The sequence below is a fragment of the Thalassotalea ganghwensis genome (assembly GCF_053485795.1).
In genome coordinates, this window is the sequence record NZ_JBQRUM010000007.1 from 115,344 (window position 1) to 173,014 (window position 57,671).

The following is a 57,671-nucleotide window of genomic DNA, read 5'->3' on the forward strand; positions in this document are numbered from 1 at the left end:
ACTTTGCCCTCATTTCGAACAAGACAACTGTAGTTGTCGTAAGCCTAAACTGGGCATGGTCAGTGATTATTTGCAACAAGGTAAGGTAAACTTTGCTAACTCATATGTGATTGGCGATAGAGAAACCGACCTACAACTTGCCGCTAATATGGGCATACAAGGTATTCGTTATGACCGTGTTGAGAATAATTGGTCAGCGATAGGCAAACAACTACTTGATAACCCGAGAACAGCGACAGTCAAAAGAACCACTAAAGAAACGGACATAAACGTCAGCGTTGATTTAGACAGTACCGCTCCGATCAGCATTGCCACCGGCCTCGGGTTCTTTGACCATATGTTAGAGCAAATCGCCACTCACGGAGGCTTTAGTTTGGCGGTAAGTGTTGACGGTGATTATCATATCGATGAGCACCACAGTGTTGAAGATACTGCTTTAGCACTTGGGCAGGCACTCAAGCAAGCACTTGGCGATAAACGAGGTATTGGTCGTTTTGGCTTTGTTTTACCGATGGATGAGTGTCGAGCCGAATGTGCTATTGATTTATCAGGGCGCCCGTGGCTCGAGTTTGACGCAAACTTTACTGATACTAGAGTCGGTCAGATGTCTACTCAGATGGTGTCTCACTTCTTTAGATCATTAGCAGACTCAATGGCAATAACTTTACACCTTTCTACTTCAGAGGGTAATTGTCATCATCAAGTAGAAAGCTTGTTTAAAGTGTTTGGACGTGCTTTACGTCAAGCAATCGCTGTTAAAGGTGACATCTTACCGAGCTCAAAAGGAGCCTTGTAGTGAGCCAAGTTTATTCTAATATTATCGTCGATACCGGCTGTGCAAACTTATCATCGGTTAAATTTGCAGTTGAGCGCCTTGGATTTGATGTTGTCATTACCGATGATATTCAAGCGATAAAAAGTGCCGATAAAGTTATTTTGCCTGGTGTTGGCACCGCCGCTCATGCCATGGAAAATATCAAAGCCAAAGGACTTGTTGAGGTGCTGCGCTCATTAACACAACCCGTTCTGGGCTTTTGCTTGGGGATGCAACTAATGGCGCGCAGTTCACTCGAAGGAGCAAATGGCGAGGAAGTAGAATGTTTGGCCATGATCCCAACGGATATTAAACCGCTAAACGCAAACAACTTACGACTTCCTCATATGGGATGGAACACCTTAACCCAAGTGAGTGATCATCCCGTATTGGCTGGCATTAATCCTGGCGATTATTTTTATTTTGTTCACAGCTTCGCCGCCCCCATGAGTGATCACACTATCGCTGCTTGTGACTATGGCAGTGAGTTTTCTGCGGCAATTGCCAAAGACAATTTTATCGGTTGTCAGTTCCACCCTGAGCGCTCGAGTAAACTTGGCAGTAAAATCATTAAAAATTTTTTGGAGATGTAAGTCTATGATGATCCCAGCAATAGACCTTATTAATGGCGAAGTCGTTCGTTTGTATCAGGGTGATTATCAACAAAAAACCAACTATCAATACTCCCCTAAAGACCGACAAGAAGCATACGCAAAAGCAGGTGCTACTGTGATGCACTTTGTTGATCTTGATGGCGCAAAAGATAGCAGCAAGCGACAACTCGATACCTTAAAAACACTCGTGGACCACCCGACAATGACCATTCAAGTTGGTGGTGGGGTGCGCAGCGAAGCAGACTTAAAGCAATTGCTAGCCTTAGGTGCTGATCGGGTCGTTATCGGTAGCTTAGCAATCAAGCAACCTGAATTGGTGAGTCAGTGGTTAACAACCTATGGCAGTGATGCAATTGTACTTGCCCTTGATATAAAGATTGATCAAGACGGCAAGAAAACACTACCAACCCATGGCTGGATCGAAGACAGTGGTGTGGTATTAGAAGATTTATTGGCTCAATATCAAGATGCTGGCATTAAACATGTTTTGTGTACCGATATCAGTAAAGATGGCACGTTAACCGGTACCAATGTCGAGCTCTACAAAGAGCTTTGTCAACACTACCCAGATATCCAATGGCAGGCATCTGGTGGTATAGGCAGTTTAGACGATATTAAAGCACTGATCCCAACCGGTGTAGCCGGTGTGATTTTAGGACGTTCTTTATTAGAAGGTAAGTTCACACTAGAGGAGGCTATCGCATGTTGGCCAAACGCATAATTCCATGCTTAGATGTTAGAGACGGTAAGGTAGTCAAAGGCGTTCAGTTTAGAAACCATGAAATTATTGGTGACATTGTCCCTCTTGCACAAAAATACGCCGAAGCAGGGGCTGACGAATTAGTTTTTTATGACATTACTGCAAGCTCTGACGATCGCGTTGTCGATAAAAGTTGGGTAAGTCGCATAGCACAAGTTATTGATATTCCATTTTGCGTTGCTGGCGGCATAAAAAGTGAAGAAGACGCCCAACAAATATTAAAAATGGGCGCAGATAAAATTAGTATTAACTCACCTGCCCTGCGCGATCCTTCACTGATCAGCAGGCTTGCCGAACGATTTGGGCAGCAATGTATTGTGGTCGGCATCGATAGCTTCTTTAATCAAGAGGCTAATAATGGATCAGGCGAGTATCAAGTTTACCAGTTTACTGGCGATGAAACTCGAACAGTACAAACACGATGGACGACCTTTGACTGGATCAAAGAAGTACAACAACGTGGTGCGGGTGAAATCGTGCTCAATTGCATGAATCAAGATGGTGTTAAAAATGGCTATGACATTGAGCAACTGTCAAAAGCTCGCGCCGTATGCACAGTACCATTAATTGCCTCTGGTGGTGCCGGTGAAATTGATCACTTCACCCAGGTATTTAAACAAGCTGATGTCGATGGCGCACTTGCTGCGAGTGTTTTCCATAAAGGCATTATTGATATGACAGAACTTAAGAACGTCCTCGCTCAAGAAAAGGTAGAAATAAGATTATGCTTGTAACTGATGAAACAATTAATTCACTTGCTTGGCAAAAAATGAATGACTTAATTCCTGCGATTATTCAGCATCACGCCACAGGTGCTGTGCTAATGCAAGGTTACATGAATAAAGCCTCATTACAGCAAACACTTGAAACAGGAAAGGCAACATTTTTCAGTCGCTCTAAACAAGCACTTTGGGTGAAAGGTGAAACCTCTGGCAACTTTCTTCAAGTACAACAAGTGCTCACCGATTGTGACCAAGATAGTTTGCTTGTGCTATGTCAACCAATAGGCCCAAGTTGTCACTTAGGGACAGAATCGTGTTTTCCTGAACAACCAATGACTGAACAAAACTTTCTAAGTCAGCTTGAGCAGGTGATTGCCAGTCGCAAACATCAAACACCTGAACAAAGCTATACTGCCCATCTCTTGTCTCGTGGAACGACAAAAATTGCGCAAAAAGTTGGTGAAGAAGGGGTTGAAGTTGCGTTAGCGGCAGTAGCGGAAACTAAAGAAGCATTGCTTGGTGAATGTGCTGATTTGTTTTACCACACGCTAGTACTGTTACAAGATAAAGATATAGAGCTGCGTGAAGTAATGGAAGTATTAATAAAACGTCATCAAAAATAGTGACTTGCGCATATTAGCGTTTTTGTTAAAAATGCTAATATGCGCACTTTAGAATTAGTCACAACACATCGAACTATTGCCACTTTTCTAAAATGGCCTGGTATTCACCAGACGTTTTCAATCGTTTCAGCCCCTGATTAAATTCTTGCTGTAGCTGTTGCGTTTTAGCAACACCTCCATAACTAACGATGGGAAAGAGTCTGTGAATGCTAATGGCAAATTCAGGGTGATTTTTATTTACAATATATTCGAGTAAGCGCCGCTCTCCAACGACAAGATCAACTTTTTGATTCGCGAGCAGTTTAAGCTGTATTTCCCTCATCGCTTTTTCTTGATAATTAGCCTGCTTGATCACTGATTCGTATTGTTGGCCTAACACCATTGTCGCCCCTTGATAGGCAACAATGATTTTTCCTTTAAGGTCATCGAGTTGTAGCACCGACAAGTTGCTATCTTTAGCAGAAATAACCACATCTTCAAAAGGTAAATATTTATCGGTAAAAAAGCCATTGGGTGCTTCAAAAGCTGCTGGACTGGCAAAATCAAATTTCCCTTGGTTGAACTCTTTAATTAAACGCTCATAGCCAAGCAAATAAAACTCTAGCTGATAACCATAAGGTGACAAGGCTTGCTTAATTACTTCAACATCAATCCCAGTTACCTTCTGACCATCATAATATGCCCATGGAGGACCAATATTTACTGCTACTTTAACTGGAATATTTTCAGCAAAGCTAGCTAATGAGATCCAACACAAGAGAACAAAAACGATGTGCTTCATTACTTATAATTCCTAACTTTTCATTTTTATCACTATTTTAAACACGCCTTATCCAATACAGACTAATCTAAGCCGAAACTTTTGGCATTATATTATTTATTAATGATAGATAATTCATTCGTTGTTATTTACAAACACTAACTCACTGCTACCCTTATGCAAAGGAGACCATAAGTAAAAGCTAACACTAATAAGTTGAATTGATGCCATTCATATTAATCGAAAAATTTAACATTGCGATGTACTTAAGTAACTTACTAAAGCTAATCATAGTTTTTGCTAGCGTTGCCAGTCAGCTTTATGCGAGTGAAAAAGTTGATATTTATATCAGAGATGACGTTTTTGATGACTATAAAACCTTTATCGGTGATAAAAATGTTAACGAAGTAAATTCTTTTGTCGGTAAAACGGTACGACGCGATGTCGTTGATATGATTATCACTCAGCAAGCGCTGCATTTAGGTGGTTTTAAACATCAATTTAACTACATCGTTGGCAAGATGAATTTTCGCAATACGAGAATGCTTGAACAAGGCAAACTTTTACTCAGTTTTGATACCTATTGGTTAAGTGACGCCAAAGCTATTAAAGATCATATTTACATATCTCCGGCGATCATACGTAAAGGTGAATATGTTGCTGCGATTTACACAAGCCCCAAAAATCAAGCTGTGCTCTCTATTAATCACTTAAATGACTTAACAGCTTTTAGCGCTGTTTCCACACCGAAATGGCGAACGGATTGGCAAACAATAAACAACTTACCGTTAAAAAAGGTTGTTAGAGAAGATGAATGGTTAAGTATGGCTCGAATGGTTGACCTTGGTTGGGTTGATATTATCTTTATGCCTTTTCACGGTAGTAATGACAACGACCACACGTTTAGCATGGAAAAAATTACTTTAGTGCCGGTTAAAAATGTCGCGATCGAATTTGATGACAGTCGACATATCGTTATTAGCCGTCATCACCCACTCGCAGAGGAAGCTATCACAGCGCTAGAAATTGGCATAAAAAAATTACGAGCAAAAAATACAATCACCAAAGCATACACTGAAGCTGGCTTTTTTGTTGATCGCACTAAAATTAATGTCCTTAATAGTACGCATTAAGGTCTGTTGGCCTTTGTACGTTGCGCAAATCCAGAAAATATAACTATCCAGTCAACTTATATCAAAATAGTATTTGTGTCCTCAGTGATTAAGCGCTAGAATGCGCGCCCTATCCACTATTATTGCTCTAATCAAGCTAAGGAAAGCTATGTTTAAGTATTGGTCAATCAAAAAATACGGTAGTAAATTATTACCACTTCTTGAAAAGCGTTATGGTATCAAAGACTTCTACACTCCATCAGAAGTAAGAGCAACTGTCTATCAAGAGGATTTTAACTCGGACTTTTTACCGTTAGGTTATATATTGTTTCTCAAAAAAGCCGATGTAAAAGCCATTTTTGCCAAAGAGTTTCCTTCTTTATGTCCCGATGGGTATAAACAAGAAATTTTGGCTTATTTAAACCAAAAACAATATCGTGGCTTTGTTAATTTATTAAATCAACATTCTTAATTCTCTTCAGCCAATAAAACGCTTCACATTTTTAAAGCCCCATGGAAAAATGGCATAAGAATTTAAACTTGGGGCATTGTTTTGTCGACTGCAATAAATTGGCACGTTAAACCATTTTCACAACTGACCACAAACGAATTGTATGATTTGCTAAAGTTGCGAATTGACGTTTTTGTTGTCGAGCAATGTTGTTACTATGCTGATTTGGATGATCTCGATCGACACCCAGAAACACTCCATCTTTTCTGTTATCAAAACAATATCATGACAGCTTATTTAAGAGTACTTGCCAAAAAGGTATCTTACCCTGAACATATTGCTATTGGACGGGTTATTACTGCGTCACAGGCCAGAGGCTCAGGATTAGGTCATCGTCTTATGAATAAAGCTCTAGATGTCTGCCAACAATACTTCCCAGATGAAAATATCAAGATATCTGCACAACAGCATTTAGAAAAGTTTTATCAACACCATGGTTTTAACACCATTTCTCAGATGTATTTGGAAGATGGTATTCCGCATATCGCAATGGAAAAAGTAAACCTAAATTAGCATTGCTATAGAATATGTAATTGAAGACACCCGTTAAAATCAGCAGATGCTCAACTTGTTTGCTACCTTACCATTTAGTGCAGATAAAAAACAAAAAAGCCCGCTTAAAGCGAGCTTTTAGTGGCCAACAAGTGTCTACTAACCTAGTTTTTCAGCCAGTAATTGACTTACGTGCTCAACCGGTTGAGTACCATCAATAGTGAGGTACTGACAGTTACCTGCAGCAGACTCTTTTTTATAGTAATCAACTAATGGCTTAGTTTGCTCGTGATAAACACCTAAACGCTTACGCACTGTTGCTTCTTCATCATCGGGACGAATAGACAGGTCTTCCCCCGTTTCGTCATCTTTACCTTCAACTTTAGGTGGATTATAAGTCACATGATAAACACGTCCAGAACCGGCATGAACGCGACGTCCTGCCATACGCTCAACAATGACTTCATCTGGCACATCAAACTCGATAACACTATCGACAACAACACCATTTTCTTTCATAGCGTCTGCTTGAGGAATGGTTCTTGGAAAACCATCAAGTAAAAAGCCAGATTGGCAATCATCTTGAGCAATTCGCTCTTTCACTAGACTAATGATCAATTCATCAGATACGAGTTGGCCGGCATCCATAACAGCTTTAGCTTGTTTACCAAGTTCTGTGCCTGCTTTAATTGCAGCACGGAGCATATCCCCTGTAGAAATTTGTGGAATGCCATATTTAGCCATTAAAAATTGTGCTTGAGTACCTTTACCAGCGCCCGGAGCCCCTAATAAAATAATGCGCATATAGTCTAGCCCTATACTATTAATCTGTTGGTATTTTATAAAAGGTGACACTATACATTTTCAAGTGTATGCAAACAAGTAGCAAAGCCCGCCAAATAGCAAAAAAGGGGCAAAAAAGCCCCTTTTTTATACTAAAGTATAACCAAACGAGTGTTTGAATATTAACAACTCAATAACAAGTCGTTATTTGGTTAAACTTAACATCAGTTTGTTCAATCTTGAAACGAAACTGGCTGGATCTTTCAAACTACCGCGCTCAGCGAGCATCGCTTGCTCAAATAACACCTCTGTCCATTGGCCAAACTGCTCATCATCTGGTTCATCGGCGATATGTTTAACCAACTCATGCTCAGCATTGATTTCAAAGATTGGTTTAGACTCTGGTACCTCTTGACCAACAGACTGCATAAGCTTGACCATTTGGCTACTCATATCTTGGTCATCTGTCACGATACACGCTGGCGAATCTGTTAAGCGTTGAGAGAGCTTAACGTCTTTAACTTTATCAGCTAATACGGTTTTAATGCGTCCAAGTACTGAGTCAAATTCTTGTTCAAGTTTTTCTTGTGCTTCTTTGGTTTCTTCATCATCAAGCTTACTTAAATCAAGACCGCCACGAGTAACTGATTGCAATTGCTTGCCATCAAACTCGGTCAAGTGACTCATTAACCACTCATCAATACGATCAGACATCAATAATACTTCGATGCCCTTCTTACGGAAAACTTCTAAATGAGGGCTGTTTTTCGCGGCTTCAAAACTATCAGCAACGACATAATAAATTTTGTCTTGGCCTTCTTTCATTCGCTCAACATATTGAGATAACGAAACGTTTTGCACTGCACTGTCTTCATTGGTTGACGCAAAGCGAAGTAACTTAGCAATTTGCTCTTTATTAGCAAAATCCTCAGCTGGCCCCTCTTTAAGTACTTGACCAAATTCATTCCAGAATAGCTGGTACTTTTCAGCATCGTTTTTACCCATACGCTCAAGCATTTTCAATACACGTTTAGTGCAACCTTTACGAATAGCTTGGGTGATTTTATTGTCTTGTAAAATTTCACGAGAAACGTTTAACGGTAAATCATTTGAATCAAGTAGACCTTTAACAAAACGCAAGTAAGTCGGCATAAACTGCTCAGCGTCATCCATAATAAAGACACGTTGAACATAAAGTTTAAGACCATGCTGTTTTTCACGGTTGTATAAATCAAAAGGCGCTTTTGAAGGAATATAAAGCAAAGATGTGTACTCAGTTTTCCCTTCTACACGGTTATGCTCCCAAAGCATAGGGTCTGCAAAATCGTGAGAAACATGCTTATAAAACTCTTTGTACTCGTCTTCAGTAATGTCAGCTTTTTCTCTTGTCCATAATGCTGTCGCTTTGTTCACCGCTTCCCATTTTGCAGGAATAGCCTCTCTGGCTTCAACCGCTGGCTGAATAACATTGCCTTCGTCATCTTTCTTCTCTTCTTGCGCTTCGACGGCTGGCACTTCTGGCGTTAGCATTTCAACTGAGACTGAAATGTGATCTGAGTATTTGGTCACAATTGATTTTAAGCGCCAATCATCAAGAAACTCTTTTTCATCCTCTTTGAGATGCAAAATAATATCTGTACCACGATTACTCTTTTCTATTTTAGCCGTGGTAAATTCACCTTCACCTGCACTTACCCATTCGACCCCTTCAGATGCACTTACCCCAGCAGCTCGTGAACGGACAGTTACTTTGTCAGCAACAATAAACGCTGAATAAAAACCAACACCAAATTGACCAATAAGTTGAGAGTCTGCCGCTTGATCACCTGAGAGTTTAGAAAAGAACTCAGCAGTACCTGATTTAGCGATAGTACCGAGGTGTTCGATGATCTCATCATGGGTCATACCAATACCATTGTCAGAAATGGTAACCGTATTATTGTCTTTATCCGCGCTAACACGGACCCTTAAATCACCATCGCCTTCATATAGCTCAGCATTGGACAATGCCTTAAAGCGCAATTTATCTGCTGCATCAGCGGCATTTGACACTAATTCACGCAGAAATATCTCTTTGTTTGAATACAAAGAATGGATCATTAATTGAAGAACTTTAGCCGCATCAGTGCTAAACGAATGGTTTTCTTTTTGACCTGTCTCAGCCATCTGAAACATCTCCTACTATACAAACTTAAGGGAAGAAATAACGACAACCTTAAGGTTGTCGATTATTTAAAACTTTCGATAAGTTAAAAGTGGGGATATAAGAGAATAATTCAAGCGCTGTAAAAAATTTTATTTTAGCTTGAATAACTTTTTCGCCCGGAAAAAGCATGGGATAACGTGTTGCCATCGACATATTCCAACTCACCACCGATTGGCACACCGTGCGCGATTCGAGAAATGGCGACCTGATACTTACTGGCAAGTTCGGCAATATAATGTGCAGTGGCTTCTCCCTCTACTGTTGGGTTCGTCGCTAAAATAATTTCACTAAACTGCCCTAACGCTAATTGCTCAGCCAGTAAATCAAGTCCAAGATCATCAGGGCCAATACCATCAAGTGGTGAAAGGTGGCCCATTAAAATAAAGTAACGACCGTGAAACTCGCTGGTTTGTTCAACGGCAAAAACATCTGCGGGACTTTCTACAACACAAAGCAGCTCACTCGCACTGCGTTTAGGATGTTCACATATTTGGCATAGACTATCTTCAGTAAAATTACGACACTGTTGACAATGGCCGACTTGCTCCATCGCCTTTGCTAAGACATTCGCTAGCTTTTCTCCACCACGACGATTTCGCTCAAGTAAATTGAACGCCATTCGCTGCGCTGTCTTACTACCGACGCCTGGCAAACATTTTAATGCCTGAATTAACTCTTCAACTAACGGACTAAATTTCATTCTTTTAACTGCGCTAAAACATTTTTACACAGTTTATCATTGTAATCGGTTAGCTAATAGCCTCTTGGAAAAATCTGCAGGTCAGAAAAACAAAGCTGTGCTACTATCGCTAGCTACCGTTTAGTAAAGACAATGCTCCACTTAATATGTTGATTAGCGTATGTTGATAAATATTTTCATTACCCTTGCAGTTTTATTGATTTCCACGATTGTTTTACAACGAGTCTTTGATTTACCTCGTAATATTTGGGTGCTTTTCGTTGCACAATCTTTTGTGATGAGCTGCTCCCCTGTGATCGTTTTTATTGGTGGAATATTATCCTCTGAAATGATCACCGATAAAAGTTTAGCAACACTTCCGATAAGTCTAATGATTTTAGGCGTTGCCAGCGGAGCGGTACCCGCCGCCCTTACGGCAAAAAGATTGGGACGAAAAATAGCTGCATTACTTGGATTCTCTATCACCTTAACCGCTTGTCTCATTGCTATTTATGCCACTAAAATGGCAAGCTTTAGTCTGTTTATTATCGCTTGTACCCTATTTGGATTAAGTACCGCCTTTATTCAACAACTTAGATTTGCAGCCATAGACAGTACCGAAAATGAAGAAAACATCCCCACCGTGCTTTCAATCTTAATGCTAAGTGGAATTTTCGCAGCCTTCCTTGGACCCGAGATTGCTGTTGTTGCAAAAGACTGGTTAGCATCACCATATGGTTATGCCGGTTCATTTATGTTCTTAGCCGGTTTTGTTGTTATTGCTATGTTGGTAATGCTGCTTTTTCAAGATCCTCCAACGATGGTTCAGCAGTCTTCTGACAGCGCTCGACCTCTAAAAGACATCGCCAAACAGCCGATTTTCTTGATCGCTATTAGCGCTGCTGCCATAGGGTTCGGGTTAATGAGTTATCTCATGACAGCAACCCCGATCAGTATGCATCACATGCACGGTCATAGCCTATTAGATACCAAGTGGGTTATTCAATCACACATTGCCGCGATGTTTATTCCCTCATTATTTACAGGCGTACTCGTCAAGCGCATAGGCTTAGCAAATTTATTGCTCTTAGGAACGCTTATCTATGCGATCGTTGCCATTATCGCGTTTTCTGGCGAACAAGTTATTCATTATTGGTGGGCTTTGCTACTTTTAGGCATTGGCTGGAACTTTTTGTTTCTAACCGGGACTTCACTACTACCACAAAGCTATCAAGCGCATGAGCGTCACAAAGTGCAAGCATTGAATGATTTTATTATTTTTGGCTTTCAAGCAACCGCATCATTATTAGCTGGTTGGGTACTGTTCAAAACCAGCTGGCATGGTATTGTCATTTCGAGCCTACCTTTTATCGCGTTGCTGTTTATCGTGACTTGGTATTATTTTCGAGTACAAAGAAAATCAAATCAGCCTAAAGCATTACGCGTTGAGGATAGTGAAAGAGTGCAAGTGAAAGAGTATAAGTGAACGAGTATGAGTGTAGGAGTAAAATAGTTTGGACGCAGAAATATTAACAGTTGGGCACCCAATCTTAGCCAGCAAAGCCAATCCTGTCGATAACGTTTTATCTAATGACGTTCAAGACTTAATTACTACCCTAATTGACACCGCAATACAAGCCAACGGTGTCGGTATTGCTGCACCACAAATAGGCGTGAATAAACAAATATTTATTGTGTGCTCAAAACCAAGTGTTCGCTACCCTAACGCACCAATGATGAAGCCAACACCAATTATTAACCCAGAAATTGTTGAATATTCGGGGGAGATTGTTGAAGATTGGGAAGGCTGTTTAAGTGTCCCCAAAAAGCGTGGCTTAGTGCCACGATATGACAACATTACCGTACGTTATCAAGATAGACAAGGTTATTGGCAAACCAAAAAATTTTCGGGCTTTGTCGCAAGAATTTTTCAACACGAAATTGATCACCTCAATGGCCTTACCTTTTTAGATAGAGTGAATGACAAAGCAAAGGTGATCGGTGAAGAATTATGGTATCAACAATATGCAAATCAATAACAGCAAAAAAGTAAAGCTAATAAAAAGCTTTGTTCATTAACATCTAACAGCAAAGCTCGCCATTGACGAGCTTTATCAAATTATTACTACTCAGGAACGAAACTTCTTTGTGTAAGATAATTTGAGCTTTGATATAGTTCACCACTTGAGTAATCTTCTCGAAACCTAGTAAGTAGCACGTCATACTTATTACCATTACGTCCTACTACTTCCAACGATAGATATTTTCTAAATTTGCATTCTTCTAACGTAATATCACAGGACTCGACATATCGGTTATTAAGATAATATGCTTTGTAAACATATACATTACCGGTTTTTTCCCACTTTGCTCCGAAAGTCTCCGAATCTTGCCATTGACCATCAACCAGCTCTTGAAAGGCAAGCTCTCCATTACTCTTAAAATGGGTCCGATACTCGACATTAAATAAGTCTTCTAAATCAGGCATTGTATCTAATGCTGAATACATATAACCAGCGGAGTGATGCCATGTAAACGGTTTATCTGGTACCAAAAAACTACTACTGCTCTCTATTGTTGTTTCAGCTCGTTTTAGTACCATTGAGTAATAATTTCTGCTCATCAATGATGTCAATTTTTGGTAATGCAGTGAGGTATTATTAGGGTAAAACAAAGATAACACCTTGTTTTCATAACGCCAGGTTCCATTACGTTGATTAAGTAAATCTTCAAACGTGCCATCTTCATCAAAGTGAAAATTCGCAGCATGCCAATCAGAGAAATCGTTGCCAATTTTCTTACTCATACTATCAATATAAAAAGCCTTATCTGCCAAGTCATGCTCTTGTCCATGATAGTGGCGTAAAACGTTATACATAACTTTATCGTCGAAGCAAACGTCACTTTCACTTTCGAAGTTAGCTTTATATATATATACATCATATTCTTTGGTACTAAAGAGTTTAGCCAATACCATATTATCAAAGTTAGGCCTTACACGAGCTTTTTGATAAACTTCACCAACTTGACAATATACCCAGCGTGAGTAGATAGAGATGTAGCCACTGTCATGAGTCTTAGTAGTAAATTCAAGTTCTATTCGGTCATCATGCGTATTTACTACACCATCAAACCTGACTTCTTCATAACTGACATAATTAGCATTGTTGCCATTTAGTGTTAACGAAGAAAAATAACCCGCAGGATAACTACTTCCCATAATAGAAGGCTGTGTTGCTAAATAGTGCTCGCCATTACTTAAGCGATCGGGGTAAACAGTTAACTCGCCATCAAATAAGTCATTAAATGCTCGGTGATATATAGCACCTTGAGTATCTCGCCACCTTGCCAATTGCTGTCTCATGGTCACAGTCGATTTTATAAACTCATTGACCGAGCTAAAACCTTCAGGCAAGTTTAAGCCATTGTCTGCATTTATCAGCTGTGCAGCAATGGTCATCTGTAATAAATAAAAACTATCTGCTTTAAATTGCGCTTTGATGAGTTGTTGTGATGTTGCGGCTTGCTCTCCTTCCAATACCAATGAGATTAGCTCATATTCAGCGGTGGTGACATCACTAATGTTTTGCACCTTAGGCGCTAATGCTTGATCGACTTGCTGATAAACATCACCTACTGAGCCCAAATAGGCATTGAGTTGATATTGCTCATTAATATTTACTGACGCTGTGATAACCGTATCAGGTGAAACGACGGGTATTGTGGCAGTGTAATTACCCTCAGCGTCGGTATATACGGTAACTTGCTCTGTGCCTACCGTTAACTTAACCGCTAAACCTTCTTGCACATAACCAATAACGCGACCTGATACAGGATGATTTTTTCTGACTTTAACCGTTATAAAGCCAGAAGATACCGCGCCATGACTATCATTGAAGGTGTAACCAAAACTATCATCACCTACATAACCACTTTCTGCCTGATAAACCAAGCGATTATTCGATAACGTCACACTACCGTGCGCTGGAGATGAATGCGATAGTATGGTTAAGGTATCGCCTTCAACATCGATGTCATTCGCTAGAGGGTCAATTTCGATACTTTCATCAGCCGCCACATACGCAATATCATCGTTAGCGACCGGCAAGACATTGTTGATCGTTATCGCAACTGTCGACTCCACTTCGCCGTTGTTTTGGTCTGTCACAGTATAAGTTAATACTTCTTCCCCTGCTTGGCCTAGCGTTGGCGTATAAAGCAGCTTGTTATCAACAATGGCCACAGTAGCCAAGCTACTGGCCGACACTGACGTTAAGGTTAAATCATCACCAACAACGTCGCTATCGTTTGCTAAAACATCGATAGTAATCTGCTGATTTTGTTCAATGATCTGGGCATCATCGCTAACAACTGGCAACAGGTTATTTACGGTAATCGCAACAGTTGCTGTATTTTGATCGCCATAGCTGTCAGTAACCACATAAACAAAGCTATCTTCACCAGCAAAGCCATCAACCGGTGTATAAATAAAATCATTATCACTTTGTACTAAGGTGCCATGTGATGGCATGGAAGTGCTGACTACGGTTAACTCATGCCCTGCCGCTGAACTATCATTGACAAGCACATCAAGCGTTATTTGTTGGTTTTGATTAATTTCAACAAGATCATTGTTTGCATTAGGCGGAAGGTTTGCGACAGATAATGATACTTCAGCGCTTGCTTGCTGGCCCGCGCTGTCGGTAATGGTATAAGAAAAACTGTCGTCACCGACATAACTTGTTTCTGGTGTATAAACCAAGTTATTGTTATTAATGAGTAATGTGCCATGCTGAGGTTCGCTGTATGCACTGACACTAAAGCTGTCTTGGTCATTATCATTTGCAGTAACATCAAGCACCGTCGAAACATTCATCCCAACATCATAACTATCAGCGACTGCTTGCGGGGGATTATTAACGGCTGGCTTACTTGATTCATTAGTAGATGAACTTCCACCACCGCCACAAGCTCCAAGTATAAATAAAAAAAGATAAACCGACGCTTTGGTCATGTTATTCATATGTCGAATCCATATATCACACACAATTTTATTGGATACATTATACATTATAAAAATTAACAAGCGAATACATTTTTTTAACACGAGCCAACTGCAAAATAAGGCAATGACTGTAAGATTAGTTTGGAAAACGAACCCTGCAATTGTCATAATGCGCTATCTTCTCAAAAGCAATATAGAGAACTATGTTAAATAAGCACGTAAAACAATTAACGGATAAACACCAAGCGCTGATCCAAAGTGACGATCAAAAAGTGAGCTCTCATACTCAACGAGAGCAAGATGAGTGGATCATTAATACAATAATGATTGAAGGGCACAATGTGCCATTTAAATATAAGCGAAAAAAGCATTACCAATCCCTGAAAGGACAACGAGTTAACTTAACGTATTATCCGAGTGAAGAAACCGTTGCGGGCTTGGCCATTGAAGTCATGAACGTCGTACGAATTAAAGTTAGTTAATATAACCAAGTGTTATAGCGATTTCTCCTTATAATTAATACGGCTATTAAAAGTGCATTTTTTAACGATTATTTGTCGAAATTAAAAACAATCCTTGACGAATTCTTCTACATCTTACATAAATAGATTATCAACTATAAAAATAATAACGTTGAGAGTAGCTAACAATACTAAAAATAATGATTAGTTATTGATTAGTTTAATTGGGGACTGCAAGAGGAATAAAATATGATTTTAAACCATATCTGGGGCTTATACGCTCACCCAAAAGAAGAATGGCAAACCATAGAAAAGCGTCACGAAAGCTTAATGTACAGCATGGTGCATATTCTAGTTGTCGCGTTAATACCAGCAATTTGTAGCTACTACGCAGCAGCTCATATTGGTTGGACGATAGGAGCAGGAGACCCAATTCGATTACCTCAAGACAGTGCAATAGCGATGGCTGTGGCCATGTATGTCGGGTTAGTTGTTGGTGTTTTTGCGCTCGCTTATCTAGTACAGTGGATGGCAGTTACGTTTGATGCTAAACCTGATTTTACTCAATCGCTAGAGCTTGCTGCCTATACTGCAACACCTTTATTAATGGTTGGCTTAACAGCGCTTTACCCTGTACTTTGGTTTGTTACCGTAGCTGGCTTAGCGGCGCTAACTTATTCAGTATACCTTCTATACTCTGGTGTACCGATCATGATGAATATCCCTGAAGAAAAGGGCTTTATTTACGCAAGTTCAGTGGTAACTTGTGGTTTAGTGTTACTAGTTGCCTTAATGGCTATTAGCGCAGTGTTATTTGGTATGGGATTTGGTTCTGATTACATCCCATCCTAAAGCTCATTAAATCATTTATCTAGTGAGTAAGAAAAAGGCGAATCAGATGATTCGCCTTTTTTAATTTCAATCAACAATGACCGTTACGTTATAACTGGCTTGATGCCTGCACCGAATCTTTACGTTTAATCGTTGCTTGTTCTTTCAAACTTTCAACATAGCTTTGATATGCAGATTGCGCTAATTGCTGAGTATACTGCTGTGAGAAACTGTTGTTTTCAGTAACTTCACCCTCTTTAACCGCTTTAACCTCTACCAACGCAATGTTACCATTGTTCATGGTTACTGTTGTTGCTGAAACTTGCCCTTCTGCTGGATGAGGTAGCTTAAATGCTTCTTTAGTGATGTTACTATCTAAAGTTGAACCGTAACGAGCAACCGCTTCTTTGTCTTCAAATTGACTATTAAGCGCAGTTAATTGCTCACTTACATCATCCCCTGACTGAAACGCTGTTAATAACGCTTGCGCTTTCTCGTTAGCAATTTCACTGGCTTTTTCCGCAATTAACATCGTCTCGATACGATCTTTCACTTCAGTTAGTGGCTTAACATTGGCTTGTTGGTATTCATTTAATCTTAATACCACGACTTGCGAATCACTTACTTCGATTAAGTCAGAGTTAAGACGTTCAGTTAAGACAACATCAGAAAATGCAGCATCAATAACTTGAGCATTATCAAACGGCGCTTGATTGCCAAAGCGCTGTAACCAATCTGAAGTTTTCACTTGCGCTGAAACTGCTTGAGCAGCGTCTTCAAGGCTATCAGGGAACTCAAAACTTAAACGAGCAACTTCTTGTTGTAACTCAAAAAACTTGTCTTCAGCTTTACGCTCACTAACCGCTTGGCGAATCTCTTCTTTTACGTCATCAAACGCTTTTACCTGCTCTTCTTTAAGCGCAGTTAACTTGATGATATGAAAACCAAAGTCAGTTTTAACAATATCAGAAACACTGCCTACATCATTTAACGCAAAAGCAGCTTGCTCAAACGACTCTTCCATCACCCCAGGCTCCAACCACTCAAGGTCTCCACCATTTTCGCCGCTGAACACATCATCAGATAACTGTTTAGCTAATTCAGCGAAATCTTCTCCGGCGTTAATTTTAGCAAGTGTCTCTTCAGCTTTTTGCTTTGCTGCAGCTTCATCATCACCAAATTCAAATAAGATATGAGCGATACGTTTTTGCTCTTTTTGCTGATACTTACTCATATTTTGCTGATAATACTCTTCCAAGTCAGCGTCAGTCACTTCAACGTTATTAGCCACTTGATCGATAGTTAATTCAATGTAATTAACTTTGACTTTTTCTTGATTTTGAAAGCGATCTTGATTCTCTTGGTAATACTTATTGATTTCTTCATCGCTAATCGTAATGTCAGCTTTAAATTGCTCAGCATCTATCGTCGCAAAACGAATATCTCTGGTTTGATTTTGCAATGATAGCAACTGTTTCTCTTGATAAGGTAAGCTAAACTCACTGGCTAATATCGCCTGATTTAGTTGACGGCGAGCCATTTCTTCACGTAAGTAATCACGAAAATCTGATGATTGATAAAAGCCCGCTTGGTTAATTAACGCCAAATAACGATTATTATCGAACTTTCCTTCTACCTGAAACTCAGGCATTTCACGAATCGTTTGCTTGATACGCTCATCAGAAACTCTGATCGATAAATCATCGATGGCTAAATCAATAAGTTTTTGATTGATTAAGCTATCAAGGACACTTTTACGAAAATTCGCCATATAATTAGCATCAGCGGATAAGGTTTCAAACATGTCACCAAATTGCTGAGCCATGCGGTTGCGCTGATTTTGGTATGCTTTATCAAAATCAGACTGCGAAATTTTTTCACCGTTTACTTGCGCTACAGACGTATCTACTGAGCTGGTGTAGCTGCCAATACCTGCAAACGCAAACGTTAAAATTACAAAACCAAGTATGATCTTAGCAATCATGCCTTGTGAGTTTTCTCTAATATTTTCTAACATCGTATTCTCTATTTACACTACAGTGTTTTAGTTGTCTGCGCGCGATTTTAACAGATGCTTAACCTAGGTTGAAGCAGACAATTAGAATTTTTATTTTTACTTATACCAATTCCTATAAGTATTCAGTCATTCAGAGGGAATTAAATAGTCAATGGATTGGGTATTTAAGCCGATACGTTATGATTTTAACGTGGTCTATATATGCAAAAGACCACCCAAAAGGTGGCCTTTTTAAAAAGACTAATGCCTAAGATTAGTTACAAGCATCTTTTAAAGCTTTACCCGCTTTAAATGATGGGATCTTAGCCGCAGCGATTTCAATCGTTGCACCAGTTTGTGGGTTACGGCCAGTGCGTGCTGCACGGTCACGTACAGAAAAAGTACCAAAACCAACTAATGCTACTTGCTCACCGCTTTTTAATTCTTCGGTAACAGCTTCAATAAATGAGTCTAACGCACGACCAGCAGCAGCTTTAGAAATGTCAGCACCAGCAGCAATTTTCTCGATTAATTGAGATTTATTCACAGTATATTCCCCTTCAAAGTTTATTATTCAGCGCTATCTTTTATTTTTAGCGTCCTGCGGAAACTTTATAACAAGCTTCTAATAGAACATCAAGCGCTGAGTTAAAGAAATTCAAAATTAAGATAATTATTTTTATCTCATCTAGATCCCACTATAAATAAGGGGTCTAGCGCATCAGCCTCATTAACTTACCATGTTTTTTTGATTTGGAAAGCGTTTATTTCAAATTTCTTTACTTTTTTTTAGTTTTTTTGCCTAATTTAACAAAAAATCAACGATTTTCTTAGTCTTAGCTCGCTTTTTCCCATTTTTCAACCGGGTGCTCTAATGCAATCGCTAACACTTCTTCTATCCATTTTACCGGATGAATTGCCAGATCTGCCTTCACATTTTCTGGAATTTCCTTCAAATCACGCTCATTATCTTTTGGAATAACGACGGTTTTTATGCCACCTCGATGCGCTGCAAGCAGCTTTTCTTTCAAACCACCTATCGCGAGAACTTCACCACGAAGGGTGATTTCTCCTGTCATGGCAACGTCAGCCTTAACAGGATTGCCTGTTAAACTAGATACAAGCGCTGTACACATACCAATACCAGCACTTGGCCCATCTTTAGGCGTTGCCCCTTCTGGCACATGGACATGAATATCCCGTTTTTCATAGAAATCATTATTGATACGGAACTTATCAGCACGAGAACGCACTACTGTCATTGCCGCTTGAATTGATTCTTGCATAACATCACCAAGCGAACCGGTATAACTGAGCTTGCCTTTACCCGGTACCGACGCGGTTTCAATGGTTAACAACTCACCACCAACTTGCGTCCACGCTAGACCTGTTACTAAACCTACGCGGTTTTCTTCATCCGCTTTACCATAATCAAAACGTTGTACTCCTAGAAATTCACTTAAATTTTCTTGAGTAATTTCAACTTTCTTCAATGACTTATCTAACAATATGGCTTTCACCGCTTTACGGCAAAGCTTAGATATTTCTCGCTCTAAATTACGAACACCAGCCTCACGAGTGTAATAGCGAATAATGCCGATAATAGCGCTATCATCGATAGAAATTTCTTTCTCTTTAAGGCCATTTCTCTGGATCTGTTTTTCTAATAAATGATTTTTAGCGATATTGAGTTTTTCATCTTCGGTATAACCTGACAAACGAATCACTTCCATCCGATCTAATAATGGACCAGGAATATCCATACTATTAGAGGTCGCGACAAACATCACATCCGACAAGTCATAATCAACCTCAAGATAATGATCATTGAAGCTACTATTTTGTTCTGGATCTAATACTTCGAGTAGTGCTGAAGCAGGATCTCCACGCATATCAGAGGCCATCTTATCGATTTCATCTAATAAAAACAGTGGGTTTTTAACCCCTACTTTAGCCAATTTTTGAATCAATTTACCCGGTAACGATCCAATATATGTGCGGCGATGCCCTCTAATTTCAGCCTCATCGCGAACACCACCAAGCGCCATGCGAACATACTTACGCCCTGTGGATTTCGCGATTGACTGACCAAGAGAGGTTTTACCTACCCCAGGAGGCCCCACTAAACACAGTATAGGGCCTTTTAATTGACTCACTCGCTGTTGCACCGCTAGGTACTCTAAAATTCTCTCTTTGACCTTCTCGAGGCCATAATGGTCTTTCTCTAGTACTTGTTCAGCAACTTTTAAATCGCGTTTGAGTTTACTGCGTTTCTTCCAAGGCACACTTGTCATCCAATCAATATAACTTCTCACTACAGTGGCTTCTGCAGACATTGGTGACATCATTTTCAATTTTTGAAGCTCTGCCATTGTTTTTTCTTTGGCTTCTTTTGGCATGTGAGCATCTTCAATTTTTTTGGTAATTTGCTCTGCTTCGTCAGGGACATCATCCATATCACCTAACTCTTTTTGAATCGCTTTCATTTGCTCATTCAAATAGTATTCGCGTTGGCTTTTTTCCATTTGCTTTTTAACGCGAGTACGAATTTTCTTTTCAACCTGCAACAGATCAATTTCACCTTCCATTAACGCCATGAGATATTCTAAGCGCTCAGTGACATCCGTAATTTCTAATACTTTTTGTTTATCCGCTAACTTAAGTGGCATATGAGCCGCCATGGTATCGGCAAGTTGCTCAGCATCATCGATTCCTGAAACAGAGGTGAGTACTTCAGGAGGGATCTTTTTATTAAGCTTTACATAACCTTCAAACTGAGAAACTGCTGAGCGAACGAGGATTTCAGTGGTCTTTTCATCAGTATCTTCTACCGTCAGGTAATTAATATCTGCGGTAAAGTACTCATCGGTCTCAACGTATTGACTAATTTTGGCGCGTTTAACCCCTTCAACTAAGACCTTTACTGTACCATCTGGTAATTTTAACATCTGCAAAATAGTTGCTACGGTACCTGTTTCATACACATCTGCTGTTGTGGGATCATCAACCGATGCATCTTTTTGAGCGACTAAGAAAACTTGTTTGTCTCCTTCCATCGCAATATCCAAACAACGGATAGATTTCTCTCGCCCAACAAACAATGGGATCACCATTTGGGGATAGACAACAACATCACGCAAGGCCAACACGGGAATGGCCGCAACTGAGGCGACTTCAACTAATTCTTCAGACATTCGGTAACTCTCTTGGAAATCTATTTGGTGCGATTATGAACCTAAGTAAAAAGTATATGGGGTTAAACCTTTACCTTTCAACTATCGATTAAAAAAAACCACGCAAATGCGTGGTTTTTTATTTGGTTTATCAAGCGTTAATTTTCAGATGCCGCTTGGTCTTGTTGAGATTCATAAATGATAATGGGTTTTGATTCACCTTTTATCACGGTTTCATCAATAACAACCTTGCTGACATTTTCCATCGAAGGTAATTCGTACATGGTATCAAGCAAAACACCTTCAACAATTGAACGTAAACCACGAGCACCGGTTTTACGCACCATGGCTTTATGCGCAATAGCCTTCAATGCATCGGTACGGAACTCAAGCTCAACGTCTTCCATGTCAAATAATGCAGTAAATTGCTTGGTTAAGGCGTTTTTCGGTTCCTGCAAAATTTGAATAAGGGCATCCTCATCTAACTCAGCAAGGGTAGCGACTACCGGTAAGCGACCAATAAACTCCGGAATTAAACCATATTTAACCAGATCTTCAGGCTCCACTTCTAAAAAGCGCTCTGTTAAAGACTTTTTAGTATCACTCGCTTTAACTTTGGCGCCAAATCCAATGCCAGTTCCTGTATCAATGCGTTGTTCGATAACCTTATCTAAACCAGCAAATGCACCACCGCAAATAAAGAGAATTTTGGAGGTATCAACTTGTAAAAACTCTTGCTGTGGATGCTTTCGTCCGCCCTGCGGCGGAACAGAGGCTATTGTACCTTCAATAAGCTTTAATAACGCTTGTTGTACACCTTCTCCAGAAACATCGCGAGTAATTGACGGGTTATCTGATTTGCGTGAAATTTTATCAATCTCATCAATGTACACAATACCACGCTGAGCTTTCTCAACGTCGTAATCACATTTTTGTAATAACTTTTGAATGATGTTTTCAACATCTTCACCAACATAACCTGCTTCAGTCAATGTTGTGGCATCCGCCATAGTGAATGGCACATCTAACAACCTTGCTAACGTTTCAGCAAGTAATGTTTTACCACAACCTGTTGGGCCTATTAATAAGATATTACTCTTGCCTAACTCGACGCCATTATGTGAATCACCATTACGCAAACGCTTGTAGTGATTATATACGGCTACCGCAAGCACCTTTTTTGCATGCTCCTGACCAATAACATAATCATCTAAACTTTTGCGAAGCTCAATTGGTGTTGGTAAAGACTCTTTGTCTTGTTTCGGTGCGATTTCTTTTATTTCTTCACGAATGATATCGTTACAAAGTTCAACACACTCATCACATATAAAAACAGAAGGCCCTGCAATAAGCTTTCTTACTTCGTGCTGACTTTTTCCACAAAATGAGCAATACAGTAGTTTGCCACTATCACCGTCACCTTTTTTAATATCGGTCATACGGTACCTCTAAACTATTTAAAAACAATATCTCTACCCTTAAGTATTTCATAAAAACTACAGATCACAATAAAAACGTGTCTTTAGTTATTTATCGGCTCTTTGTTCTAATATGGCATCAACTAAGCCATATTCAACTGCACTTTCAGCACTTAAGAAGTTATCACGATCAGTATCTTCAGAAACTTTCGCTAAATCTTGACCGGTATGCTCCGCCATTAAACGATTCAATTTATCTTTGATATAAAGAATTTCTTTTGCATGAATTTCAAAATCAGAAGCCTGACCTTGAAAACCACCCAGTGGCTGATGAATCATCACTCGCGCATTTGGTAAACAATAACGCTTACCCTTCTCGCCGCCAGATAACAAAAATGCGCCCATACTCGCTGCTTGACCAATACATACCGTACTGACATGAGGGCGAATAAACTTCATGGTATCATAAATTGCTAAACCAGCGGTGACTGAGCCACCTGGAGAGTTGATATATAAATAAATATCTTTCTCTGGGCTTTCTGACTCCAAAAACAATAGCTGTGCAACAATTAAATTGGCCATATGGTCTTCAACTTGACCACATAAAAAAATCACACGCTCTTTCAATAAGCGTGAATAAATATCATACGAGCGCTCACCTTTAGCAGTTTGCTCAACCACCATAGGAACTAGGGCACTTTCGGTAATATTACTAAAATCGTGAGAATTATTATGAGAAGTTAACAACTATTTCTTCCTTACTATAAAAAAATGGCTTATATGTTTCCATATAAGCCATTTAAGCTATTGCTTAAGCTAATGTCAATGACTAAAGCTTATTTTGCTTCAGGATTCATGATCTCTTTGAAGCTAGCTTTCTTATCTTTAACTTTTGCGCTCTCAACTAACTTGTCAACCGCTTGCTCTTCTAATGCAACATTTTGCATTTGCTGATTTAGCTCTTTATTTGACTTGTAGTATTCGATAACTTCTTGCGGATCTTCGTAAGCAGAAGCCGCAGTTTCGATTAACTCGTTAACTTTGTTATCGTCAACTTTCAATTCGTTAGTTTTGATCACCTCACCTAGCAACAAACCAACTTTTACGCGACGCTTAGCTTGCTCAGCAAACATATCGTCTGGTAATTGTGGTAAGTTTTTAGGATCCATTTGACCTTGGAAGCGTTGCATTGCTTGTTGGCGTAATGCTTGTATTTCCTGTGCAATTAATGCACTAGGAATTTCGATATCGTTCGCTTCTAATAAACCTTCAATAACTTGCTCTTTAACTTTCGCTTTGATTGCTTGGTTTAATTCACGAGTCATGTTTTTACGCACTTCTTCACGTAATGCGTCAACACCACCTTCGTTTACACCAAAAAGCTTAGCAAATTCTTCATCGACTTCTGGTAATACTGGCCCTTCTGTTTTTAACACAGTGATATCGAACTCAGCATCTTTACCTTTAAGGTTTTCAGCGTGGTAGTCTTCAGGGAATGTAACGTTGATGGTTTTCTCTTCACCCGATTTCATACCCGTGATTTCTTTTTCAAAGCCAGGGATCATACGACCAGCACCAAGCTCTAATTCAAAGTTTTCAGCTTTACCGCCTTCAAACTCTTCACCGTCAACACGACCTACAAAGTTAATTGTTAACTTGTCGCCTTTCTTAGTTTTACGCTTGTTTTCTTTCCACGTTTTGTGTTGGTTTTGTAAAGTAACAAACATTTCATCTAAATCTTTGTCTGTTACTTCAGCAACTAAACGCTCAACTTTGATTTTATCTAAACCAGATAATTCAACTTCTGGATAAACTTCGAAAGTCGCTTCAAATTCTAAATCTTTACCATCTTCATTACTTTTCGCCACAAATTGAGGACGACCAGCTGGTGTGATTTTTTCTGCCATAATCGCTTCAACAAAGTTACGTTGCATAACTTCACCAGCAATTTCTTGACGAACACTTTTACCGTAACGTTTCTGTAATACTGATGGTGGTACTTTACCAGGACGGAAACCGTTGATACGCTGTGTCTTACCGATCTGACGAAGACGATTCTTTACTTCAACATCTACTTTCTCTGCAGGAACTGAAATAGTTAATCGACGTTCCAAACCTTTTGTAGTCTCTAATGAAACTTGCATTTAATTACCTCAAAACTTAGCGTTTTCAACGCTTTTACTTAACGCATCTATCGTTAGTAAGTAAAAAACGACAAGATTTTTTACTTGCAACCCGCCAACAAAATGCTAGTCGAGCCCGGGAAAATCCGAATAACAGATGTCCAGATTAAAAATAGTGACGCAGAATTATAGCGGCGCTTTTCGTAAGAGTCGAGGGCTGATGGCAATTAATTTTTTGACAAGATAACAGCAATGCTCTATGTCAATAAAAAACGGATAAAAATTATACAAATAGCGTTTTAAAAAATCGGCACTAAATATAGGTACGGTGAAACTATTGGACGGTTTTTACTGAATAAATTAGGAAATGAATGAAATAAAGTGGTCGGTGATGCAAGATTCGAACTTGCGACCCCTTGGACCCAAACCAAGTGCGCTACCAAGCTGCGCTAATCACCGACATAAGATGGGGTGGCATATGGGACTTGAACCCACGACAACCGGAATCACAATCCGGGGCTCTACCAACTGAGCTAATGCCACCATAGTTGTAGTAAATGGCACGCCCTGTAGGATTCGAACCTACGACCCACGCCTTAGAAGGGCGTTGCTCTATCCAGCTGAGCTAAGGGCGCACATTACCTACATAAGGCTACACTTTCTTAACCTTTACTAAAATTAAGAAGTGGTCGGTGATGCAAGATTCGAACTTGCGACCCCTTGGACCCAAACCAAGTGCGCTACCAAGCTGCGCTAATCACCGACATTGCTAAAAACATACATGTCTTCAACGGGTGCGGATATTACCGAGTTGCCCGTGACACGTCAAACGTTTTTTATAAAAAAAATGTCGTTCGCTCACTTTTAAAGCAAACCATGCATTTGACAAGTCAAGTTGCACAAATTAACTACAAATATAGCTAATGTTAGACAATACACCAAACTGTATACTGTATAATATAATTTTGACTTGTCTTTGCTATTTACAACTATGACAATTTTTTAATTTGTGCGAAAATATCAAGGATTTTCACTTTTCACCAACACCCTAGGACTTATGACTGCATCACTTATTGATGGCAAAGCCATTGCTCAACAACTTAGACAAAACGTAAAAGAAAAAGTAAAAGCACGACTTGAACAAGGTAAACGAGCACCTGGATTAGCCGTTATTCTTGTTGGCAATGATCCAGCATCAGAAGTATATGTTGGCAGTAAGCGCAAAGCCTGTGAAGAAGTCGGTTTTGTGTCTCGTTCGTATGATTTGCCCGAAACGACTAACCAAGATGAGTTATTGTCATTAATTGATGAACTGAATCATGATCCAGCAATTGATGGTATTTTAGTACAGCTTCCCTTACCTAACGGATTAGATGCCAATCTTGTCATTGAAACTATCGCCCCCAATAAGGATGTTGATGGCTTTCATCCATCGAACGTTGGTAAATTAGCCTTGCGCCAGCCTGGCCTTAGGCCTTGCACACCTAAAGGTATTATGACGCTTATCGAGTCTACCGGTGTCAAAACACATGGTTTAGATGCTGTTGTCGTTGGTGCTTCTAACATTGTTGGTCGTCCGATGACCTTAGAGCTATTGTTAGCCGGTTGTACTATCACTACCACTCACCGCTTTACTAAAAATTTAGAAGAGAAGGTGCGAGGGGCTGATCTTTTAGTGGTTGCGGTCGGTAAACCGGAATTTATTCCTGGCGATTGGATCAAAGAAGGCGCGATTGTTATCGATGTTGGTATTAACCGCATGGACAGTGGTCGCTTAGTGGGTGATGTAGAATTTGATGTCGCTAAAGAAAAAGCCTCTTTTATTACCCCTGTACCGGGTGGTGTCGGCCCTATGACAGTGGCGAGCTTAATAGAAAACACGCTAATTGCTTGTGAGCAATTTGGCGAATAGCCAACTTAACGTAATGACATTAAAAAAGCCCGCTCTAAGCGGGCTTTTTTAATGATTGAGTTAGCGTTTATGCAGGTTAACCCTACCCTTTTCGCCACGTTGTTTTACCGGCACTGTCTTCAAGTATAACATTCATGGCGGCTAACTTATCTCTGGCTTCGTCGGCTAGTGCCCAGTTTTTATCCGCACGCGCTTGATTACGCTGCGCGATTAAGGCTTCGATTTGCGCTACTTCATCATCATCACCACCACCTTGTAAAAAGTGCGCTGGATCTAACTGTAACAAACCGAGTAAACCGCCTAATGATTTTAAAACACTCGCTAGTTCTTTTGCTTTACCATTGTTTTCAGCCTTGGCGACATTTAATTGCTTAGCCACTTCAAACAATACCGATAAAGCTTGCGGCGTGTTAAAGTCATCATCCATTGCCTGACAAAACTCAGCAACAAACGGGTTTGACTTATCCAGGGTAAAATCTGTGGGCACTTCGACATCGCGAAGTGCTGTATAGATACGTTCAACGGCTGCACGCGCTTGCTCAAGGTTTTCTGTCGAATAGTTTAATTGACTACGATAGTGTCCTGTCGTTAAGAAAAATCGCGTCGTTTCTGCATCGTATTGTGCAAGTACTTCACGAATGGTAAAAAAGTTACCTAACGATTTCGACATTTTTTCAGCGTCTACTTGCACCATACCCGTGTGTACCCAGTAATTCACATAAGGGGTATCAAGTGCGCAACAGCTTTGCGCCACTTCGTTTTCATGATGCGGAAATTGCAAATCTGAGCCACCACCATGAATATCAAAATGAGCGCCTAATTCTTTAGCGTTCATTGCCGAACATTCGATGTGCCAGCCTGGTCGTCCTTCACCCCAAGGTGAAGACCAGCTTGGCTCACCTGGCTTGGCTAACTTCCAAAGCACGAAATCTAAAGGATTACGCTTGGTTTCATCAACATCAACTCGAGAGCCAGCTTGCAATTGTTCTAAGTTTTGGCCACTTAATTTACCATAATCAGCAAAGGTCGATACTTCAAATAACACATCACCACTATCAGCAACATAAGCATTACCTTTCGCAACTAAGGTTTCGATCATTTCAATGATCTCAGTCATATGCGTCGTTACCCGTGGTTCAAGCTCTGGTCGCATCATATTTAACGCATCAAAGTCTTCATGCATCGCTGCAATGGTGCGCTCAGTTAACTGCTCTGTGGTTTCATTGTTTTCAATCGCACGATTGATGATCTTATCTTCAACATCTGTGATATTGCGAATGTAGTTAACGTCATAACCTGAAAAACGCAAGTAGCGAGCGATATTGTCAAAGCTAATATAAGTGCGTGCATGGCCTATATGGCATAAGTCATAAACCGTGCAACCACAAACATACAACCCAACTTTTCCTTCTTGAATTGGTTTAAACACTTCCTTTTTACGAGTGAGCGTATTGTATATCTGTAACATGAGGTTTTATGACTCCTATTCTATGTCATGCAGTAATGGCATTATGCAAATGTCATCGTTATAAAACGGCTATTTCTTATAACCGCAAAATTTTCAGGTGGCTATTGTAGCGCAACAATTGGTTATGGTCATCACTTCCCTTTACAGAATCTCTGGTTAGGTTACAATTTAGCGAACATCAATACAGAGAACCAAACAATGATTATTTTTAAAACAAATTTAGGTGATATTAAAATCTCATTAGACTTTGATAAGGCACCTGTAACCGCAAAAAACTTTCAACAATATGTTGAAGAAGGTTTTTATAACGGGACCATTTTTCATCGTGTCATTAAAGGTTTTATGGTGCAAGGTGGCGGCTTTGCTTCAGGCATGGACGAAAAAACAACGCGAGAAAGCATTCAAAATGAAGCGAACAACGGCTTAAGCAATAAACGTGGTACCTTAGCGATGGCTCGTACCCAAGATCCACATTCAGCTTCAGCCCAGTTCTTTATTAACTTAGTTGATAATGACTTCTTAGACTTTAAAAATGAATCAGTGCAAGGTTGGGGTTACTGTGTATTTGGCGAAGTGATCGAAGGTATGGATATTGTTGATAAGATGGCGCTTGTTGATACCGGTCGATTAGGCTTCCATGACGACGTACCAAAAGAAGAAATTGTGGTTGAATCAGCGACGGTTGAATCTTAATCAATGACAGCATCATCTCGTCAACCAATAACGTATTTTATTGCTGACTTGCACCTTGCTCAAAACAGGCCTGATATTACGGCCTGTTTTTTATCGTTTTTAAAAAATGACGCAATAAATGCCCAAGCACTTTATATCTTAGGCGATCTATTCGAATACTGGATTGGCGATGACGATGATTCGCCTTTTGTCGATGAAATCGCCCAAGGCTTGAACACCTTAGGGCAAACAGGTGTCAACGTTTATTTTATTCACGGCAATCGCGACTTTCTACTTGGGCAACGTTTTGCCAAAAAAGCCTGTATGACTTTGCTACCAGAAGTCGACACCATTGAACTCTATGGACATAAAGCAGTAATAATGCACGGCGATACCTTGTGTACACGAGATGTTGCGTATCAGCAATTTAGGAAAAAATCGCGCTCGTGGTGGTGGCAAGCCATTGTTAAAAGCTTACCATTATTCGTTAGGCGCAAAATGGCCGAAGATTATCGTCGTAAAAGTGCCAATGCAACGGCAATGAAATCACAAGAGATCATGGATGTTACTCAAAGCGAAGTAATTCAATGTCTGCGTGAACATCAATGTTTGTTGCTAATTCACGGTCACACTCATCGACCAAACATCCACGATATTGACGTTGACGGAAAAAAGGCGCAACGTGTTGTTCTTGGAGACTGGTATGAACAAGGTTCATGGCTTAAGTTTGATAAAAATGGATTTAAGCTACTAACCTCAACAAAACACTCATAAGCTAGTAGCTATCGCCTAACCTTAAATGGTAGATAAAACCTCATCTTCATTTGCCAACTTCACCATTGGCATTAGTACAACACTCCACCATGGTCCGCAAGTATTAGTAGGACACGATTGAATTCGCGCTGCCTCCATTATTTCATAATATGTAAAGCCTGCAGAAACGGTAATAACTTCGACGCTATTTGGCATAGATAGGTTCTCATTGACTTTATGTGTCAACTGAGAAGCCACGGTAACGAGTTGAGATTTTTGCTCTTTTCCTGACATTAAAGATAAGTACTTGCTTGCTGACTTAACTTTTCTTAATTTAGCTCGCTCTAAAAACTTTTTAGCAAGCTCGAAGTCTTGATTCACGTATAAACCAAATAAGTAGAAATAGCCTAATTGAAACTCCGCACTGGGTTCTTTAGCCAATGCTGCACTTCTGATATGTCTTATGCCTTGCTCGATGTTTTGTTCTGTTCCTTTACCCTGCAACATCATCAATCCAAGAGAAAATTCTGCAATTGATGAACCTTGGTTCATATATTTGCGAAACATTTTCACTTCGTATTCACAATCAGATTGACAGTATTTGTATTCCTCAACATTTTGATTTGCAGCAACATTAAAACCAATACTGGCTATGATAACTAATAATAATTTATTCATTTGACTTTCCATCTTCAAGTGGATTAATTTGAACAAAATTCAAACTACCATACTCTTCGTACTATATGCAAAGGTCAAAAAATGACTAAATTGTATCTAATTATTTAATGTCTAATTTTTAATGCGGCAGAGGTTACTTACGTTGAGGATCAACGCGACCGCCAGTGACTTTATCTGCTCGACCTTCTAATTTAGCTTTTTCTGCTCTGCGCTTGCGCACTTCCTTCGGATCAGCAATGAGCGGCCGATAAATTTCCACTCGGTCATGATCAGCTAAAATATCGGTTAACTTGGCAGAACGATTCCAAATACCGACTTTGTTTTCAGATAAATCTATTTCAGGAAATACTTCACAGATCCCGGAAAGCTCTATCGCTTTCTCAACCGAAGTTCCTTGCTCAACCATGATAGTGAGCAATTCTTGACGTTGTGGGGTGCCATAAACGACTTCGATTTTTAAATGCTCAACTTCTTGATCTTGCGTTACTTGTTGCTTATTTTCCACGTTATCCATAAACCTGTTTCGCTCGTTGTGTAAAAGCTTGCACCATGTTGTTCGCTATACCGTTGAAGATTTTTCCGAAGGCAAGATCGAACATTTTATTTGAAAACTCGTACTCTAAGTGCAGACTTATTTTACATGCCTCTGGCGATAATGGCGTTAATAACCACTCCCCCGCTAAGTATTTAAAAGGACCATCAATCAATTTTAAGGAGACTTTATGATCCTTTTCCAAGGTGTTTTCAGTCGTAAACCATTTAGTAAGTCCTGCTTTTGATACTTGTAACGCTGCCGTCATTTTATTCTCGGTGTGAGCAATAATTTTACTGTCAGTGCAATCAGGTAAAAATGCAGGGTAAGCAAGTACATCATTGATCAACTGATACATTTGCTCAACACTATACATAACAAGGGCATTTCGACTAACAATCGGCATTATCTCTCCTCAAAAATGAGCGCACATCATACCAAAAAGATATTAATGAAAATAGTCATTTAAATGCGCAAATATCTACGTATAATGTGCTCGGTTAAGGATTGGAAGAAAAATGGCAAAAAAGAAATCAAAAAATTCAAACAGCAATACTATCGCACTGAATAAAAAAGCCCGACACAACTATGCCCTGTCAGATAAATATGAAGCAGGAATGAGCCTACAAGGTTGGGAAATTAAAAGTATTCGTGCCGGCAAAGTTAATATTTCTGATTGTTATGTGCATATCAAAGATCGAGAAGCGTATCTTCTTGGCGCAGAAATTATGCCGTTAAATGCCGCGTCAACACATGTGGTGTGTGATCCAGTGCGCCCTCGTAAATTACTGCTCAATAGAAGAGAACTCGATAAACTTATCGGCTCAGTAGAACGAGAAGGATACTCCCTCGTTGCCACTGCCATGTACTGGCGCAAATGTTGGGTAAAACTTGAGTTTTGCTTGGGTAAAGGTAAAAAAGCCCACGACAAGCGCGCTGATATCAAAGATAGAGAGTGGCAAGTCGATAAAGGTCGACTGATGAAAAACAAAACGCTTAATAAAGAATAGCGACATTTCAAAAAGAGCGAGCAACACTAAAATGCTCGCTCTGAATAGCTATCACTTAGCCAACTTATTTCTTCATCAAGTATTTTGCCACTGCATGATATGCAGGTAGTGACGTTGGATCAATATAAGCGTTTTTAGCTTGAGGATGAGATGAAAACCTCACGATTACCATCTCAGCACTTGGGTCGATATATATCGTTTGACCATGCACTCCTCTTGCTGCATACGCGCCATGTTCATTATGAAATACCCACCACATGCTGCGATAACTGCCGCCTCTTAGCGTTTTATAACCTGCATAGGCAAAAGCTTGTTTATCCCCTCCTTGCTCGATGTTTTCAACAACCGATTCTGGAAAAAGCCGTACACCATTCATTTCCCCGCGGTTAAGCATAAGTTGACCGATACGCGCCAAATCTCGAAGTCCTGCACTCAGTCCCCCACCAGCAAACGGGGTACCTTTAGCATCAATGGTCATATAAGCATCTTGCTCTGCACCAATTTTTCGCCATAATAAATCCGAAAGCAGTTCAGTGAGCTTCTTACCTGAGACTTTTGAAATTATCCAACCAAGTGCATCGGTATTGACCGTTTTATAAGCAAACTGTTGGCCGTGTTGACCTTGTTGAGGCAAGGTTTGTAAATACTCATAGTAACCGTTAGCGCCTTGATAACTCTTAGGCTTCGGCAGTGGGCTTGCTGCTGCAGAATACTGCCAGATTTCGGCATTGGGGTCAGAATAGTTCTCACTGTATTTTATCGCCGTGGTCATATCCATAACCTGCCTGACGGTGGCGCTGCCAAAAGCACTATTGGTTAATTCAGGAATAATTGATGAGACTAACGCTTTATCGTCAAGCTTTTGTTGTGCTATGAGGATTTCCGCGATTAGCCCAGTAAGGGATTTTGTCATCGACATCGCGGCATGTTTACCATCTTCTTTTAAACAACCAAGGTATTTTTCATAAACAATCTTGCCTTGGTGCAACACTAAAATGCCGTCAGTATAGTTGGATGCAAGCGACTCCCGCCATGTTATTTCGCGCTCATCCCCCAGCACTTTAAACGTTACATCATCAATTTTATTATCAAGTTCATAGCTGAAAGGAATTGAAGCTGACAAACCTCTATTGACTTGCTTAGTAGGTAAAAATTCTCTGATGTGACAAACCGTCCAACGAAGTTTTGGAAAACTAAAATAATCTGATTGCGGTTGCATAATGAGTTTGTCTGGTGGCGGTGGCGAACCTATCATCCAACCAAGCGTTCGCGGATCAGATTGTGCTGACGTCATCACCTGCTTGTTCTCTTTAGCACATACGCTAGTCGTTGCTAACAAACTCCCTGCCAATAGTGCAGCAATCACCACTCTGTTAGTTACGTTCATCCTTTAATTCCTTTGCTATTCAATCGTTTATTATCTTTAGTTTAAGTCTTTTTTGGCTTTTGTCGCTAACCAATTAAAAATGCGCAATTGCGCTGGCACATAAATAAGATACTCTGGGTGCCATTGTACTCCAAGAATATTTTCTTGTTGTGACTCTATTGCTTGGGTTAAGTTATCCAAATCCCAACCCACAACTTGCAAAGACTCACCGGCATTTTTTATCGCTTGATGGTGTAGACTATTGACACGTAAATGATTTTTTTTGCATACCTCAGCTAACATTGAGTTAGCGATGAGCCTTACTTGTTTGGTCGGTAACAACCCTGGCCGGTTGTATGTCTTTTGCCGAATAGTACGGATATCTTCATATAAATGTCCTTTTTTAACCACATTAATAAGTTGCGCTCCTCGACAAATACCAAGCAGCGGCGCTTGATGTGTTAATGCCCATTTGATCCACTCTATCTCAAGTTGATCGCGAGCAACATCAGGCTTTACTTTATTAGTAAGCTCGCCACCGTAATGCTCAGGACTAATGTCGTCGCCGCCGCCAATCACTAAACCGTCCAATTGCTTGCCGCTTGGCGGGTGACGTACACTGATACGTTCAGGTATTGCTCCAACTAAACGAAGAGCCAATGCAGTGCACCACCAACTCGGTGACCACTTACGGCCATTATTGGTAACCCCTATTCGTGGTCTTTTATCCATTGCGTCATCACCTTTATCCATTCTCGTCGATCTAAACCAATCAAAGGTCTATCAGCATCAATAAACTGTTGCGCTAAGCGATCAAGCGCTTGATGATCATTGGCTAATTTCTCAAGCACACACCAGCGATTCCAAGATTTAGCCAATGACCAATCGGCCTGTTCAATATTGCAATTTGGCAGTCGGTAATGAAAAGTCGGTCGAGACTTAATTTTCGGGTCATCTACCACGTCCCTTACTCTTTTTTCGTCCAAATGAGCAAACAACGGCAACATATCTAATGCCCTGTTTCTACTCGAATTGTCGACTAAATAATCATCAATTAATTGTTCAACACTTTTCGGTTTATTAACTAAAAGCTGCTTGATGTATTCTTCACTAAACAGTTGAATGTACGGACTTAACTTACGAGCGGGATCAACACGGTTTTCTTCGACTAACCACCATTGCAGCAAACAGAATGCACGTAGGTAATGATAAATAGTATCAACATCAAGTTCGGGTAGTTCAGGGTTTATATGTACGCCATAAGCGGCAATCAATGACTCTTGAGTACCTATCGCACCTAAGTTTCGTAATGCTTCTACCATAGGTGTTAATTTATCTAATTGATTTAAAGCTATCGGCGGGCAAACCACTTCAATTGGCACAAGCAATGCAGAAGCGTGACTGACTTTATCTAACCAAGCAGGGCTGTTACTATCTTCACCTAACTCCCTAGCCGTTCGCTTTAGAAAATCCCAATCAATTTCTATATTAAAATCACCTAAATCATCTACTGTCACTACCTGCTCTGCAGCGGTTCCTTTTTTTAAACGCCCATTTAAAGAAGATTGCACCGCAGAAACGGCCTGCTCCAAACTAAGGCCTGAAAACTCAATTTCAAACCCTACTCTTCTGACATCACCATCAGCATTTTGCTGATGCTCTGGTAAAGTAAACGTTACTGTTTGATTCATCCGTATGGTTGCCCTTTTTTAAGTGCTTTTAGATTTCAGTTTAGTCAAGATAACATGCGCGCCATGGATAATACAAAACGCATCGGCAAGCGATAGCTTTAATCAATTAAGATTAAAAAACCAGCAATTACAAACTATTTACCATAGTATCCGTTGTTATCACTAGCAAGTCGCGCTACAATAGTTTTCGTAGGCGTTAAGTCTATGGAAACTTTGGGGCTGATTCAGGATTCGACAAGATTCACGAAACCCAAGGTGCATGCCCAGGGGCGGTTGGCCTGGTAAAAAGCCGCAAAACTATAATTGCAAACGACGAAACGTTCGCACTAGCAGCTTAATGCTAGCCATCCTCTCAATGATTCGCCTATAGTCTTGAGATGCCGATGGTCACCCCATGTAGGCTAGCGAGGGAAGCACGCTTGAGGCTGAACCGCGAAATAGTATCAAGCTCACCACGATGAAGCCTGTCGTTTGGCGTCTAACTGGTTAAATAAATAAACGACTAAGCATGTAGGACCGAGGATGTAGGTTTTTTGGACGCGGGTTCAACTCCCGCCAGCTCCACCACCTTCAAAATTAAAGACGCTTTTTAGCGTCTTTTTTTATGTTTTGTTTGCAGATATTAAAAGCCATAAATGCTTGTTAAAAAAAGCCGGCACAATCACGCCTCAGCTCTTACAAATCATGATTGAGGCTTTTTGCTTTTAATAGCCAAGTGGTCTAGATGTGTCTGTCAATTGTCACCACAGTGACATTCAAAAAAAATATTGTCACTAAAGAGTGTGATGCTTGTCGACAAAAGTTTTTTGGTCGCTTTGCCATGCTGATACAGCCATAGCAGCTAACGACTAATAAGTTTTTCATCAAAAAATACGATAAGCTAACCGTGAAAACACACTCACAGCGCTACTAAATTGAATTCAAAGCATCCAAACCACATCGCTTTGGTGCTGTGTTTACATTAAAAGCGCTAAAAAGAAACTCTGCTTATAATTTGCGGTAACACAAACACATAAATTTGATTGAGAAATGTTATCCTATGCCTTACCTATAGTACTTCTATTTTTTACTAAAACGCTATTTGATTGCGAATTTCCATTGGCTTTGGTTACATAAATTAATAAAAGGCTTCCTAACAATGCTGAGAACACTGATGCTGAAAGAATTCCGATTTTCACCGAATTAATTTGTTCAGGGCTGTAAGCTAGGTTGGCAATAAAAAGAGCCATAGTGAAGCCAATGCCCGCCAAAATCCCTCCAGCAAAGAGCATTCGCCAATTTAAATTAGCGGGTAATACCGCTATTTTAAGTTGAACAGCAATCCAACTAAAAAGAAAAATTCCTAAGGGTTTACCGATTACAAAGCCCAAAAATACAGCCATGGTAAGTGAAGAAGCTATATTAACTCCACTGAATGATACTCCTGCATTAGCAAAAGCGAACAATGGCATCACAACAAAACCTACCCATGGATGAAGTACTATCTCTAAACGCTCTACCGGTGAAAGTGCCTCTCGAGCAGCTGCTTCTGCTGTTTTTAACACTTTTCTATCAAGGGTATCGCCACTCCAATGATCTCCGCGAGGATAAGCCACCACACAATCCATAATAGTGTGTAAACGGTCATCACTTATCCATTTCGTTGTTGGTGTCATAAGCCCAAGAATAACACCAGTGACTGTGGGGTGGATACCAGAAGCATCGATAGCTAACCAGATAAAAGCCCCTACAATAAAAAACACGGCCATACTGCGGATACCGACAAATGCCATGACTCTCACCAAAAGAAACCCCAGCATCGCAAGCCCTATCGCCACCCACTCAATGTCACTGCCATAACCAACGGCGACAACAATGATAGCACCAATGTCATCGACTACAGCCAACGACAGCATAAATAACCTCATGCTCTTGGGTATTCGCGAGCCTAATAGCGCTAAGCAGCCAATGACAAAGGCGGTATCCGTCGCCATCACCGTTCCCCAACCGCTTTGCCCTGGCTCACCATATTGAAGAAAAAGGTAAACCATTGCTGGCAGCAGCATCCCGCCAATAGCCCCCGAAATTGATAGCACAGCAAGACGAGGGTTACGCAACTCTCCTAATACGAGCTCTCGTTTTAATTCAAGCGCGATTAAAAAGAAAAACAATGTCATTACGGCATCATTTATCCATCCATGTATCGTACGTTGAAATACAAAATCACCTATTTGGATACCAAGTGATAATTGCCATAAGTGATCAAACGATTCTTTTAGTGGAGAGTTTGCCAATGACAGGGCAACTAGCGCAGAAAGCAGTAAAATAATGCCAGCGATTACTTCAATTTTCAAAAATCGAGTGACTGGCTGGACAATCCAATCGATATGCTCTTTCGGTAATTGTGTTCGATAGCCTCGCTTTTCATTCATCAATTTAAGAGTCATATTATCGACTTAACGATAATCATGATACTTGCTTATATTCAATGCCATCTTGTTGCATCTTAGGCATTTTTTTATTCTTTATCATGTCTGAACCTTTGCATAACTAAGTTTCGATTTTTACTCGTTACGTTTCGCTTTAAGATGATTAGTCATAACATTTTTGAGGTTATCATCGTCGACTTGAACCCCATTGATGAATTTAAACAATTCACTATTGGTTGATAAAACTAATGTCGTGTTTTCCGTGATTATCGCCGAGTAAGACTGCATGGTTCGGGTAAATTCATAAAGGCTGACAGCTTGCGGGCTTTTATTGTAGGCGAGTGCATAAATCTCTGTGGCCTTTGCATCAGCAAGACCTCGAATTTCTTCAACTTTTTGATATGCTTCTGACTGAATCTTATCAAGTTCTCGCACCCTATCACCACGTATACGAGCCGCCTCTCCTTTACCTTCTGATAAAAAACGTTCAGCAATCTGTCGACGTTCGCTAATCATACGTTCGAAAATTTTTGGTCTAACACTCGCGTTGTAATTTATCCGTTTAAAACGAATATCTAAAAGCTCTATCCCAAACACTTTTACTTTCTCTGAAGCAGCCGAAAATATTTCTTGTTCTACAAGTTTTCGTCCTTTATGAATAGGAACCAATAACCCTACATTCAAATCGGCGTCAAAATCATTCAAAATCCCAGCTTGCAAAGGTTCCCTGTTTTTCGTAGTGCGAATGATTTCGATCAATTCATGCTTTGCCACAGCATTACGTGTTTCACTCCCAAGAATATCATCAAGCCTAGACTGAGCGCTTCGTTCATCCCTAAGCCTTAAAAAGTACTGTAAAGGATCGACAATTCGCCAACGAGCAAATAAATCAACCGAAATATAAAGCTTATCTTTCGTTGGCATATCCGACGGCTCACCATCCCATTCCAGTACTCTTTTATCGATTGCATTAACCTCTTGAATAAAAGGGATTTTTATATTCAGGCCTGCATCTATTACGGGCTCACCAACGGGTTTACCAAACTGTGTAATAATCACCTGCTCTACTTCACTTACTGTATAAAGAGCACTTTTAAAACCAAGCGCAAGTAGCGCTGCTATTGTAAGTAACAATGATGTTTTTAGTGTGCTCATTGGTTACTCCCGTTCTTTCCACCCAAATTAAGCAAAGGTAAAACATTACTGGTTTGTTTATCGATAATGATTTTGGCTTTGATTTTAGGTAAAACATCTTGCATGGTTTCAATGTAAATACGACGTGTGGTAACTTCAGGAGCTTTTATATACTCTTTATAAAGAGCGTTAAATCGAGCGGTATCTCCTTCTGCCTCATTAATTCGTTTTAATCGATAACCATCAGCTTCTCTAATTCGTTGATCTTTTTCACCAAGCGCCAGCGGGATGACTTTATTGTAGTCTCTGCGCGCCTCATTAATGAGCTTCTCCTTTTCTTGCTGAGCTTGGTTAACTTCATTGAATGATTCTTGAACCGGTTTGGGTGGGTTAATATTTTTCAACTGAACCTGATCAATGCTAATCCCCATCGCATACTTGGTCGACAATTCCTGCATTTTCGTTAACGCTTCAGATTCGATGTCTTGACGCCCAACGGTGATCACTTCATCAACTGTGCGATCTCCAACAACCTCTCGCATGACTGATTCTGAAACATATCGCAGTGTTGCACTAGGTTCTCTAACCTCGAATAGAAATTTAGTGGGTGTCGAAATTCGATATTGTACAACCCATTCAACAAGGGCTGCATTTAAATCACCTGTTACCATTTGAGTTTCCCTATCATGATCGTATGTACGAGGAAGTTGATAAGGATCTGTCGCACCGGGCGTAAAAAAACCAAACTCTTGCTTAAGCTGACGCTTAACCGGAACAATGGTTGCTACATCAATACCTAAGGGAAACTTAAGGTGCAGTCCTGGAGGTATATCGTGGACATACTTACCAAATCGTTGCACGACTGCTACTGAATCACTTGGTACGGTATAGAATGAAGACCAGAAAGAGAAACCTAAAAAACTGAGGAAAACTATTGTAAAAAACTTTTTAGGGCTTCCATCGACGAGAAATGTTTTAAAATTATTAAATATTGGGCTTATGACTCGTTCGAGGTCAGGAGGTGACTTATTCTTACTTCCCCGAATTTTTTCCTGTAGGTCATTACTTTGGGACATAATACATGTCTCCTTAAATTAAACGAAAAAATTTCCGTCTAATTATCTTTATATTGGGGTATTAGCAAAAATAACAAGGGGGATATCACTTAGCGAACGTAATTACTTTTACTACGGGCTGTTGCTCGGTTGTGTGTTTTATTCGCTTAGTAAAACTCAGAAATGGTTATGGTTATGGCAATAATAAACAAAGATATAAGATAATAGACCTCTAACATTTGTTTGAGGCTTTTATCTTATATCAACGTCATTCTACTCATACCTAAGACTATAAGAAGGCCGAATACTTGCAGTTCGCAAAGCGATACTGGCAACCGTTAGCCAGGTAACCAAGGCAACTAAAAATGCAGCACCTAGATACGGTAGTGGCGTTTGCGATATGCGATCATTAAAGTTATTCAACCATTGGCTAATTAAATAAAATACAATCGGAAAAGCAATAATAACGCTCGTTAACACCAAGAGAATAGATTCTTTCGTTAACAATGCTACGAGCTCAATGCGTGAAGCACCCAGTACTTTTCTAATCGCTACTTCTTTACTTCGCTGCTGTGCACTAAATGCAGCCAAGCCAAACATACCGATGCAAGTGAGGAATACTGCGAGACCTGAAAAAACCGCAACCATTTTGACGAGTTGGTTCTCTCCTTGATATAGCGCTTGATAGTTATCTATCACTAATTGTAGTTCGACAGCATTTATATTAAGTCGTTGCTCAACAACGTTGATAATGTTGGCTTTAACTTCTGCAGAGTATTGATCTTCAACCTCGATAACTAAAGAATAATCACCACTCACTGGTAACCCACAGGCAAACAATACCGGGCCAGAATGTCCTTTTGATGAGCCAATTTTAATATCTTTAAACACACCGACAATCTTGCCTGTTAAGTTTTGTTCTGGACCAGCACCAAATATCCACTCTTGACCTAACGCTTGTTCAGCGCTCTGATAACCAGCAGCGCCTAAGACAGATTCAGGTATTAAAATGCCGATAGTCGATTGCGATTTATTGAACCAATCCGATTGAAACTCTTGTGAAAAATCACGTCCAGCAATGAGTTTTAACCCTAATGCTTTAGCGGCATCAAAACCTACGCCAGCAAACCCCATTTCAACGTTAAATTCTGCAACACCTGGTACTGATTTAACGAACGCGCCCGCCCCTGTTGACTTGGTTAAGTCAAAATCGGTAGGAGTAACTGAAACCACGCCTTCGATATTGTTTATGTCTTGATAAAGCTGTTGACTATCAGGCGAATAAACTATGGCTCCTGGCACATCAACAACTCTTACCCGTTGCTCTTTTTCATAGTTAACTGCAAGTTGCTGTAAAAAATTTAATTGAAGATAGAAGCTAATTGCCGCAACAATTAACCCTACGGATAGTGCTGATTGCAGTACCATTAAAACCTTTCTCACCGTCGTTGCCGTTTGACCTCGGCCAAAATCGCCGCTAAGTACACGCTTGACACCAAAAGATGAAATAAATAACGCAGGATACAAACCTGATAGGATGCCGATTGAGGTTGCAAGTACGATAATAGGTAATAAATACTGAGACCAGCTTTCGATAACAAGTTGACGCCCCACCAATTCATTAAATGTAGGCAAAAACAACTCAACCAAAGCACAAGCAAACAAAGTGGCGATTAACGCTACCACCACTGACTCCGTTAAAAATTGACTAACTAGCTGTCTTTTACTCGCGCCTAAAACTTTGCGTACCCCCACTTCCTTGGCTCGTAAACCTGCCTGAGCAACACTCATATTAATATAATTAAAACTTGAGATAATGATTAAAAGTACGGCTAATGCAATGCTTATTGCAACGGTCTTTTCTGAGCCGCCAATTTTCATATCGGTATTAAAATTAGGTGCTAGGTGAATATCTAGCAATGGCTGTAAGTAATAGTCAATTTCACTACTTTTGTTTTGCCAAATCCCATTTAAAATACGAGTTACTTCATTGGCAACAGAGGATACATTCGCTTGAGGTGTTAATTTAAGGTAGGTATGAGACATCTTACCAATAACGTTCATATAGGCTTGGTTTGATACAATCCCTGTGAAGAAATAATGACTATTATCAGGTAAATTGGTAAAAATTGCTGCAACCTCTAATATCCCCTGCCTATCTTCCATTTTTAATGTTTTACCGAGCGCATTATCAACGCCAAATAATCGACGAGCTTGGTTAATTGAGATAGCAATTTTATTGGGTTTAGTTAGCACTTCACTAAGGTTACCGTACAAGATATCAAGCTTAACGAAATCGGTTAAGTTTTCAGGGGCCGCGATAACATTACTAAAGGTAAAGTAATCTTCGCCAATTTTTACCTTGTTCGACAATAAATATTTGGTGCTAAGCAGTGCCATAACACTTTCAACGCCGGGGATTTTTTCGAAATGTTGAGCACCTCGAGGGGTCGTCATCGCATATTCGCTGCCGGTGGGTAAGTGTTTCATCACGATACGATAGGTTCTATCAGCATCTGGCTGAAAGTTATCGAATGAGCTTTCATTGAGCGCATACAAAGCCACCAGAAACGTTGCTGCTAATCCAATGGCAAGACCCGCCACGGTTAACACTAAATTCATTTTATGGCGCATTAAACTTCTAATTGCGCTGATAAGGTAATTACCGATCAAACTATTAAACATCTTGAACCTCGACAACTTCACTAGCACGGTCTAATAAAACTTTGCCATCAAAAAGACGAACAACACGGTTTGCATACTTGGCATCGTGCTCTGAGTGAGTAACCATAATAATCGTTGTGCCCTCCTCATTTAATGACTTCAACATTGCCATGACTTCTTCACCGTGTTTAGAGTCTAAGTTTCCGGTTGGCTCATCGGCTAAAATCACCTTAGGCTTAATCACTAAAGCTCTCGCAACAGCAACACGTTGCTGCTGACCACCAGATAATTGCTGTGGTAAATGGTCTGCTCTATGATCGATACCTACGGCTCTTAAAACCTCCTCGACCTTCTGTTTACGCTCTGCTTTAGATAACCCCAAGTATTGCAAAGGTAAGTCGACATTTTCATAAACCGTCAAGCTATCGATTAAGTTAAAGCTCTGAAAAACAAAACCTATGGAACTACTACGCAATTTCGCCAAACTTCGCTCTGAAGCGTTAGCAACCTCTTGACCATTAAAAAGGTACTCGCCACTATTAGGGCTATCTAACATTCCTAATATTGATAAAAGCGTTGACTTTCCGCACCCCGAAGGCCCCATTATCGCAAGGAAATCGCCTTCCGCTACCGATAAGTTAATGTTATTCAAGGCGGTTGTTTCGACGTCCTGAGTACGAAACACTCGTGATACATTTGATAATTTGATCATGCTTAACTTCCTTTAACTTTAATTTTATCTGCCTTATCAAAGGCACTGTAATTAGATGTGATCACCTTCTCGCCAGCGCTTAGGCCGTCAATGACGGTGAAATAATATTGATTGCTTTTTCCAAGCTTTACCGCTCTGCGCTCGGCAAAAGTGCCGTCTTCACTCATAACAAAGGCCCAGTTACCGCCTGTGCTATTAATAAAAGCACCGCGTTTGATTAATAACGCGTTGCGCTCCCCTTCACTAAGCACTAACTCAACATCAAGGGTTTGACCTCGCTTTATTTTGTTAACCCCTGCAGGTAAATTAAACTCAATGCGAAACTGCGCTTGTCTTACACGGCTATCAATCTTGTTGACAGCCACTTCAACCATTTGACCATTAAGCGATATGTTGGCGGGCATTCCCAAGGTAATTTGATTTAAATAATATTCATCAATATTAGCGACAAGTTTAAAGCGATTAGGAATGTCAATTTGTCCTAGTCGGGCACCGCGTGGTTTTGATTCACCTAACTCAACGCTTAATTCACTGAGGTAACCTGCTTGTGGCGCTTTAACAATAAGGTTTTCTAGGTTTTGTCGCGCGTATTGTAGATTTTTTTGCAGCATCTGAGCGCTTTCTTCCAGCTGCTGAACTTGTATTTGACGAATATTCTCTTCTTCTTGCTGTCTTTGCTTAGTCAGTGCTTTGCGTTGTTGGTAATAGTCTAAATCTAACTCTAATGTTGCTAGTTTATCAGCAGCTAGTACCCCTTGAGTGACAAGCGGTTGAGATTGTTTAATTTGACGCGTTAAATGCGCCAATTTAAGCTCTATTTCCAACAAATCACGCTTTAAGTTTAACCTGTTGGTTGTCATCATCATTTGTGTATTGCGCAAAAAATTAAGCTGCTCGGTTACTTGTGCTTCGCGGCTCATGACATCAAGTTGCAAGGAAACATTGGAAAGTCTTACCAATGGCTGACCTTGTTCCACATATTGCCCTTGCTCAACAAAGCGCTCTTCAACTCTTCCGCCAGCAACCGCGTCTAAATATATTGTCGTTTGCGGACTCACAGCGCCTCTAAGCTTAAGCGTGTCAGCAAAATCCCCGACCGTCACTCGACTAATATTAATGGCATTTTTTGCAATATGCTGGATCTTGCTGTCTGATCCAGTGCTTAGCAATTTAGCAAATCCCAATACGACCACTGCAGCTATCAAAACAATCATTATTGATTTGCTGTATTTTTTATAAGTCGGTTGCGCTATTCGTTTATCCACATCGACACTCTTTAAACATCATTAAAACCTAACACCCTATACACAAGTCTTATGCCAACATTTAAAGCATTAAAATACAATAAGTTACAAAAACACCAACGACTAAGTTCATAAAAAGCGTCCACCAGTAGAACACACTACCGTCCATTAATGGACACTTTTTCTTTTCAACCGTCGTTATTTAGCGTACTGTTTAAATAGGTTATTACATAAGCCAACGAGCAGTGATTTTCATGAAGCATCCTGGACGAATATTAATCGTCGACGACAACACAGATATTTTGGTTTCTACCCGCTTATTATTAAAAAAGCACTATAGTGTCGTTAAGACCACAGAAGACCCACATAAGATACAAGCACTTATTAATGAGTATGCGTTTGATGTTATCGTTCTTGATATGAACTTTACCCGTGATGCTATCAGCGGTAGTGAAGGTTTAAACTGGTTAGAGGCTATTTTATCAATCGACCCCAGCATTGTGGTTATCATGATGACCGCTTATGCGGATATCGAACTTGCTGTCAGTGCTATTAAAGCAGGTGCTTCAGACTTTATTACGAAACCTTGGCAAAATGAGCAATTTTTGGCCTCAATGGCTTCAGCATTTCAACACGCTAGCTCGAAAAAAGCCGTTGATACCTTAACCAAACAAAACCAAGGTTTAAACCAAGTATTATCCAGTGAAAGCCCTAAATTTATCGGTGAAAGTGAGGTAATGAAAACGGTCTTTGCGACCATTGAAAAAGCGGCAAAAACCGATGCAAACATTTTAATCACGGGTGAAAGTGGTACCGGTAAGGAGCTAGTTGCCCGAGCGATACATCAAGCAAGTTTAAGAGCCAATAATGCCTTTTTGAGTGTTGACATGGGAGCAATTTCAGAAGCGTTATTTGAAAGTGAACTGTTTGGCCACAAAAAAGGGGCTTTTACTGACGCAAAATCAGACCGTTTAGGGCGATTTGAACTTGCTAAAGGCGGGAGTCTATTTCTTGACGAGCTCGCGAATCTGCCGCTTAACCAGCAAGCCAAATTATTGACCGCACTTCAAAATCGACAAATAACCCCTGTGGGTGGAACAAAACCTATTGATATTGATATTCGCTTAATTTCAGCAACCAATGATGATTTATATGAAGCCGTTAATACTGGGAGATTTCGTCAAGATCTACTTTATCGCATCAATACCGTTGAAATACGCTTACCGCCGCTAAGGGAACGTAAAGAAGATATTCCGATGTTGATCGATTATTACCTTGACTATTTTTGCACTAAATACAAACGCAAACTGACAATAAGCCCAGCAGACATTCAGCGATTAAGCCGCTACACATGGCCAGGAAATATTAGAGAGCTTCGTCATGCCATTGAGCGTGCGGTAATATTAACCGATACAGAAACCATAGATATTGGTGCGATTATAAGCTCCCCGATTAAACAACCGGTAACTGAGCAACCGTCAGATGAAGATAACTTCAACTTAGCATCAGTCGAGCAAAAAACGATCGCCAATGCCTTAACCTATTATAAAGGCAATGTTAGTAAAGCAGCGAAAGCTTTGGGGCTAACTAGAGGAGCCTTGTACCGTAGGCTAGAAAAATATGAACTCTAATCTCAAGCTGTTTAAAGAAGTTGCTTGGTTATTCGCGTTTGCAACGCTGCTATTAGGCTCGAATTACTTTTACCAGCAACATGGTATATCGGCAGTATTAGTCATTTTGCTATTAACATTAACAACGGTAACGTTTTTAATGTTAAAGCGCTCTCAACGCCATGACAAAAGCCTATCATTGGCTCTTAAAGCGTTGGCGAATAATGATACCTCTCTTGGCATTAATGATTCCGCCCCTCTTGCGAAGGAAATAGCGCAAGTAAGAGCAACGTTTAAACAATCACGATTAGTCGCTGAAGCGCAAGCACAGTTTTTAAAATCGTTACTATTGCACATCGATCAAGCGATTATCGTCTTTGATAATCAAGGCAATATTATCGACAAAAATCCAGCTACCGATAAATTACTGGGCATTACGGTAAGAAGTATCAAAGAACTGGGAGAAATAGGCCTGTTGATTTCATCAATTTCAAAAGATTATCGTACTACCCTATCGTGGCGCTCAGGCGAAATTCAAGACACATTATCTGTACACATCAATTGCTGTGAAATCGAGGGAAGATTGCTTAAGCTAGTGAGTTTACAGTCCATTTATCATGCGTTGATGGCAAAAGAGCAGCAAGCATACAAACAGCTTACGAAAGTGCTAACCCACGAAGTCGCCAATTCGATCACCCCATTAGCATCCCTTGCTCATACTGCACGTGATTTATTGCCCCAAGACCTTGTCTTTAGTGAGCGAGAAGATAAAGAAGATATGCAAGAAGCCTTGCTCACCTTATCTAACAGAGCAACACAGTTAAGCACATTTATTAAAAGCTTTCATCAAATAACCTCATTACCCAAGCCCAATTTAGCTAAGGTAGAATTGTGTACAGTTATTGAGCACGTAATTACCCTATTTAAAACTGAGGCACTTTCCCAGCAAACTACGCTATGCCATTGTTATGAATCCCAAAGCTTAGTAAACGCTGATGCTGCTCAACTAGAGCAAGCGATAATTAATATAGTCAAAAATGCTTTAGAAGCAGTCAAAGAATCACCGCAACGCTCTGTTAATCTGCATTTATACCAAAAAGAAACCACTGGCGGTCGACAACAACTGCTGCTTGATATAGAAGACAGTGGTGCAGGCATTGAGCCACATGTCGTTGAGCAAGTGTTTGTCCCGTTTTTCACCACCAAAAAGCAAGGCTCTGGTATTGGGCTTAGCCTATCACGCCAAATTATGATTCAACATGGGGGAGATTTAACTTATGTAGATAAACCTAATGGTGGTGGGTGCTTTCGTTTTTCATTTGGGCTGTTATAACTGCGTTGAAAATCTCGATATCTCTTCTGAAAATGATGATAAAGGTTTCAACGTAAATCTTCTATCCGATAAGTTAACATCCAAAACGCGATCCACACGAAACGTTCTCGCATCATCTCTACGATGATCCCATGCAACCAAATACCATACCGGCCAACTAATAAATAAGTAGTGAATTTCTATACATCTTTTGGTTAGCTGCCCCTGTCCGTCTTGATAGGCAATCTCGACACAAAGTTTATTAAAAAAACTTTCTAATAATACCGAACTAAAATCTGAAACAAAATCCTTATTAAAGCTATTAAGGACATTATTTGACGCTAACTCACTGACCAGAATGCGCTCTCTTGATTGGCGGATCACGGGGCGTATTGCATCTGGAAACGTCGCGAATAATTTATTTCGTACAGATTTTAGGTTAGTGAGGAGTAATGAAGAGTTCATCTTATCGAGTACGCTTAAAGCCAGCAACAAATCAATTACTTCGCGATAATTTAACGAGATACGCCCTATTCCCCAGCGAGAATATAAACGCACCCCGCCACCTCGGCCGCGATCTGTTTCAATTGGGTAGCCCTGCTCTCTCAGTAAATCTAAATCTCTATTAAGAGTGCGAATGCTAACACCAAACTCCTTTGCCAACTGTTCAGTGGTATACCCATCACCGGATTTCAATAAGCCAATTAATTGCTCTACTCTTGTTAATTTACTCAAGGCACTACCTTTTGCCATAAAATATGCCACAAAATGTCGTATTTAAACGTAGTCTACCACAACTGAGTTAAATCAGTGATATCAACCACAATTCGAAGATAATAGGAGAAGCAAAAAATGAAAAATTTACCGTCAGTAGAGTGGGCACCTTTTCAACTAAACGAAGGCGTAGAAGAACAGCAATTAATTATGGCCGCGGACAATATTCAAAATGATTTTTTAGCAAATCAGCCAGGCTACATCAAAAGGGAACTATTGAAAGCTTCAAATGATACCTGGGTTGACCTTATCTATTGGACTGACAGTGCGGCGGCAGAATCAGCCTTTCAACAAGCAGAACACTGTAATGCTTGTGGGGAATATTTTGCACTAATGAAAAGCGACCAAAAAACAGTGCTAGGATTCAGCCATTTAACCCAAGTAAAAGCTTGGAGTTAAAACGTAGTTAAATTAAACGAGCAGCCGTTAAGGTGCTTTTAACGGTACAATCGTTAATCGAAGCACCTTATATCATCGTCAAAGGAAAGGCTAATGAATATTCCTGATTATCAAAGCCCAATGATACCCAATGCACCGCAACATATTGTTAAGGGTATGCCATTGAAAGAACTACTCAACCAAAAAGCGATTGGTTATTTAGCAAGAAATATTGAACTTGCATGGCCCGAGTTTGATGTTGAGTGTTTTTACTATCAAGCAAGTAAAGGGCTTGAGCAGTTATCTTTAATGGCTAGGGCAAATCATATTGCTAAATACCTTGCTAAAAGCTTGCCTGATGATTACGAGTGTGCCAGTCGATACTTAATTGAGAGTTTTCCAGCACAACGGGGCGAGAATGACGCTATCGGTTGCGCCGCTTTCTTTTTTTTACCCTACAGTGCATTTTGGGCGAATGAAGGCACGTCAAAAAATCTTGGTTTTGGTGAATCCTACTTCGACACATCAATGGAGGCACTAAAAGCGCTCACTAAACAGTTTACCTCTGAGTTTGCCATTAGACCCTTTATTAAATTTCAGCAAGATCGAACATTAGCGGTTCTTCATTCTTGGTTGACCGATCCAAACCATCACGTCCGTCGATTGTGCTCTGAAGGGCTTAGGCCAAAACTACCTTGGGGTATTCGCTTGCAAAGTTTTATAAAAGATCCTGCTCCTTTATTGCCAATACTAGCGGCATTAAAAACCGATGAGAGTTTATATGTGAGAAGAAGTGTCGCTAATCATCTTGGAGATATCGCCAAAGATCATCCAGAGTTAGTCTTTGATCTTTGTCATCAATGGCTAACGGACGCTAATAAAGAAACAAAATGGTTAATACGCCATGCTGTTAGATACTATGCAAAGGCTAAACATCCAAGGGCAATTCGCTTAAGAGCATTGGCCAAATAGCGCCACTTTAGTTAAGGCAGATTTACTGGGGCGTGTTGATCGTTTTGCAGTTGAATAAAGAGCAACACGCCCTAGATTCTTTGTATTAAGTTACGTAACCTCTGCTCTGCATAAGCAATGCATTTCTAACACCCATTTGTACTTACTTCTGTGTTATATTATCTTGAAATAGCTGGCTATTCCTACAACAATACGCCTTGAATTAAGTAAAAAGTAGCGCACTAGAAAGTCACAGTATACTTAAGCGTTTGATTGTATTGTTTTCGTGCTAGTTCTGATACAAACCTGAGGTTAAGTAATAACGATAGAATAAGCGTTACTTATCCAGAATTAAGGAGAATTGATGCGAAACATCTGTTTACTATTATTTGTAATATCTATTAGCTTGCCAGCAAGTCAAATATATCAATGTGAAATTGATGGTGTAACACATTTTAGCCAATCTCCGTGTGGAGAAGATGCAAGTAAGGTAGAAGTTAAAACGCCGCAATCCTATGACTCCAATGCTACTCAAGCCCTTAAAGCTAATCAACCAGCCCAACCTGTTGCTATTAACAATTTTATTGTCAGTAAGAAAATAAAGCGCCTTGAACAGTCGATTGCACGTTATCGCAAGCAAAAAAATGATGAAATAGCGCGCATAGAACAAAAGTCGCTTGATGCGCCAACGACACACACAGGCGGGCTTTACCTACAGGCGCTTAGTAAAGAGTTACTGGCAGTAAGTGCTAAATACGACACTATGATAGAAAAAAAACAAACTGAAATAGACGCTCTTAAAGCACAACAACAGTAGCTATATTACGTGCAGTTAGTTAATTAACGCTAAACAAGATAGATACAGAGCCTACAGCTAGAGACTCCGTTATTTACTACTCATTTATCACTGAGCTTCAAATTGCACTATTTGCTCTTCAATCAATGCTAAAGTGGCTTTTTGTGTCACCATTGAGGCATCGTATGCTTGTTGCGCCTGTTTATTCTTAATAAAGTCAAAGATATCAACATGAGCCTGATACTCTTCTAAGGTCACTGCTTTCAAACGGTTGGTAAATCTTAAATTAACTTTAAGTGCTGTAGTGATAAAGCTTTTAAGTTGAATAAAAAACGGATTGTGGCTTGCCGATAATATACTTTGATGAAACTCAATATCAGCCTCGTGAGTATCATCATGGCCACTGGTGGCATTTTTCATTCGGGCTAATGCATTTTCTATTACTTTAAGCTCTTCATCTGTCGCATATTGAGCTGCTAAAAAAGCAGCTTCGGTTTCAATTGCAAGACGTAATTGTTGAAAACTTCTCAGCATATACAAATCAGGTTTGCCAATAAGAATCCAGTCAAGTACATCGACATCAAACAAATTCCAGTGTTTAGAATCAAGTACTTTAATGCCTTGTCTAGGTCTTGAACCAATTAACCCCTTCGCGGTTAGCATTTTGACAGCCTCTCGCGTTGCTGTACGGCTAATGTTGTAACGCGTGCAGATATCCGCTTCAGACGGCAGGCTATCCCCCACTTTATAGACTCCTTGCAAAATCGCTTTACCTAATTCATGAACAAGTTGCTGGGTTAAGTTGCGGTGAGATGAATCCATATGAACTGCTAAGTCTACTAATAAAGATGATTTGTATGATAAATGAGGTTGAGATAATAAACTAGTAAATTTTCATCCAATGTTAAATTTAAGTTAACAAAACACATTAAGGTGTCAACAATAAGCCACAAAATTGACTCGCTTCATCGTCAATCAAAATTATTACTTGCATATAAAATCTTTATTTGTATTATAAATACTATTGTATATGTTTTTAGAGTTAATTATGTTCAAAAAACTGCCTTGGGCAATTTTGTCTTCTTCTTTATTTTTCAGTCATCTCACCGTTGCAACAGAACGAGCACCATGGGAAGATCATCAAGTATTTGCAATCAATAAACTGGCGCCTCATGCGAGTGCTTTTCCTTTTTCATCTCCTCTAGCAGCGTTAAACAATAACAAAGAAAGCAGTGCCAACTTCCTGCTACTAAATGGATTGTGGAAATTTGACTGGCAACGTTCTCCACAGGATAAACCCGAAGGATTTGAACAAAAAAGTTTTGATGACAGTCACTGGGGTACAATTCGTGTTCCTGGAAATTGGGAAGTTGAAGGCTATGGTTATCCTATTTACTTAGATGAGCGCTTTCCATTTACTACCACTTGGCCAGATGTACCGAAAGATTACAATCCCATTGGCTCATACCGTAAAACATTTAACTTACCGAATGACTGGAAAAACAAACAAGTCTTTTTGCATGTTGGTGCTGCCAAATCAAGTCTAGACGTCTGGCTAAATGGTAAAAAAGTCGGCTTTAGCCAAGGCTCAAAAACCCCTGCAGAATTTGATTTAACGCCATATCTTATTAAAGGTGATAATACCCTAGCTTTTCAAATTAGGCGCTGGAGTGACGCAAGTTATCTAGAAAGTCAGGATATGTTAAGAATTTCAGGTATTGAAAGAGATGTCTATCTCTATGCAACGGCTAAGCAACAGGTCTTTGACTTTCATGCCAAACCTACCTTGAGTGCCGACCTAGGCGCAGCTCACTTAGCTGTTGAACTCTTATTAAAAAATTATGATCAGGCGTCAAGCAAGGTTATTGCTGAAATCCAATTACTTGATCCAAGAAACGACATGAAGCGCATTATCGAGCAGCAAAAGCAAATCACGTTGTCTGCCAACGGGGAACTTGAACTAACATTAGCCAGCTCAGTTGAACAACCCAAATTATGGTCAGCAGAGACACCTAACCTTTACACGCTGTTAGTTAATCTAAAAAATGCACAAGGTGAGGTATTTCAAAGCCTTCGTAATGATATCGGTTTTAGGCGCGTAGAAAGTAAAAATGGTCAGTTACTCGTCAATGGCAAAGCGATCACCATTCGCGGTGTCGATCGTCATGAGACCGATCCTCTTCGAGGTCATGTCGTTGATAAGGCATCGATTGAACGTGATATCAAGTTAATGAAAGCTTTTAACATCAATGCGGTACGCTCAAGCCACTACCCTAATAATCCTTATTGGTATGAACTGACTGACAAGTATGGTCTTTATGTAATAGATGAAGCCAACATCGAATCTCACCCGTTAGCAATCAACGAAAAAACACAATTGGGTAATGAAATGAGTTGGCTACCTGCTCACCTCGACCGAACAAAACGCATGTTTGAGCGCGATAAAAACCATCCTTCGATCATTATATGGTCCTTAGGCAATGAAGCAGGCACCGGCAAAATTTTTGAAACCACATACCAATGGCTCAAAGATAATGATGATTCGCGCCTTGTTCAATATGAACCCGCTGGCGAAGATGCATACACGGATGTATTTGCACCGATGTACCCATCAATTGAACGACTCGTTAAGTACGCTGAATCTAAGCCAAACCGACCTGCGATCATGATTGAGTACGCGCATGCCATGGGTAATTCAGTGGGTAATCTAAAGGACTACTGGCAAGTAATTGAAAAATATGATGTTCTTCAAGGCGGTTTTATCTGGGATTGGGTTGACCAGTCGTTGGCCTATACTGACGAAAACGGTATTGACTATTGGGCCTATGGCAAGGACTTCCATCCAACACTGCCAACCGATGGAAATTTTCTCAATAACGGTTTGATGAACCCTAACAGAGAGCCTAACCCTCATGCTTATGAAGTCAAGAAAGTGTATCAAGCCATTCGCTTTACCCAAGATGGCGATCAAACCAATGTTATCAATATAGAAAACAAATATGATTTTATTGACCTTTCCGGTTTCGAACTCGCCTGGCAAATAAAAGCTGATGGCGAGTTATTTGCAAAAGGTAGTCAGTCGATGCCAGCAATAAAACCGGCGAGCAAGCAACAGGTTACGCTTGCGTTACCAAAACTTCCAAAAAATGATAGCAAAGAATATTTTTTAACCGCATCGGCTAAATTAAAGCGTGATAGTGCTTTGCTTAAAGCAGGCCATGAAGTTGCTTACGAGCAGTTTCAACTTCCTGTTGAAATGCAAAACATGCCGTTAACTCATAATAACCCCCCCTATCAATTGCTTAATGAAAACAAGCAAACGTTAAGCCTTAGCAATGGCGAAAATACCGTGTTATTTGACAAGACTAGCGGTTGGTTATCTGAACTTAGTCATTACAATAAAGCGTTGTTAAAAACACCTCTTAAAGCAAACTTTTGGCGGGCACCTACCGATAATGATCTAGGTAACGGCATGCAAAATTGGGCTGCTATGTGGCAAAATGCAGCGGGTGAGTTATCCCTTGATAAATTTACCAAAGCAAAAAATGAGCATGGTTACCTAATAACGTCCCGTTACATTAGCAAAGCATTTGAAGGATTTTATCAAGTGCAGTACCAGCTAAGTGCTAATGGTGCGATACATGTGACTGTTAACTTGTCACTTGATGAAGATCAGCAACTACCAAATATTCCAAGGTTTGGCATGCAGTTAGCTATGCCGAATGAATTTGAATTAATGTCATGGTTTGGTAGAGGTCCTCATGAAAACTACGCAGATCGTAAAACCTCGGCACTTATTGATTTATATCGCAGTAAAGTCAGCGATCAAGTTCATGCTTATATTCGCCCTCAAGAAAATGCCAATAAAACCGATGTTAGGTGGTTAGCATTAAAAAATAGCAACAATACTGGTTTACTAGCGATTGGCGATAAACCGCTTAATGCCAGCGCTTGGCCCTATAAACAAAGCGATATCGACTTTATTGCCGGTAAAGATGGTGAAGCATCTGCGTCTGGTTTAGTGCCGGTAACATCTAAACATGGTGCGTACCTCCCGATGGGCGAGTTGATCACTGTCAATATTGATCATAAGCAAATGGGAGTTGGCGGAGATACCTCATGGGGCCGCCTAGTTCACCCGCAATACACGATTAAAGCGCAATCAATGCAATACGGTTTCACCTTGTTACCATTTAGCGCTAATAATGAAACGATAAGTAAACTCGCGCGCTCAATGAAAACGAAGTAAGTTTTCGATATAACGATTTAAAACCGCCTCGCCAATTTTAACGAATGTTGCGAAGCGAGGAGAAATACATGACCGAATTAACCACGCCAAAATTTACCGAACAACAGGTATTAGAAGCCTTAAAGGCTCATTATCAGTTATCAGGTCAATTAAAACATTTGCCAGGTTACTGCGATCAGAACTTTATGCTAACGACAGCAACTTCGCGTTTTATCGTCAAAATTGCCAATAATGAGGAATCATTGCAATCACTTGAAATGCAAAACGCCGCTATGGGGCACCTATACAATACTCATTGTAAAGTACCCCATGTTATCCCAGCTAATTCTCAGCAGGATATTGTCGTCATCAATGATGAAAACAACACACCATTTAGGTTAAGAGTATTAAGTTACCTTACAGGTGAATTTTTTGTTGATGTTGAGAAACAAAGTATCACTACACCTTTCTGGCACAAGTTAGGTGAATTTCTTGGCGAGCTCAACGATCAATTAAGCCACTTCACGCATCTAGGCGCTTATCGCTATTTGGAGTGGGATTTAGCCCAAGGCTATCCTATTTGCATGATGAAAAAAACGCTTTTAGCGCCTGAAGATAAAGCATTAGTTGAATATTTTCTATCAACCTATGCATCACAAATAATGCCAATACTTGATCAGTTACCCAAAGCGATTATTCATAATGATGCTAATGATCATAATCTCTTGGTTAATAGCAAAAATAACCCAACGGATATCGCAGGACTCATCGACTTTGGCGATATGGTATATAGCCACATCATCAATGAACTAGCCATTGGTTGCGCATATAGTTTAATGAACGTTGACGATACGATTGAGGCACTCGTTGCTATCGTTAAAGGCTATAACGAAAAACGTCCGTTAAGTGCTTTAGAAATTAAAGCACTTTACCCGTTGATCACATTAAGGCTATGTACAACATTGTCAAACGCCGCCTTAGCCATTAAAGAAACCCCAGACAACGAGTATTTAAATATATCGGTTGCTCCAGCGCGTCAGTTATTGATAAAGCTAAAACAATACGATGCCATTGCCGTTGAAACGCAACTATTGCATGCCTGTGGACATCGCTTTGATCATGGCCGAAGCAAAGAAGACATTATTGCGTTTAGACAAAAACATCTAGGTAAAACCTTAAGTTTAAATTACCAAGCACCGTTAAAAATTGTGAGAGGCAAAGGCGCTTATCTTTATGATGAACAAGGTAACGCTTATTTAGATATGGTCAACAATGTTTGTCATGTTGGCCACTGCCACCCTCATGTCGTTGAGGCTGGACAACGTCAAATGGCGCTGCTTAACACCAATACTCGCTATCTACACGATAATATTGTCAATTACAGTGAAAAATTATTGGCGACATTACCTCAAGAGCTCTCTGTTTGCATGTTGGTGAACTCTGGTAGCGAAGCCAATGAGCTTGCTTTTCGTCTGGCAAAAAATTATACCGGCAGCAAACAACTACTCACTGTTGAAGGCGCCTATCATGGCAATACCAATGCCTGCATTGAAGCAAGTCCGTATAAGTTTGATGGACCCGGCGGTCAAGGCGCTCCAGATTATGTGCACAAGGTTTCATTGCCGGATCCGTATCGCGGCAAATACCAAGGAGCTTCAAGCGCAAGACAATATGCTGACGACGTTGCCTCTGTTATTGAAAAAGTACACCAGCGAGGTGAAAAAATCGGTGCATTTATCTGCGAATCTTTACAGGGCGTTGCTGGACAAATCATTATGCCTAAAGGTTACCTTCAACTAGCTTACCAACATGTTCGCGCTGCAGGAGGCGTTTGTATAGCCGATGAAGTGCAAGTAGGTTTTGGTCGTTGTGGTCATCATATGTGGGCATTTGAAAGCCAATACGTTATTCCTGACATCGTCACCGTTGGTAAGCCAATTGGTAATGGCCACCCAATGGCAGCGGTTATTACCACTCAAGCTATCGCCGATGCTTTTGTTAACGGCATGGAATACTTCAACACATTTGGAGGCAATCCCGTTTCTTGTGCCATCGGTGAGGCGGTATTAGACGTCATTCACAATGAAAAATTACAAGAAAATGCTTTAGTGGTCGGTAATTATCTAATGGCTGGTTTGAAATCGCTACAAGCAGCTTACCCAATCATTGGTGACGTTAGAGGCTTAGGTTTATTTATCGGCGTAGAGCTAGTCACAGATCGACAAAGCAAAACACCAGCAACTGAAACGACCGCTAAGCTCGTCGAATTTGCCAAACAACATCAGATATTGCTCAGCACCGAAGGTAAGTTTTATAACATTTTGAAAATTAAACCTCCGATAGTCTTTAGTCATCAAGATGCAGATAAGTTTCTCAATATGTTAGACAAAGGCTTATCGCAATTAACTCAGTGAGATGATTTTTAACAACAAATCACTCGACTAAGTGATAAACGCAAACTCAATTTGTTTAACAACAACTAAAAAAATACGCTTTACAAGTTTAATAACGTAAATCAATGACGCGAAATACAGAGGATTTTATGGATTTTTTACAGCGCTTAGGTATCAACGAACAAAATTTTGGTGCCTCAACCGGAACCCATTGGCTAGAAAACACTGAATGTGGCCAGTTTACTATCCACTCCCCTGTTGATGGTAACCTTATTGCAAGTGTTTATAAGTGTAATGCCGATGATTATCAAGCAGTGATCAACACGGCAAAAAACGCGTTTTTAACGTGGCGCAAAACACCCGCACCTCAGCGTGGTGAAATTGTTCGTCAAATTGGCAATAAACTGAGGGAGTTTAAGCAATCACTCGGTGAGCTTGTCTCCTATGAAATGGGCAAATCGCTACAAGAAGGCCTTGGTGAAGTACAAGAAATGATCGATATCTGTGATTTCGCTGTTGGCTTATCAAGGCAACTCAATGGCGCAACATTACATTCAGAAAGACCAATGCACCGCATGTATGACCAATATCATCCATTAGGCGTTGTTGGTGTGATATCAGCATTTAACTTCCCTGTCGCTGTCTGGTCTTGGAATGCGATGATCGCAGCGATTTGTGGTAACGCCACCGTATGGAAACCCTCTGAAAAAACGCCACTGACAGCAATTGCTTGTCAACATATTATCAAGCAAGTATTAGTTGATAACAATTTGCCAGAAGGCATATTTTCACTTGTAATTGGTGATGCCAACGTTATTGGCGAAGATATGCTAGAGGATAAAAACCT

50 protein-coding genes, 4 tRNA genes and 1 other RNA gene (2 of these 55 cut by a window edge) are annotated in these 57,671 nt (G+C 40.1%); 25 read left to right on the forward strand and 30 right to left on the reverse strand.

The annotated features are described in order from the left end of the window. The 5 genes in view from hisB to hisIE are tightly spaced (at most 4 nt apart) and all read left to right on the forward strand, a layout consistent with a single transcriptional unit that may run on beyond the window. Nucleotides 1–796 carry the 3' portion of a bifunctional histidinol-phosphatase/imidazoleglycerol-phosphate dehydratase HisB gene (gene hisB, locus ACSLUH_RS09195; RefSeq protein ID WP_448566218.1) on the forward strand. Its footprint begins 287 nt before the window's first position, so only the last 796 of its 1,083 coding nucleotides appear in the window; its start codon lies beyond the left edge, outside the window; its stop codon occupies nucleotides 794–796. After that, complete coding sequence (gene hisH / locus ACSLUH_RS09200; RefSeq protein WP_448566220.1) at nucleotides 796–1,407, forward strand: imidazole glycerol phosphate synthase subunit HisH; 612 nt, start codon at nucleotides 796–798, stop codon at nucleotides 1,405–1,407. Before hisB ends, hisH begins: the two co-directional genes overlap by 1 nt. 4 nt (nucleotides 1,408–1,411) lie before the next feature. After that, nucleotides 1,412–2,149, forward strand: coding sequence for a 1-(5-phosphoribosyl)-5-[(5-phosphoribosylamino)methylideneamino]imidazole-4-carboxamide isomerase (gene hisA / locus ACSLUH_RS09205; protein WP_448566222.1), 738 nt, complete (start codon nucleotides 1,412–1,414; stop codon nucleotides 2,147–2,149). Beyond that, entirely contained in the window at nucleotides 2,131–2,922 is a 792-nt protein-coding gene (hisF, locus tag ACSLUH_RS09210) for an imidazole glycerol phosphate synthase subunit HisF (protein WP_448566224.1), read from the forward strand. The genes hisA and hisF overlap by 19 nt, the downstream gene beginning before the upstream one ends. Further along, nucleotides 2,913–3,533 carry a bifunctional phosphoribosyl-AMP cyclohydrolase/phosphoribosyl-ATP diphosphatase HisIE gene (gene hisIE / locus ACSLUH_RS09215; protein ID WP_448566226.1) on the forward strand — a complete coding sequence of 207 codons (621 nt, stop codon included), beginning with the start codon at nucleotides 2,913–2,915 and terminating at the stop codon, nucleotides 3,531–3,533. The genes hisF and hisIE overlap by 10 nt, the downstream gene beginning before the upstream one ends. A gap of 73 nt (nucleotides 3,534–3,606) precedes the next feature. Here the strand turns inward: hisIE and ACSLUH_RS09220 are convergent, their stop codons facing one another. After that, nucleotides 3,607–4,314 (reverse strand): substrate-binding periplasmic protein, encoded by a 708-nt coding sequence (locus tag ACSLUH_RS09220; protein WP_448566228.1) that lies wholly within the window; start codon nucleotides 4,312–4,314, stop codon nucleotides 3,607–3,609. A 203-nt stretch (nucleotides 4,315–4,517) separates the two neighbouring features. Here ACSLUH_RS09220 and ACSLUH_RS09225 point away from each other — a divergent pair, with 203 nt between their 5' ends. From ACSLUH_RS09225 to ACSLUH_RS09235, 3 genes are all read left to right on the forward strand, one after another. Beyond that, nucleotides 4,518–5,426 (forward strand): hypothetical protein, encoded by a 909-nt coding sequence (locus tag ACSLUH_RS09225; RefSeq protein ID WP_448566230.1) that lies wholly within the window; start codon nucleotides 4,518–4,520, stop codon nucleotides 5,424–5,426. Nucleotides 5,427–5,574: 148 nt separating this feature from the next. Next, a complete protein-coding gene (locus tag ACSLUH_RS09230; RefSeq protein WP_448566232.1) occupies nucleotides 5,575–5,877 on the forward strand; it encodes a DUF6559 family protein in 303 nt (100 codons plus the stop codon). 81 nt (nucleotides 5,878–5,958) lie between these two features. Next, nucleotides 5,959–6,429, forward strand: coding sequence for a GNAT family N-acetyltransferase (locus ACSLUH_RS09235; RefSeq protein ID WP_448566234.1), 471 nt, complete (start codon nucleotides 5,959–5,961; stop codon nucleotides 6,427–6,429). A gap of 138 nt (nucleotides 6,430–6,567) precedes the next feature. Here the strand turns inward: ACSLUH_RS09235 and adk are convergent, their stop codons facing one another. The 3 genes from adk to recR form a co-directional block, all read right to left on the reverse strand. Further along, complete coding sequence (adk, locus tag ACSLUH_RS09240; protein ID WP_448566236.1) at nucleotides 6,568–7,212, reverse strand: adenylate kinase; 645 nt, start codon at nucleotides 7,210–7,212, stop codon at nucleotides 6,568–6,570. Between the two features lie 183 nt (nucleotides 7,213–7,395). Further along, nucleotides 7,396–9,357, reverse strand: coding sequence for a molecular chaperone HtpG (gene htpG, locus ACSLUH_RS09245; protein ID WP_448566238.1), 1,962 nt, complete (start codon nucleotides 9,355–9,357; stop codon nucleotides 7,396–7,398). Nucleotides 9,358–9,491: 134 nt separating this feature from the next. After that, nucleotides 9,492–10,097 carry a recombination mediator RecR gene (gene recR, locus ACSLUH_RS09250; RefSeq protein WP_448566240.1) on the reverse strand — a complete coding sequence of 202 codons (606 nt, stop codon included), beginning with the start codon at nucleotides 10,095–10,097 and terminating at the stop codon, nucleotides 9,492–9,494. 160 nt (nucleotides 10,098–10,257) lie between these two features. On the opposite strand from recR, the gene ACSLUH_RS09255 reads away from it, so the two are divergent. Both ACSLUH_RS09255 and def read left to right on the forward strand, forming a co-directional pair. Continuing rightward, nucleotides 10,258–11,562 carry an MFS transporter gene (locus tag ACSLUH_RS09255; protein ID WP_448566242.1) on the forward strand — a complete coding sequence of 435 codons (1,305 nt, stop codon included), beginning with the start codon at nucleotides 10,258–10,260 and terminating at the stop codon, nucleotides 11,560–11,562. A gap of 28 nt (nucleotides 11,563–11,590) precedes the next feature. Then, nucleotides 11,591–12,115 (forward strand): peptide deformylase, encoded by a 525-nt coding sequence (def, locus tag ACSLUH_RS09260; RefSeq protein WP_448566244.1) that lies wholly within the window; start codon nucleotides 11,591–11,593, stop codon nucleotides 12,113–12,115. A gap of 86 nt (nucleotides 12,116–12,201) precedes the next feature. Here def and ACSLUH_RS09265 read toward each other — a convergent pair whose 3' ends face one another. Continuing rightward, nucleotides 12,202–15,099 carry an Ig-like domain-containing protein gene (locus tag ACSLUH_RS09265; protein ID WP_448566246.1) on the reverse strand — a complete coding sequence of 966 codons (2,898 nt, stop codon included), beginning with the start codon at nucleotides 15,097–15,099 and terminating at the stop codon, nucleotides 12,202–12,204. Nucleotides 15,100–15,284: 185 nt separating this feature from the next. Between ACSLUH_RS09265 and ACSLUH_RS09270 the strand changes: the two genes are divergently transcribed. Further along, nucleotides 15,285–15,563 (forward strand): hypothetical protein, encoded by a 279-nt coding sequence (locus ACSLUH_RS09270; protein ID WP_448566248.1) that lies wholly within the window; start codon nucleotides 15,285–15,287, stop codon nucleotides 15,561–15,563. Between the two features lie 228 nt (nucleotides 15,564–15,791). Then, the gene (locus ACSLUH_RS09275; protein WP_448566250.1) at nucleotides 15,792–16,394 is read left to right on the forward strand and encodes a Yip1 family protein; all 603 of its coding nucleotides are present in this window, start codon (nucleotides 15,792–15,794) and stop codon (nucleotides 16,392–16,394) included. Nucleotides 16,395–16,482: 88 nt separating this feature from the next. On the opposite strand, the gene ACSLUH_RS09280 is transcribed toward ACSLUH_RS09275, so the two are convergent. The 10 genes from ACSLUH_RS09280 to ACSLUH_RS09325 all read right to left on the reverse strand — a co-directional run bounded on the left by ACSLUH_RS09280 (nucleotide 16,483) and on the right by ACSLUH_RS09325 (nucleotide 25,846). Beyond that, nucleotides 16,483–18,390, reverse strand: coding sequence for a SurA N-terminal domain-containing protein (locus ACSLUH_RS09280; RefSeq protein ID WP_448566252.1), 1,908 nt, complete (start codon nucleotides 18,388–18,390; stop codon nucleotides 16,483–16,485). A 253-nt stretch (nucleotides 18,391–18,643) separates the two neighbouring features. Beyond that, complete coding sequence (hupB, locus tag ACSLUH_RS09285; RefSeq protein WP_074499445.1) at nucleotides 18,644–18,916, reverse strand: nucleoid-associated protein HU-beta; 273 nt, start codon at nucleotides 18,914–18,916, stop codon at nucleotides 18,644–18,646. 289 nt (nucleotides 18,917–19,205) lie between these two features. Further along, complete coding sequence (gene lon / locus ACSLUH_RS09290) at nucleotides 19,206–21,563, reverse strand: endopeptidase La (protein ID WP_448566254.1); 2,358 nt, start codon at nucleotides 21,561–21,563, stop codon at nucleotides 19,206–19,208. 137 nt (nucleotides 21,564–21,700) lie between these two features. Then, nucleotides 21,701–22,981 (reverse strand): ATP-dependent protease ATP-binding subunit ClpX, encoded by a 1,281-nt coding sequence (gene clpX, locus ACSLUH_RS09295; RefSeq protein WP_448566256.1) that lies wholly within the window; start codon nucleotides 22,979–22,981, stop codon nucleotides 21,701–21,703. A gap of 87 nt (nucleotides 22,982–23,068) precedes the next feature. Further along, nucleotides 23,069–23,668, reverse strand: coding sequence for an ATP-dependent Clp endopeptidase proteolytic subunit ClpP (gene clpP, locus ACSLUH_RS09300; protein WP_448566395.1), 600 nt, complete (start codon nucleotides 23,666–23,668; stop codon nucleotides 23,069–23,071). A gap of 128 nt (nucleotides 23,669–23,796) precedes the next feature. Beyond that, nucleotides 23,797–25,104, reverse strand: coding sequence for a trigger factor (gene tig / locus ACSLUH_RS09305; RefSeq protein WP_448566258.1), 1,308 nt, complete (start codon nucleotides 25,102–25,104; stop codon nucleotides 23,797–23,799). A gap of 361 nt (nucleotides 25,105–25,465) precedes the next feature. Continuing rightward, a tRNA-Pro gene (locus tag ACSLUH_RS09310) sits at nucleotides 25,466–25,542 on the reverse strand. 8 nt (nucleotides 25,543–25,550) lie between these two features. Next, a tRNA-His gene (locus tag ACSLUH_RS09315) sits at nucleotides 25,551–25,626 on the reverse strand. 15 nt (nucleotides 25,627–25,641) lie between these two features. Beyond that, a tRNA-Arg gene (locus ACSLUH_RS09320) sits at nucleotides 25,642–25,718 on the reverse strand. A gap of 51 nt (nucleotides 25,719–25,769) precedes the next feature. After that, nucleotides 25,770–25,846 (reverse strand) — tRNA-Pro (locus ACSLUH_RS09325). A 294-nt stretch (nucleotides 25,847–26,140) separates the two neighbouring features. On the opposite strand from ACSLUH_RS09325, the gene folD reads away from it, so the two are divergent. Then, a complete protein-coding gene (gene folD / locus ACSLUH_RS09330; protein WP_448566260.1) occupies nucleotides 26,141–26,995 on the forward strand; it encodes a bifunctional methylenetetrahydrofolate dehydrogenase/methenyltetrahydrofolate cyclohydrolase FolD in 855 nt (284 codons plus the stop codon). Nucleotides 26,996–27,077: 82 nt separating this feature from the next. On the opposite strand, the gene cysS is transcribed toward folD, so the two are convergent. Further along, the gene (gene cysS / locus ACSLUH_RS09335) at nucleotides 27,078–28,463 is read right to left on the reverse strand and encodes a cysteine--tRNA ligase (protein ID WP_448566262.1); all 1,386 of its coding nucleotides are present in this window, start codon (nucleotides 28,461–28,463) and stop codon (nucleotides 27,078–27,080) included. 198 nt (nucleotides 28,464–28,661) lie between these two features. On the opposite strand from cysS, the gene ACSLUH_RS09340 reads away from it, so the two are divergent. Continuing rightward, the gene (locus ACSLUH_RS09340; protein ID WP_448566264.1) at nucleotides 28,662–29,156 is read left to right on the forward strand and encodes a peptidylprolyl isomerase; all 495 of its coding nucleotides are present in this window, start codon (nucleotides 28,662–28,664) and stop codon (nucleotides 29,154–29,156) included. Nucleotides 29,157–29,159: 3 nt separating this feature from the next. Further along, nucleotides 29,160–29,909 carry a UDP-2,3-diacylglucosamine diphosphatase gene (locus ACSLUH_RS09345; protein ID WP_448566266.1) on the forward strand — a complete coding sequence of 250 codons (750 nt, stop codon included), beginning with the start codon at nucleotides 29,160–29,162 and terminating at the stop codon, nucleotides 29,907–29,909. A gap of 21 nt (nucleotides 29,910–29,930) precedes the next feature. Here ACSLUH_RS09345 and ACSLUH_RS09350 read toward each other — a convergent pair whose 3' ends face one another. The 3 genes from ACSLUH_RS09350 to ACSLUH_RS09360 form a co-directional block, all read right to left on the reverse strand. Next, nucleotides 29,931–30,566 carry a tetratricopeptide repeat protein gene (locus ACSLUH_RS09350; protein WP_448566268.1) on the reverse strand — a complete coding sequence of 212 codons (636 nt, stop codon included), beginning with the start codon at nucleotides 30,564–30,566 and terminating at the stop codon, nucleotides 29,931–29,933. 133 nt (nucleotides 30,567–30,699) lie between these two features. Then, nucleotides 30,700–31,080, reverse strand: a complete 381-nt coding sequence (locus ACSLUH_RS09355; RefSeq protein WP_448566270.1) for an RnfH family protein — start codon at nucleotides 31,078–31,080, stop codon at nucleotides 30,700–30,702. Beyond that, nucleotides 31,073–31,504, reverse strand: a complete 432-nt coding sequence (locus tag ACSLUH_RS09360; protein ID WP_448566272.1) for an SRPBCC family protein — start codon at nucleotides 31,502–31,504, stop codon at nucleotides 31,073–31,075. Before ACSLUH_RS09360 ends, ACSLUH_RS09355 begins: the two co-directional genes overlap by 8 nt. Nucleotides 31,505–31,616: 112 nt before the next feature. Between ACSLUH_RS09360 and smpB the strand changes: the two genes are divergently transcribed. After that, nucleotides 31,617–32,108, forward strand: coding sequence for an SsrA-binding protein SmpB (gene smpB, locus ACSLUH_RS09365; protein WP_448566274.1), 492 nt, complete (start codon nucleotides 31,617–31,619; stop codon nucleotides 32,106–32,108). Nucleotides 32,109–32,172: 64 nt separating this feature from the next. On the opposite strand, the gene ACSLUH_RS09370 is transcribed toward smpB, so the two are convergent. The 3 genes from ACSLUH_RS09370 to ACSLUH_RS09380 are packed head-to-tail and all read right to left on the reverse strand — an operon-like array spanning nucleotide 32,173 to nucleotide 35,165. After that, nucleotides 32,173–33,495: a serine hydrolase domain-containing protein gene (locus ACSLUH_RS09370; RefSeq protein WP_448566276.1), complete on the reverse strand. Its 1,323-nt coding sequence runs from the start codon at nucleotides 33,493–33,495 to the stop codon at nucleotides 32,173–32,175. Nucleotides 33,496–33,531: 36 nt separating this feature from the next. Continuing rightward, nucleotides 33,532–34,206 (reverse strand): gamma-glutamyl-gamma-aminobutyrate hydrolase family protein, encoded by a 675-nt coding sequence (locus ACSLUH_RS09375; RefSeq protein ID WP_448566278.1) that lies wholly within the window; start codon nucleotides 34,204–34,206, stop codon nucleotides 33,532–33,534. Continuing rightward, a complete protein-coding gene (locus ACSLUH_RS09380) occupies nucleotides 34,185–35,165 on the reverse strand; it encodes an amidoligase family protein (protein ID WP_448566280.1) in 981 nt (326 codons plus the stop codon). Before ACSLUH_RS09380 ends, ACSLUH_RS09375 begins: the two co-directional genes overlap by 22 nt. A gap of 215 nt (nucleotides 35,166–35,380) precedes the next feature. Here ACSLUH_RS09380 and ssrA point away from each other — a divergent pair. Further along, nucleotides 35,381–35,732: a transfer-messenger RNA gene (ssrA, locus tag ACSLUH_RS09385) on the forward strand. 470 nt (nucleotides 35,733–36,202) lie between these two features. Here ssrA and nhaA read toward each other — a convergent pair. The 6 genes from nhaA to ACSLUH_RS09415 form a co-directional block, all read right to left on the reverse strand. Further along, on the reverse strand, nucleotides 36,203–37,591 hold the full coding sequence (gene nhaA / locus ACSLUH_RS09390; protein WP_448566282.1) for a Na+/H+ antiporter NhaA: 1,389 nt from the start codon (nucleotides 37,589–37,591) through the stop codon (nucleotides 36,203–36,205). Between the two features lie 117 nt (nucleotides 37,592–37,708). After that, nucleotides 37,709–38,728, reverse strand: a complete 1,020-nt coding sequence (gene hflC, locus ACSLUH_RS09395; protein ID WP_448566284.1) for a protease modulator HflC — start codon at nucleotides 38,726–38,728, stop codon at nucleotides 37,709–37,711. After that, nucleotides 38,725–39,783: an FtsH protease activity modulator HflK gene (hflK, locus tag ACSLUH_RS09400; protein WP_448566285.1), complete on the reverse strand. Its 1,059-nt coding sequence runs from the start codon at nucleotides 39,781–39,783 to the stop codon at nucleotides 38,725–38,727. The genes hflC and hflK overlap by 4 nt, the downstream gene beginning before the upstream one ends. Before the next feature lie 252 nt (nucleotides 39,784–40,035). Beyond that, entirely contained in the window at nucleotides 40,036–42,447 is a 2,412-nt protein-coding gene (locus ACSLUH_RS09405; protein WP_448566287.1) for an ABC transporter permease, read from the reverse strand. Continuing rightward, on the reverse strand, nucleotides 42,440–43,138 hold the full coding sequence (locus ACSLUH_RS09410; RefSeq protein ID WP_448566289.1) for an ABC transporter ATP-binding protein: 699 nt from the start codon (nucleotides 43,136–43,138) through the stop codon (nucleotides 42,440–42,442). Before ACSLUH_RS09410 ends, ACSLUH_RS09405 begins: the two co-directional genes overlap by 8 nt. Nucleotides 43,139–43,140: 2 nt before the next feature. Continuing rightward, the gene (locus ACSLUH_RS09415) at nucleotides 43,141–44,403 is read right to left on the reverse strand and encodes an efflux RND transporter periplasmic adaptor subunit (protein WP_448566291.1); all 1,263 of its coding nucleotides are present in this window, start codon (nucleotides 44,401–44,403) and stop codon (nucleotides 43,141–43,143) included. Nucleotides 44,404–44,636: 233 nt separating this feature from the next. Here ACSLUH_RS09415 and ACSLUH_RS09420 point away from each other — a divergent pair, with 233 nt between their 5' ends. Beyond that, a complete protein-coding gene (locus tag ACSLUH_RS09420) occupies nucleotides 44,637–46,013 on the forward strand; it encodes a sigma-54-dependent transcriptional regulator (protein ID WP_448566293.1) in 1,377 nt (458 codons plus the stop codon). Continuing rightward, the gene (locus ACSLUH_RS09425; RefSeq protein ID WP_448566295.1) at nucleotides 46,003–47,325 is read left to right on the forward strand and encodes a sensor histidine kinase; all 1,323 of its coding nucleotides are present in this window, start codon (nucleotides 46,003–46,005) and stop codon (nucleotides 47,323–47,325) included. Before ACSLUH_RS09420 ends, ACSLUH_RS09425 begins: the two co-directional genes overlap by 11 nt. On the opposite strand, the gene ACSLUH_RS09430 is transcribed toward ACSLUH_RS09425, so the two are convergent. Next, nucleotides 47,320–48,057 carry a helix-turn-helix transcriptional regulator gene (locus ACSLUH_RS09430; RefSeq protein ID WP_448566297.1) on the reverse strand — a complete coding sequence of 246 codons (738 nt, stop codon included), beginning with the start codon at nucleotides 48,055–48,057 and terminating at the stop codon, nucleotides 47,320–47,322. The genes ACSLUH_RS09425 and ACSLUH_RS09430 overlap by 6 nt on opposite strands. Before the next feature lie 99 nt (nucleotides 48,058–48,156). Here ACSLUH_RS09430 and ACSLUH_RS09435 point away from each other — a divergent pair, with 99 nt between their 5' ends. From ACSLUH_RS09435 to ACSLUH_RS09445, 3 genes are all read left to right on the forward strand, one after another. Further along, nucleotides 48,157–48,477 carry an antibiotic biosynthesis monooxygenase family protein gene (locus ACSLUH_RS09435; protein ID WP_448566300.1) on the forward strand — a complete coding sequence of 107 codons (321 nt, stop codon included), beginning with the start codon at nucleotides 48,157–48,159 and terminating at the stop codon, nucleotides 48,475–48,477. 93 nt (nucleotides 48,478–48,570) lie between these two features. Further along, entirely contained in the window at nucleotides 48,571–49,428 is an 858-nt protein-coding gene (locus tag ACSLUH_RS09440) for a DNA alkylation repair protein (protein ID WP_448566302.1), read from the forward strand. Nucleotides 49,429–49,771: 343 nt separating this feature from the next. Next, complete coding sequence (locus ACSLUH_RS09445) at nucleotides 49,772–50,224, forward strand: DUF4124 domain-containing protein (RefSeq protein WP_448566304.1); 453 nt, start codon at nucleotides 49,772–49,774, stop codon at nucleotides 50,222–50,224. Nucleotides 50,225–50,311: 87 nt separating this feature from the next. Here ACSLUH_RS09445 and ACSLUH_RS09450 read toward each other — a convergent pair whose 3' ends face one another. After that, a complete protein-coding gene (locus ACSLUH_RS09450; protein WP_448566306.1) occupies nucleotides 50,312–51,025 on the reverse strand; it encodes a FadR/GntR family transcriptional regulator in 714 nt (237 codons plus the stop codon). Nucleotides 51,026–51,251: 226 nt separating this feature from the next. Between ACSLUH_RS09450 and lacZ the strand changes: the two genes are divergently transcribed. The 3 genes from lacZ to amaB form a co-directional block, all read left to right on the forward strand. Further along, entirely contained in the window at nucleotides 51,252–54,452 is a 3,201-nt protein-coding gene (lacZ, locus tag ACSLUH_RS09455) for a beta-galactosidase, LacZ type (RefSeq protein ID WP_448566308.1), read from the forward strand. Nucleotides 54,453–54,520: 68 nt separating this feature from the next. Continuing rightward, a complete protein-coding gene (locus ACSLUH_RS09460; protein WP_448566310.1) occupies nucleotides 54,521–56,845 on the forward strand; it encodes an aminotransferase class III-fold pyridoxal phosphate-dependent enzyme in 2,325 nt (774 codons plus the stop codon). A 104-nt stretch (nucleotides 56,846–56,949) separates the two neighbouring features. Then, nucleotides 56,950–57,671, forward strand: partial view of an L-piperidine-6-carboxylate dehydrogenase gene (gene amaB / locus ACSLUH_RS09465; RefSeq protein WP_448566312.1) — the beginning only. 835 nt of this gene lie beyond the right edge of the window; 722 of the gene's 1,557 nt are visible here — the first part of the coding sequence; the start codon lies at nucleotides 56,950–56,952; its stop codon lies beyond the right edge, outside the window.

What these genes read in the sequence shown, in the direction of transcription:
- ACSLUH_RS09380 (WP_448566280.1), bottom strand. Translation starts at nt 35,165, where the DNA reads ATGAATCAAACAGTAACGTTTACTTTACCAGAGCATCAGCAAAATGCT.
- ACSLUH_RS09460 (WP_448566310.1), top strand. Translation starts at nt 54,521, where the DNA reads ATGACCGAATTAACCACGCCAAAATTTACCGAACAACAGGTATTAGAA.
- smpB (WP_448566274.1), top strand. Translation starts at nt 31,617, where the DNA reads ATGGCAAAAAAGAAATCAAAAAATTCAAACAGCAATACTATCGCACTG.
- ACSLUH_RS09225 (WP_448566230.1), top strand. Translation starts at nt 4,518, where the DNA reads ATGCCATTCATATTAATCGAAAAATTTAACATTGCGATGTACTTAAGT.
- hflK (WP_448566285.1), bottom strand. Translation starts at nt 39,783, where the DNA reads ATGTCCCAAAGTAATGACCTACAGGAAAAAATTCGGGGAAGTAAGAAT.
- ACSLUH_RS09405 (WP_448566287.1), bottom strand. Translation starts at nt 42,447, where the DNA reads ATGTTTAATAGTTTGATCGGTAATTACCTTATCAGCGCAATTAGAAGT.
- ACSLUH_RS09450 (WP_448566306.1), bottom strand. Translation starts at nt 51,025, where the DNA reads ATGGATTCATCTCACCGCAACTTAACCCAGCAACTTGTTCATGAATTA.
- hisIE (WP_448566226.1), top strand. Translation starts at nt 2,913, where the DNA reads ATGCTTGTAACTGATGAAACAATTAATTCACTTGCTTGGCAAAAAATG.
- ACSLUH_RS09230 (WP_448566232.1), top strand. Translation starts at nt 5,575, where the DNA reads ATGTTTAAGTATTGGTCAATCAAAAAATACGGTAGTAAATTATTACCA.
- ACSLUH_RS09420 (WP_448566293.1), top strand. Translation starts at nt 44,637, where the DNA reads ATGAAGCATCCTGGACGAATATTAATCGTCGACGACAACACAGATATT.
- ACSLUH_RS09360 (WP_448566272.1), bottom strand. Translation starts at nt 31,504, where the DNA reads ATGCCGATTGTTAGTCGAAATGCCCTTGTTATGTATAGTGTTGAGCAA.
- htpG (WP_448566238.1), bottom strand. Translation starts at nt 9,357, where the DNA reads ATGGCTGAGACAGGTCAAAAAGAAAACCATTCGTTTAGCACTGATGCG.
- recR (WP_448566240.1), bottom strand. Translation starts at nt 10,097, where the DNA reads ATGAAATTTAGTCCGTTAGTTGAAGAGTTAATTCAGGCATTAAAATGT.
- ACSLUH_RS09355 (WP_448566270.1), bottom strand. Translation starts at nt 31,080, where the DNA reads ATGGATAACGTGGAAAATAAGCAACAAGTAACGCAAGATCAAGAAGTT.
- ACSLUH_RS09435 (WP_448566300.1), top strand. Translation starts at nt 48,157, where the DNA reads ATGAAAAATTTACCGTCAGTAGAGTGGGCACCTTTTCAACTAAACGAA.
- ACSLUH_RS09275 (WP_448566250.1), top strand. Translation starts at nt 15,792, where the DNA reads ATGATTTTAAACCATATCTGGGGCTTATACGCTCACCCAAAAGAAGAA.
- ACSLUH_RS09430 (WP_448566297.1), bottom strand. Translation starts at nt 48,057, where the DNA reads ATGGCAAAAGGTAGTGCCTTGAGTAAATTAACAAGAGTAGAGCAATTA.
- hflC (WP_448566284.1), bottom strand. Translation starts at nt 38,728, where the DNA reads ATGAGCACACTAAAAACATCATTGTTACTTACAATAGCAGCGCTACTT.
- clpX (WP_448566256.1), bottom strand. Translation starts at nt 22,981, where the DNA reads ATGACCGATATTAAAAAAGGTGACGGTGATAGTGGCAAACTACTGTAT.
- adk (WP_448566236.1), bottom strand. Translation starts at nt 7,212, where the DNA reads ATGCGCATTATTTTATTAGGGGCTCCGGGCGCTGGTAAAGGTACTCAA.
- ACSLUH_RS09340 (WP_448566264.1), top strand. Translation starts at nt 28,662, where the DNA reads ATGATTATTTTTAAAACAAATTTAGGTGATATTAAAATCTCATTAGAC.
- hisF (WP_448566224.1), top strand. Translation starts at nt 2,131, where the DNA reads ATGTTGGCCAAACGCATAATTCCATGCTTAGATGTTAGAGACGGTAAG.
- ACSLUH_RS09220 (WP_448566228.1), bottom strand. Translation starts at nt 4,314, where the DNA reads ATGAAGCACATCGTTTTTGTTCTCTTGTGTTGGATCTCATTAGCTAGC.
- ACSLUH_RS09270 (WP_448566248.1), top strand. Translation starts at nt 15,285, where the DNA reads ATGTTAAATAAGCACGTAAAACAATTAACGGATAAACACCAAGCGCTG.
- ACSLUH_RS09410 (WP_448566289.1), bottom strand. Translation starts at nt 43,138, where the DNA reads ATGATCAAATTATCAAATGTATCACGAGTGTTTCGTACTCAGGACGTC.
- tig (WP_448566258.1), bottom strand. Translation starts at nt 25,104, where the DNA reads ATGCAAGTTTCATTAGAGACTACAAAAGGTTTGGAACGTCGATTAACT.
- ACSLUH_RS09440 (WP_448566302.1), top strand. Translation starts at nt 48,571, where the DNA reads ATGAATATTCCTGATTATCAAAGCCCAATGATACCCAATGCACCGCAA.
- nhaA (WP_448566282.1), bottom strand. Translation starts at nt 37,591, where the DNA reads ATGACTCTTAAATTGATGAATGAAAAGCGAGGCTATCGAACACAATTA.
- ACSLUH_RS09255 (WP_448566242.1), top strand. Translation starts at nt 10,258, where the DNA reads ATGTTGATAAATATTTTCATTACCCTTGCAGTTTTATTGATTTCCACG.
- lon (WP_448566254.1), bottom strand. Translation starts at nt 21,563, where the DNA reads ATGTCTGAAGAATTAGTTGAAGTCGCCTCAGTTGCGGCCATTCCCGTG.
- ACSLUH_RS09345 (WP_448566266.1), top strand. Translation starts at nt 29,160, where the DNA reads ATGACAGCATCATCTCGTCAACCAATAACGTATTTTATTGCTGACTTG.
- folD (WP_448566260.1), top strand. Translation starts at nt 26,141, where the DNA reads ATGACTGCATCACTTATTGATGGCAAAGCCATTGCTCAACAACTTAGA.
- ACSLUH_RS09350 (WP_448566268.1), bottom strand. Translation starts at nt 30,566, where the DNA reads ATGAATAAATTATTATTAGTTATCATAGCCAGTATTGGTTTTAATGTT.
- ACSLUH_RS09425 (WP_448566295.1), top strand. Translation starts at nt 46,003, where the DNA reads ATGAACTCTAATCTCAAGCTGTTTAAAGAAGTTGCTTGGTTATTCGCG.
- ACSLUH_RS09265 (WP_448566246.1), bottom strand. Translation starts at nt 15,099, where the DNA reads ATGAATAACATGACCAAAGCGTCGGTTTATCTTTTTTTATTTATACTT.
- ACSLUH_RS09375 (WP_448566278.1), bottom strand. Translation starts at nt 34,206, where the DNA reads ATGGATAAAAGACCACGAATAGGGGTTACCAATAATGGCCGTAAGTGG.
- hisA (WP_448566222.1), top strand. Translation starts at nt 1,412, where the DNA reads ATGATGATCCCAGCAATAGACCTTATTAATGGCGAAGTCGTTCGTTTG.
- cysS (WP_448566262.1), bottom strand. Translation starts at nt 28,463, where the DNA reads ATGTTACAGATATACAATACGCTCACTCGTAAAAAGGAAGTGTTTAAA.
- ACSLUH_RS09370 (WP_448566276.1), bottom strand. Translation starts at nt 33,495, where the DNA reads ATGAACGTAACTAACAGAGTGGTGATTGCTGCACTATTGGCAGGGAGT.
- lacZ (WP_448566308.1), top strand. Translation starts at nt 51,252, where the DNA reads ATGTTCAAAAAACTGCCTTGGGCAATTTTGTCTTCTTCTTTATTTTTC.
- ACSLUH_RS09280 (WP_448566252.1), bottom strand. Translation starts at nt 18,390, where the DNA reads ATGTTAGAAAATATTAGAGAAAACTCACAAGGCATGATTGCTAAGATC.
- ACSLUH_RS09445 (WP_448566304.1), top strand. Translation starts at nt 49,772, where the DNA reads ATGCGAAACATCTGTTTACTATTATTTGTAATATCTATTAGCTTGCCA.